The sequence below is a fragment of the Frankia sp. Mgl5 genome, assembly GCF_023242985.1.
Classification (GTDB): domain Bacteria; phylum Actinomycetota; class Actinomycetes; order Frankiales; family Frankiaceae; genus Parafrankia; species Parafrankia soli.
Map to the genome: position 1 here is coordinate 1 of NZ_JALKFY010000810.1, position 56,661 is coordinate 56,661.

Consider the following 56,661-nt stretch of genomic DNA (forward strand, 5'->3'; position numbering starts at 1 on the left):
CGTTCGGCCCGCCGTTGCCGGCCCCGGGCACGCGGGGGGGCCGCCGGGTGGACGGCGCCGCCGCGGCGGCGCCGTCCACCCGGTCGAGGGCCGGCAAGCGGTCGGGTGGCCGCGGACCGGCGGCGACCGGAAGGCCGGCGGCGAGCGGAAGCGCGGCGGCGGGCGGAGGGCCGCCGGGCATCGGCGGCTCGTCACCGTCGAGCGCGGACCGCAGGACCTGGTGGACGGCTCCCAGCAGCGGCCCCGCGTGCGGGGTGGCGGAGACCCGGTCGGCGACCCGCAGCGTGTCGAACCACAGCGCCGCGGCGATCGTGGACGCGGCCTCGCACATGGCCCGGTCGGCGGCCGCCCCTCGTGGGCCGCGGGCGCCGGTCGAGACGGCGTGGTCGATGCCTGCCGCCGCGAGCTCGCGCAGCCGGGCCTCCACGGCGGCCAGCGCCGCGAGGTCGAGCACGCCGCCGGGCGGCCCGGGAACGATCTCGCCGAGCCGCGCCGCCTCCTCCGAACCCCCACCGGCGTCCTCCCCGGGGGCACCCGTCGCGCCGCCAGGCCCGCCCATGGCATCGGGCCCGCTCCGGTCACCGTGCCCGGCCGAGTCGCCGAGGCTCGTAGCGGCACCGGCCGCGTCGCCGGGACCTGACCCGCCGGGGCGTACCTCGCCGGGGCCGGTGTCGGCGCGGCCGGTGTCGGCGCGGTTGTCACGGCCGTCACGGCTCGGCGCGGCGTCGTCGGCGGGCGACTCGGCCGGCATCGCGGGATCGATCGTCAGGTCGTCCCGGCGGCTGTGGCCGTGCGTGTACTCGCCGGCTCGGATGTCCGTCCTGCGCAACCCCCGCCTCCGTCCCATCGCCTCGACGACCTACCTGGAGTCCAGACGTGCGGCCGGGTCGGAATGTTGTGCCAGTTCCTCGACTCGCCGCGTGATCACGTCGTCCGGAGCGTCCACCTCGATGAACTTGACCCTCCCGATCGAGCGGGTCAGGGTCACGTCGGACCGGCGGACACCCAGTGCCTGCGCGAGGGCGCGCAGCGCCGCCTCGTTCGCCCGGCCCTCGACCGCCGGTTCCCGTACGCGCACGACCAGCAGCCGGCCGTGGGTCGGGTCGGACGTCGCCGGCCCCACGGCCGTCCGGTCGGCGGCGGGACGCACCCGGATCGCTACGCGCACCCGTCCATCGTCCCCGACGGGCCGGCGGCACGGGGCGGGGAGTGTCCCGGGTGGCATGGGCTCGTGCCACCCGGCGGGCCGCTACGATCCCGGCCATGGTCGAGAACGAAGGTCGAGTCGCACTGGTGACCGGTGGCAACCGTGGGATCGGCGCCGCGTGCGCGGCGGCGCTCGCGGCCTCGGGCGACCGGGTGGCCGTGGCCAGCCGCGGTGGCGAGGCACCCGACGGGATGCTCGGGGTGCGGATGGACGTCACCAGCGCGGACAGCGTCGACAAGGCGTTCAGCGAGGTCGAGGCCGCGCTCGGCCCGGTCGAGATCGTCGTGTCCAACGCCGGCATCGTGCGCGACACGCTGATGCTCATGATGTCGGAGGACTCCTTCCGCGACGTCGTCGACACCAACCTGCTCGGGGCCTACCGGGTGGCGAAGCGCGCGTCGCGCTCGATGATCCGGCGCCGCAACGGTCGGCTGATCTTCATCTCGTCGGTGGTGGGGCTCTCCGGCGGTCCGGGGCAGTCGAACTACGCCGCCTCCAAGGCGGGCCTGGTGGGTTTCGCCCGGTCGCTGGCACGCGAGCTCGGCGGTCGCGGGATCACCTCGAACGTGATCGCCCCGGGTCCGATCCGCACGGACATGACGGACGCGCTCACCGACGCCCAGCGCGAGTTCCTCGTCGCCGCCACCCCCGCCGGACGGATGGGCGACCCCGCGGAGGTCGCCGCGGCGGTGGTCTTCCTCGCGTCGCAGGGCGCCGCGTATGTGAACGGCGCGGTCATCCCGGTCGACGGTGGCGCCGGCATGGGCCACTGACGGCCCACACCGGCAACCGCGCGTGTCGGCGGCGCGGCCAGCGGAATGACGCGCCCGGCGCGTGGCGTTGCAGCCCCTGAGATGACAGCAACCGTGAGATGACAGTGACGGACGGTGCCGCCCGCCCGTCGCCGGCCACGGTCCGTGGCGACGTCCCCGGCGGGGAGCGTGCCGCCCGCCCGGGCGGACCACGGGTCGACGCGGCGGGTGCTGATGGGCCACGGTGGGAGTGGACGGATCGCCGGGCGGGCGGCCGTCCCCCAGCGCGGCGCGCCGGAGCGCCGCGGGGGCCGGGTGCGCGAGGGCCGGTGGAGGTGGCGCCGTGAGCATGATCAGGGTCGAGCCGCGGGGAGGCCGCGGCTACGAGGTCGAGGTCGCCGAGGAGACCGCGCCCGGGGCGCACGGGCTGGCGTTCTCCTACGCCGTCCGGGTGGACGACGAGGTCGTCGACGCGCTGGGGCTGGACCCGGACGACGACGCGGCGCTGACCGCCCTCGTCCGGGAGTCCTTCGGGTTCCTGCTGGCCCGCGAGCCGGCGGGCGACATCCTGCGCTCGTTCGACCTGTCGACGATCTCGCGGTACTTCCCGACGTACCTCGACGAGATCCGGGGCCGGGTGCCGCGCTGACGGCGTGGGCCTGGCTGGCGGACGGGCGCGACGTGCGACGCGCGACGTACGACGGGGGCGACGTACACGGAAAGGGGACATGACGGTGCCGACGGACGCCGCCGGCCACGGCCACGGGATCGACGTGGACGCGCTGCTGCTCGTCTCCTTCGGCGGTCCGGAGGGGCCGGAGGACGTCCTGCCGTTCCTGCGCAACGTGACCCGCGGCCGCGGCGTGCCCGAGGCGCGGCTGGCCGAGGTCGCGGCGCACTACGACCGCTTCGGCGGGCGTAGCCCGATCAACGACCAGAACCGGGCGCTGCTCGCCGCGCTGCGGGAGCGGCTGGCCCCGATGCCCGTGTACTGGGGCAACCGGAACTGGCAGCCGTACCTCGCCGACGCCGTGGCGCGCATGCGGGCCGACGGCGTGCGCCGGGCGGCCTGCTTCGTGACGTCCGCGTTCGCGTCCTACTCGGGGTGCCGGCAGTACCGGGAGGATCTGGCGGCGGCCCTGGAGCAGGTCGGCCCGGGCGCCCCCGACCTGGTGAAGCTGCGGCTGTTCTTCGACCACCCGGGATTCGTCGAGCCGATGGTCGACCACTGCGTGCGGGCGCTCGCGACGCTGCCGGTGGCGGTGCGCGACGAGGCCCGGCTGGTGTTCACCGCCCACGCGCTGCCCCGCTCGCAGGCGGCCGCGAGCGGGCCGGACGGCGGAGCCTACGAGCGCCAGCTCCGCGCGGCCGCCGGTGTGATCGCGCAGCGCGTCGCCGCGCGCGCCGGTACTCGGCACGAGTGGCAGGTCGCCTACTGCAGCCGCAGCGGCCCACCGAGCATTCCCTGGCTCGAACCGGACGTCAACGACGCCCTGGCGGCGCTCGCGGACGGCGGCGCGCGCGCCGCGGTGATCGTGCCGGTCGGTTTCGTCAGCGATCACATGGAGGTCGTCTACGATCTCGACGTCGAGGCGGTGCGCACCGCCTCGGAACGCGGCCTGGCGGTCGCCCGGGCGGGCACCGTCGGGACGGACCCGCGCTTCGTCGGGATGGTGGCCGATCTGGTCGCCGAGCGCCGCTTCCCCGAGTGGGAGCGGCCCGCGCTGAGTGGCGAGGGGCCGTCCCACGACGTCTGCCCGCTGCACTGCTGTGACCCGGGTGCCCGGCGCCCGGCGGCGGCCGGTGTTCCGGCGGATCTCTGCGCGCACGGCCCGGCACGTTCCGGCGTGACGGCGTCACAGCCGGGCCGGCCCGTGAACGCGGAGCGCTCCCGGGATGGTGAGCCGCGCAACGAGGCGACGATACTGGTGGATGAGCGGGCAGGTATCTCACGGTCCGACTCTCACCCCGCAGGCGAATAAGACGGAGCGATCCGAGACATGCAGCGATTTGTGTTCGACCCGCCGGAGCGGTTCGTGGTCGGGACCGTCGGGCAGCCCGGTGACCGCGTGTTCTTCCTCCAGGCGGCGGCTCGTGGTCAACTCGTCACGGTGGGTCTGGAGAAGACCGAGGTGACGGCGCTCGCCGAAGGGCTGACGGCCCTGCTCGGCCAGGTGGGCCAGACCCAGGGGATCGCGCTGCCGGCCGCCTCCGACGTCGAGGTCGACCTCGCTCCCCTCGACGCCCCGTTCGAGGAGGACTTCCACCTCGGCCAGCTGACGGTGTCGTGGGACGGGCAGCGGGTGTTCGTCGAGGCCGCCGGGCTCGCCTCGAGCGAGCCGCGGATCTCCGACAGTGAGAGCGACGTCGACTCGCTGCGCGTCGGCCTCTCGATCGAGCAGACCAAGGCCTTCATCGAGCGGGCCCGCAGCATCGTGGCCGCCGGCCGCCCCCCGTGCGTGCTCTGCGGCCGCCCCGACGGCCCGTCCGGTCACTTCTGCCCGCGCCTGAACTGAGCCGCGCAGCGGCAAGGCCGCCGGGCTGCCGGGCCGCCGGGCCGCCGGGCCCCCGTCGGGTACCGGCGATCCCCACCACCGATGGCCATCTCGGTCTTCGATCATTACGGCCCGCCAGATCGCCATCTACCGGACAAAACGCCCGTCGTGCCAGGCTGCCGGCTCGCCCTTCAGCTTCCTTCTCGCCCTTTCGGGCCGGAATCCGCCGCCATCGACCCTCGAAACGGCGAGGAAGAAACCAAAGGGCGAGCTGGCCGCCTGACGCGAACGGGGCCTCCGAGCAGCCATCGAGGCCGGGCCCCACCTCGTCCCGGTCTCGTCCCGGTCTCAGTCCGGTCTCAGCCCGAGACGCGCTCGCGCCGGAGCTCGACGGTGTCAGGCCGGGCGCTGGTCGAGGAACCAGCCCTCTGGGCCCTGCGGGCTGCCTCCCACCCTGGACGGTCCGCCTGCCGGTTGACGTCGTCACGGGGGCGTCGTCACGGGGAGCGTCGGCTGGCCTGCGACCCTCTATACATGACATGTATACATGCAATGTATAGTAGCGATCATGTCGATTGGACACGCGCTGCTCGGGCTCCTGGAGTCCGGCCCGCGACACGGCTACGACCTCAAGCGGTCCTACGACGACCGGTTCGGGTACGACCGCCCGCTCCACTACGGGCAGGTCTACGCGACCCTGGCCAGGCTGCTGAAGAACGGCCTGGTGGAGGTCGAGGGCGTCACGCCCGGCGACGGCCCGGACCGAAAGCGCTACGCGATCACCGACACCGGTATCGCCGACGTCGAGCACTGGCTGGCCCAGCCGGAGAAGCCTGATCTCTACCTGCAGAGCACGCTCTACACGAAGATCGTGCTCGCGCTGCTGACCGGGCGGCCGGCGGTCGACCTCCTGGACGCCCAGCGCGCCGAGCACCTTCGGCTGATGCGGGAGCTCACCCGGCGCAAGGCTGGCGGAGACCTGGCCGACCAGCTCGTCTGTGATCACGCGCTGTTCCACCTCGAGGCCGATCTGCGGTTCCTGGAGCTGGCCGCGGCCCGCCTCGACCAGCTCGCGGCGAAGGTCCGTTCATGACCGACACCGCCGCCGCAGGCGTTGCCACGGGCCCTGCCGAGGCCGCCACGTCGCTGTTGCGCGCGGTCGACCTGTACAAGAGCTTCGGCGCAACACCCGCGCTCGCCGGGGCGTCCCTCGAGATCCGGGCGGGTGAGGTCATCGCGCTGATGGGCCCGTCCGGGGCCGGCAAGTCGACACTGTTGCACTGCCTGGCCGGGATCATCGGGCCGGAGCGCGGGCATGTGCGCTATCGCGACCGGGTGATCTCCGGGATGTCCGACGCCGAGCGCAGCGCGCTGCGCCGCCGCGAGTTCGGCTTCGTGTTCCAGTTCGGCCAGCTGGTGCCCGAGCTGTCCTGCGTCGAGAACATCGCGCTGCCGTTGCGGCTGAACGGCGCCGGCCGCCGCGACGCCCACCGCCGCGCGTTGGGCTGGCTCGACCGGCTCGGCCTCGAAGGGCTGGCCCGCAAGCGGCCGGGTGAGGTGTCCGGCGGCGAGGCGCAGCGGGTCGCGGTCGCCCGCGCCCTCGTCGGCGAGCCGAAGATGATCTTCGCCGACGAGCCGACCGGCGCGCTGTTCACCACGAACTTCAGACCCGTCCGGATCGACCAGTTCGGGATGGAGGTGATCGAAGGGCCCGCCTCTGACTCGGGGGTCGTGTCGGTCGAGGGGCCCCCGTCCGTCCTGATCAGGATCTTCAGTCTTCTCTGCGTCGTCGTGCTCCTGCTGCCGGTCGGCATGCTCACCGTCGCCGCGACCCGGTTCGGTGGCGGGGCGCGTGACGGTCAGCTCGCCGCGGTGCGCCTGCTCGGTGCGGACGCCCGCACCGCCCGCTGGATCGCCGTCGGTGGCGCGCTGCCCGGCGCTGTGCTCGGGTGCGCCGCCGGGGCGGCGCTGTTCGTCACCGGGCGCGGTGCCGCCGGGTACCTCGCCCTGATAGGCACCAGCGTCTTCGCCTCGGACGTCTGGCCCGGCCCGCTCTTCGTAGCCGCGGTGCTGCTCGCGGTGCCGGCCGCCGCGGTCGCTGTCGCGCTCGTGGCGCTGCGCCGGGTCGTCGCCGAGCCGCTGGGCGTGGCGCGGCGGGTCGCGGCCAGGCGACGGAGGTTGTGGTGGCGCCTCCCGGTCCTCGCCGCCGGGGTCGCTTCGCTGCTCACGCTTCCGGAGGGGCTTGGCTGGTCCGGCGGATCGCGCGACGACGTCCAGCTCGTCGCGGGCGCCGTGCTGACGCTGCTGGGTGTCGCGGCCCTGACGCCGTGGCTGGTGGAGAAGGTGGTTCGACGGCTGCCCGGCGGACCGCTCGGCTGGACGTTCGCCGTACGCCGGCTCCAGCTCGGTGGCGGTGTCACGGTGCGGACCGTGGCCGCGGTGTCGGTCACCATCGCCGGCGTGGTCGCGCTGCAGATGCTCTTCTCGGCCGCGGATCGGGAGTACATGGCCGGCGTCGACCCGGCCCGCGACCACGATCTGCTGGCGGTCGAGGTACCCGCCACCGCCGCGACCGCGGACGGGCTCACGTGAGTGCTGTCCGCCGCCCACGGGGTCCGCTCCGTCCATGCGTACTCGACGTCCAGCGTGTCCTGGGGGCAGTCGGTCGGTGGAGATCAGGCGTTTGACTGGGGGGCGTTCACACCGCTGGTCGTCGGTGACTGCCCGACGCTGAAAGAGCTGCTCATCGTCACGGACTGCGTGGATGGGGACGTTTTCGCGGCGCCCGCCGCGACGAGGTCCGTCGTCGGTGTCGACCAGCTCACCGACCCGGATGCCGTGACCCGCGTGGTCGGCGGTCCGCTGATTCCCGGGCCCGGGGTGACCGTGACCGTCGCCGCTCCCGGAGATCCACGCTGGACCGTTCCCGCCACCATGAGGGTGGCGGCCATCCGTTCCGGGGCGCTTCTCGGGACCGCGGACAGCCTGCTTGGCAGCCTGTTCGTCACCCCGGGGGCCCTGGCGGGCGACCTCCGGCCGGCGTCGACGGTGACCGGCATCGTCCGGATCGACCTGGCTGACCCGGACGCCGCGGACAACGTGGCCAACGCGATCGCGGGCGTCGCCCCGCTGCGGTCGCCGTCCGGGGCGCTGCTCGGTGACGATCCCGTGTACGCGCCGGTCCGGACCGCCATGGACCTCGTGATCGTCGCGTTGTTCGGTGCGGTCGGGGTCGGCCTGGTCATCACCGTCGTGGAGGAGTCCAGGGAACGGCGGCGGGCGCTGGCGGTGCTTTCCGCGGTGGGCGCGCGGCGGCGCACCGTGGCCGGGTGGGTGCTGTGGCAGACAGCCATCCCGATGATCCTCGGGGTGCCGCTCGCCCTCGGGGCCGGCCTGGGGCTGGGAGCCGCCCTGCTCCGGGTGGCCGGCGTGGCGCCGACCGTTCCCTGGACGAACATCGTGGTGGTCTGCGCGACGGCGTTTGCCGTCGTCCTCGTCACGACGGCGGCCAGCCTCCCGGCGCTGGGCCGGCTCATGCGTCCCGACGGCCTGCGCATCGGGTAGGCCCCGCGTGCCGAGCGGACGTCCGCCACGCGGATCAGCGACTGGCGGGGAACGCGGCGGGCGGGGTCAGCGGCCTGCGCGGATCAGTGGCTGGCGTAGGCCGGGTCGAAGGCGTCGTAGGCCGCCTCGTAGGCCCGCCGGACGGCGCCGGACAGGCCCCGCAGCGCCGCGGAGCGGCGGCTGACCTCGGTCGCGGTGACCGCGGCGCCGTCGTCGCGGGCGGCGAGCTCGAGCAGTTCGGCGAGCCGCTCGGCGCGGGCCAGCAGGGCGTGCGCGTTCGGCGGGTAGCCCGGCCCCAGCCCGGGGCCGGGCTCGGGCTCGCCGCGGTCGCGCAGCAGGGCCAGCACCTCCGGCCGGGCGCTGGCGATGTCGAGGTCCACCAGCGCCGCCGTGGTCTGCCTGATCGCGACCGACAGCTCGTGGTCGGCGGCGCGCAGCCCGGCGGGTGGCGGTGGCACCCGGCCGGCCCGCAGCACCCGCCAGTGCACGGACTCCAGGCCGCCCTCGACGGCCGGGCCGTGCACGATCACGGTGGGGACGAGGACGAGCGGGGGCGCGGGCCCGATCACCACCAGCGCCTCGCCGGCGGTGAGCGCGTCCCTGTTCACGTCGGGCGGACCCGGCAGGCCGCTCACGTCACCGGGCACCGGGAGGACCAGGCGCATCCGTTCGGCTCCGGCGCGGCGCAGCGCTCCGAGGCCGAGCACCAGGGGCTCGTCACCGACGGTGTGCGGCGCACTGCCGCCCAGCGCCTCGTGAACCTGGGTGATGACGTCGTCGAGGCCGACGAGTCCGGCCAGCCAGGCGTTGCCCCAGCCGGCGAGGACGCCGGAGCGCGGGGAAGCGGGCAGGTCGGCAAGCACATGCCTACCGTAGGGAATTCACCGGCCAAACGCGGTACCGAGTCGCCGGAAACCGTGGTTTCGCGGACGCAAATCACGCCGCGGGGCGTGCGCGCGGCCCAGCAGCCAGGGGATCCCGATCGTGGCGACCCAGCGCAGGTGGTCCGCGGTTCCCGGCGGCGGGGGCACGTGCCGGGGGTCCGGCAGCTCGCCGACAGCCATCCCGGTCTCCCGCAGCTTCTCGGCGAAGGCCCCTGCGATAAGGCGATGTCCGTGCGGTCCCGGGTGCACCAGGTCGACGTCGAAGGTGGAACGCCGGCGGACGGCCGGGTGCCGGCCGAGGTCCACGACGAGCACCCCGTCGTCGCGCGCGGCGGCGGCGTCGACCGCCGCGTTGAGATGTCCGACCCGCTCGGCGAGCAGCCGCTCGATCGGGCCGGGCAGCGGCAGCAGACCACCCGGATCGGGCAGCCGCGCGGTCAGCACGACAATGCCGTCGGTGCGCAGCCGGCCGATGCTCCACACCATGTCCTGGCGCAGCCGCAGCGGGTCGAAGGTCGGCTTGAAGACGTCGTTCATGCCGGCGACCACGCAGGCCAGCATGGGCCGCAACGCCAGGGCCACAGGGAGCTGGCGGACGCGGACGTCCCGGGCGGTCGCGCCCGTGCGGGCCAGGTTCTCGTAGTGGACGAGCCCGGGCGGGGCCAGCGCCGCCGCGAGCAGCGCCGCGAAGCCGCGGCCGGCCAGCGCCCCCGGCCCGCGGTCGCGGCCCATGCTGACTCCGTCGCCCAGGCCGGCGGTGAGGCTGTCGCCGAGCGCGACGAAGCCGAGGGCACCGTCCAGGCGGACCAGGCGGAGCGGGCGCATCGGCACGGTGCGCGGGTCGTCGTTCACAGCGGCGTCGTCCACGGCGGCGTCGTGGCGTCAGGCCGCGAGGGGGCCCGAGACCGGACCGGCCGCGGGAGTCGCGTCCACCGCGGGGGCCGCGGCGGGCAGGTCGTGGCAGCGCAGGAACCCGTCGATGGTGGCGCTCCACGGGAACCGCTCGGCGCGGGCCCGGGCGGCGTCCCGTCGGCGGTCGGGGTCGATCGACAGCAGGTCGAGAGCGGCGTCGGCGAACGTGAACCCGGTTCCCGCGGCGCTCGTCCCGGCGGCCCCGTCGCCGGCGGGGTCGGCGACGAGCTCCGCGAGCGCGCTCGCGTGGTGGACGACCGGCGCCGTCCCGCTGGCCATCGCCTCCAGTGCGGCCAGGCCGAACGTCTCGATCGGGCCCGGGGCGAAGGCCAGATCGGCGGTCGCGAGCAGGCCGGCGAGCCGCCGCGGGTCGGCGACGAACCCGAGGAAGGCCACCGGCAGGCCCGCGGCGAGGCGTTCCAGGCGGGCGCGGCTGGCCCCGTCACCGGCGATGACGAGGCGTACCGGCACCCGGCGGCGCACCAGCTCGGCCACCGCGGCGAGCGCGATGTCGACCCGCTTCTCCGGGGAGAGCCGGGTCGCCGCGACGATCAGGATCTCCCGGTCCCGGGCGAACGCGCGGCGCAGCGTGCGGTCGTGGTTGGCCGGCCGGAAACGGTCCAGCTCGACGCCGAGCGGGACCTGGCTCAGGTTCGGCGCGCCGATCCGGACGAACTCGGTGGCCGCCCACCCCGTCGTCGCGACCACGGTGTCGAAGCCCGCGGCGAGCGCCCGGTTCGACCGGTCGGCCGCGGCCCGGACCGGCAGCACCCCGCGCAGCGGAGCGGGCGTCCACAGGCCCAGCAGGCGGTCGAGCCGCTCGTGGCTGACCACGAGCGAGCGGACGCCCTGCCGGCGGGCCCACCGGCCGAGCGGGCGCAGCGTCGCGCGGTCGTGGATCTCGATCCGGTCGGCGCGCTCCCGCTCCATCACCGCGGCCACCCGCCACGGCTCGGCCAGCACCCGGTAGCCGGTGCCGGGCAGCAGCGGCGCGCGCAGGGTGATGATCCGCGCGTGCGCGGTGCGCTCCTCCCCGTCCGCGGCGCCCGGGACGATCTGCACCACCTCGTGGCCGGCCCCCGCGTACCCCGCGGCGAGGTGCCGCAGCGTCGTCCGGATGCCGCCCGACGCCGGCGCGACGAAACTCGCCGCCTGCACGATCCTCATCCTGGCCACCCGTCGGTCGTCGCGGTCGCGGTCGTCGCGGTTGTCACGGCGAGCGCCGGCACCGCGGTCATCGGTGTCATCGGTGTCATCGCCGTCCACGCGGGGCGCGCGGCCTCCGCCGGTCCGGCGATCCGCGTGCCGCCGGGCCCGCGGCGGGCCCGGGTGAGCCGGGTGGGCAGGCGGTGGCGCCGCCCGGCCGCGGGCTGCGCGGTGCCCAGCACGTCCCGGTAGTGCCCGAGCAGCTCGTCGCCGATGGCGTACCAGTCGCAGTCGGCCACCGAGGCGCGCGCCGCGCTCGCCAGCCGGGCCCGCAGCTCGCCGTCCTCGACCAACCGGGTGACCTCGCGGCGCAGCGCGTGCGGGTCGCCGGGCGTGTAGTGCAGGCCGGTCCGCTCGTGCTCGATGACGTCGAGCAGCCCCCCGGCCGCCGGCCCCACGACCGCGACCCCGCTGGCCTTCGCCTCCTGCGCCGCCTGGCAGAACGTCTCATGCGTGCCGGTGTGGACGAAGACGTCCAGGCTGGCGACGGCGGCCGACAGGTCGGCGCCGGTGCGGAAGCCCAGGAACGCCGCCCCGGGCAGCACCCTCGTCAGCGCCGGCCGGCAGGGCCCGTCGCCGACGACGACGAGCCGCGCCCCCGGCAGGTCGGCGATGCCGGCGAGCAGCTCGACGCGCTTCTCCCGGGCGAGCCGTCCCACATACCCGACGAGGACCTCGCCGCGCGGCGCCAGGGCGGCCCGCAGCCGCTCGTCGCGGTGATCGGGGTGGAAGCGCTCGAGGTCGACGCCCCGGCTCCAGCGGGCGACCCGCTGCACGCCCTCGGCGAGCAGGGTGTCCACCGCGTCCCAGGACGGCGCCAGCGTGCGGGCGGCGAGGCGGTGCACGCTGGCCAGCCAGCGCCAGATCGTGCGCTCGGCCGCGGAGAGGCCGTAGCGGGTCGCGAACGCCGCGATGTCGGTCTGGTAGACGGCGATGCTCGGCACGCCCAGGCGGCGGGCGGCGTAGGCGGCCTGGGCGCCCAGGCCGGCCGGCGCGGCGAGATGGACGATGTCCGGGCGGAACTCGCGCAGCGCGGCGGCCAGGCCCGGCCACGGGGTCGCGAAGCGGAACTCGGGGTAGCCGGGCATCGGCGCCGACGGGCTCCACAGCACCGGGGCGCCGGCGTAGCTGCGCGGGGCGGTCCGGCGGGCGGCCGGAGCCGGCGCCGGGGCGACGACGAGCGCCTCGTGACCGGTGTCGCGCAGATGCTCCAGCACCCGGCACACCGAGTTCGTCACGCCGTCGACCTGGGGTAGAAACGACTCACTGACCACGGCGACTCGCACACGAGCACGGTGGCAGCGACCAGCGCCCAGGCGAGGACCATCATCCGTCCACCGCGTAAACATTCGGACACAGGTTGGTGGGGTGGGAACTCTTCCAGGTGTCGGATCTCGCGACGGGGATCGTTGTTCCGTCCGCGCCCGCGTGGGCAGGATGTCGCCAGGAGGGGACGACCGTCCCGCTCCGGATCCTCGGCGATGGGCGTTGAGCGGGCCATGGACGTCGTGAGTGGGCGGTGGGCACTGTGAGCGGGCGATCGGTGTGAGGTGGCGGCGGGCCGAGCCCGTGCTGATCACCTCGGCGGAGGAGGCCCGGCCGGCGGAGATCCGGCGCCGGGAGCAGCGCTACATCCTGACGATGCTGGTCCGGGTGGTCTGCTTCGTGCTGGCCGTCGTCGTGTTCACCGGGTGGCTGCGGCTCGTCGCCGTGGGCCTCGCCGTCATCCTTCCGTGGATCGCGGTCGTCATCGCCAACGGCGGCCCGGCGCGCTCGGACCGCCGGCAGGCCGGCTTCGCCCCGAAGACCACCGCGGGCGACGAGCCCCGCACCCTCGCCGCGGGCGGCCACCGGATCGTCGACGCCGACGTGCTGGACGGTGACCTCGTCGACGGCGGCTCCCAGGACGGCAAGGCCGCCGCCGCCGAGGCCGACGCCGAGGCCGCCGACGCCAAGGCCGCCGGAGCCAAGGTCGTGGACGGCGAGGTCGTCGACGGTCGGGTTGTCGACGGCCGGATCGTCGACGGTGAGGCCCGGCCGGGCCGCTAGCCTGGCCGGTGTGCTTCCGCTCGCGGGTGTGACCGTCGTCAGCCTGGAGCATGCCGTGGCGCTGCCGTTCGCGACCCGGCACCTGGCCGAGCTGGGCGCGCGGGTGATCAAGGTGGAGCGCCCGGGGCAGGGGGACTTCGCGCGCGACTACGACCGCGCGGTGCGCGGCGGGATGTCGGCCCACTTCTCCTGGCTGAACCGTTCCAAGGAGTCACTGACCCTCGACCTGAAGGTGCCCCGCGCCCGGGCCGTGCTCGATCGTCTCATCGAGCGGGCCGACGTCGTCGCGCAGAATCTCGGGCCGGGAGCCGCGGCGCGGCTGGGTCTCGACGCGGCCACGCTCGTCGCCTGCCGTCCCGAGCTCGTCGCGGTGGACCTGTCCGGCTACGGCCCGAGCGGCCCCTACCGCGGGCGGAAGGCCTACGACATGCTTGTCCAGGCCGAGGCGGGCCTGATCGCCGTCACCGGCACCCCGGACCATCCCGCCAAGGCCGGGTTCGCCGCCGGTGACGTCGCCGCGGGCAGCTACGTGATCCAGGGTGTGCTCTCCGCGCTGCTGCGCCGGGAGCGGTCGGGCGCCGGCGCCGCGCTGGAGATCGCCATGCTCGACGCCCTCACCGAATGGATGGGCTACCCGGTGCAGACCGTCGAGCACACCGGGGTCGAGCTGGCCCGGTCCGGGATCGGCCACCAGTCGATCGCGCCGTACGAGGCCTTCCGGACGGCGGACGGCGACGACATGCTCATCGGCGTCCAGAACGACGGAGAGTGGGCGCGGCTCGCCCGGGGCCCGCTGAGCCGCCCCGAACTGGCGGACGACCCCGACTTCGCGACGAACCAGGCCCGGGTGCGGAACCGGGAGCGCACCGACGCCGTGGTCGCCGCCGTCGTCGCCACCCTGGGCACGGCCGAACTGGAGGCGGGCCTTGCCACGGCCGGGGTGGCGTACGCCCGGGTGAGCACCGTCGCCGGCGTGCTCGCCCACCCCCAGCTCGCCGCCCGCGGGCGCTGGGTCGAGGTCGGCTCGCCGGTCGGCCCGGTGCGCCAGACCCGGCCGGTGGTCGAGTTCCCCGGGGAGGACGCCCGCCTCGGCCCGGTGCCCGCGCTCGGCGAGCACACCGACCGCATCCTCGATGAACTCGGCCTCGACCCGACCGAGATCGCCGACCTGCGCGCCGCCGGCGCCATCTGACGCCGGATCCCGGAGACAGACCCGGGGCGGACGAGAAGCGTGCCCCGCCTCCCGCCGGCGCGCCTTCTGGCACGCTCGGGCGGCATGAGCTGCGTCAGCCTGACGACCGACTACGGCCTGCTGGACGGTTTCGCCGCCGCGTGCCACGGCGTCCTGCTCCGGCTGGCCCCGGGGGTGCCGATCGTGGACGTGACCCACCTCGTGCCGCGCGGGGACGTCCGGCGCGGGGCAGCGGTCCTCGCTTCCACGGTGCGGCATCTGCCGCGTGGGGTCCACGTCGCCGTGGTCGATCCGGGGGTCGGCACCTCCCGGCGGGCGCTCGCCGCGCGCACGCCCGGTGGGTTCGTTGTCGGCCCCGACAACGGGCTGCTCGTGCCCGCCGCAGAGGCCCTGGGCGGGCTGCTGGCGGCGGTGGACCTCACCATGCCCGAGGGCATCCCGGCGACCTTCCACGGCCGGGACGTCTTCGCGCCGGCGGCGGCCGCGCTGGCCACCGGCCGCCCCCTGGACGCGCTGGGCGAGCGGATCGATCCCGCGTCCGTGGTGCGGTTGCCCGAGCCGTTCGCCCGCGTGCTGCGCGGGCCCGCCGGGTCCCGGCTGGAGGCGGATGTCCTGACCGTGGACGGTTTCGGCAACGTGGCACTGGCCGCCGCGGCGGAGCTGCTCACCCAGGCCGGCCTGCGGCCCGGCGACCGGGTCCGGCTGTCCGCCGAGCGGGCCCGGCCGTCCGCCGAGCGGGTTCCGCCTACCGGCGGGCAGACCCGGCCGTCCGGCGAGCGGCGAGCCGTGGGGGAGCCCGAGCTCGTGCCCGGGCCGGCGGGGCCGGTGGAGCTCGCCGTCGGCGTCACCTTCGGCTCCGTCGAGCCCGGGGAGCTGGTGCTCTACCTGGATTCGGGCGGTCTGGTCGCGGTGGCCCGCCGGGACGGCGACGCGGCGCGCAGCCTGCGGCTGGTACCCGGGGACAGGGTGATCATCACCCCGGTCTGAGCCCGCCGGCTTGACGGCGGAAGCGAAGGCCGGCCGGTTCAGGCGAAGCCGGTCGGCTCAGCGGGAACAGTGCGGCTCAGCAGAAGCCGGGCGTGCCGTACCAGGCGGCGGGGGCCTCCGGGACGTCGTCGCGCCGCACCGTGCCCTCGATCCGTCCGTAGGGACGGTCCGCGGCCAGGTAGACGGTGTTCGGGTTGTCCAGGCCGAACGGTTCCAGGTCGACCAGGAAATGGTGCTTGTTCGGCATCGACATGCGAATCTCGGCGACTTCCGGGAAAGCGGTGAGGACGGCCTCGCCCATCTGGTGCAGGGTCTGCTGCAACGCGAGGCTGTGCTCGGCCGCGAAGGTCTCGACGAGCGCGCGCGGTATCCCGGCGGCGAGACGCGCGAAGTCGGCGCCGGACATGCCGTCCGCGTCCAGGTAACGCCACCGCGCTGTGACCTCGGTGGCGAGGATTCGATCGGACGTCTCGGCCAGGGTGGTGTACCGGTCGCGCGGGAATCCGTGGAACTCCGAGCCGGTTGACCTGAGAACGACCAGCCCGGCGAGTCCGGACACGGCGTGGACGGCGTCCGCCTCCACCGTGACCACGGTCGTTCGCGTTCCGCGTCCCGACCGGACGAAGGAGTGGTCGTGTTCCCGCCCGTCGACCGTGATCCGTTCCCACTCGTGCTGCTCGATCTCGATCCGCGCCCCGGTGATCCAGTCGGCGGTGGTCGTGAAATGCCGTCCCAGCCGGCTCGCGAACTGTTCGATCTCGCCTACGCCGCCTTCCCGGGCGAAGGCGTACACGACGTTCTTCTGGGTGTCGGTGGTGAGAACGTGGCTGTTGTCGCCGCGGGTGTGGGCGGCGGTGAAGTCGCCGCGCAGCGCGGTGGAGACCGTCAGGTCGGTGATCCGGTGCGCCGGTGTGGACCGGTCCACGTGGACGAGCCGTACCTCGGCCTTGCCGTACTGGTTCGGTCCGAGAACGATGGCCATGAGCACCTTCCGTGATCGAGCGGGGCGGGCCGGGCGGGGGCGTGGCGCACCGGTCGCGGCGCACCGGCCGTGGCGGTGCCACGGCCCTGCCCCGACCGCCGGACGCCCCATTCTGGTGCGACCGCGGGTGCTGTTCGGTTGGGGGACCGTTTCGGCGCCGTTTCCCGATCGGGCGCGGCTGATCTCTTCCGGGTGGGCCCGCCGTCCCGGCGGATGGCAGCCGCGGAGCGCGTGTTCGGGCGCCGGCCGGTGGGCCGGTGCCGGCGTATCCGTCGCATGGCACGAAAGGCTGGCTTCGTTCCGTGATTTTTGCGGCACTTATCGTTGCCATCACTGTCTGATTACCGACAATGTGGCGGTGAGGGGCTTCCGTGTCGGGCCCGGTGCAGCCTTGGCGTGCAACGTCGGATAAGAGTCGTGCGTCGGATCAACCGGCGTGGGAGGGGTTTATGGCAGCTAGCCGGAGAGCGTTGCTCTCCGCAGTCGGCGTATTGACGAAAAGTAGTTGTCCGGCGAGTGTGGTGGGGTTTTCCCGTGATCGACGGGACGTGGTTCTGGGCTGTGGGTACGGTCCGCTCGTGAGTGGTCGAGCGAGCGCACATTCTGTTTCCAAGGCGTCGCTTTCCGTGGCGACATCGCGTTTCGTCATCCCCGCACTCCGTGCGGTGTCCGCAGGTCACGGCGGCCCGCTGTCCGGCAAGCCACGAACCGGCGCGATGCGTTGCCCCGCCTCACCGGTTCGGTCTTCGGAAGTAGGCCACGCATGTCCCGCTCGATGATGAGCTTGATACGCGCGCCCCGAGGCGCCGTTCCGTCCGGTTCCGGTTCCGATCAGGATCGGGCCTCCGACCGGAGGTGCTCGCCCGCCACCCGCCGTCCGCTGGTCCGGCGCCGGTCGGAGGCCGTGCGGCCCGCCGGGATCATCCGGTCGCGGCTCGCCGCGGCCTCCGGCGTGCTCGCCGCGGCCGTGGTCCTGGCTTCCTGCTCCTCCGGGGGCGGGGGCACCGGCCCGGCCCAGAACGGGCCACCGCGCCCGGCCGCGCCGACCGTGACGGTGACCCCGGCCGACGGCGCTGCCGGCATCGCGCTCACCGAGTCGATCGTGGTGAAGAGCAACGCGCCGCTGGCGTCGGTGACCGTGGCCCGCGGCGCGAGCCCGACGGAGAAGACCGACCCCGGCACGCTGGAGGGGACCTTCTCCGCCGACCGCCGGACCTGGACGTCCGCGGGTGGGTTGTTCTCCGACACCCGCTACGACATCCAGGCGGCCACCGCGCCGGCCCAGGGGCTGGACGGCACCAGGAACATCACGTCGAGCTTCACCACCGGTGTCCCGGACAAGGCGTTCAAGGTGTCGTGGGAGCCGGTCGCCGGTCAGACCGTCGGGGTCGGCGCCCCGATCAGCCTGACCTTCAGCGCTCCGGTCAAGGACCGCGCGGCGGTGCAGAGCCGCCTGGCGGTGAACGCCGACCCGCCGGTCCTCGGCGCCTGGAACTGGATGTCGGACCGGATGGCCGTGTGGCGCCCGCAGCAGTACTGGGCGCCCGGGACGAAGGTGCACGTGGAGGCCAACCTCGCGGGCTTCGACTCCGGCAGTGGCTGGATCGGGGTCAAGGACCGCTCGATGGACTTCGCGATCGGGGCCGCCCAGATCAGCAAGGTCGACGCGGCCACCCACGTGATGCAGGTGTTCCAGAACGGCCAGCTCGTGCGGACCATGCCGATCAGCGGTGGCAAGCCCGGGTTCCTGACCATGGAGGGCCCGCACAACGTGCTGGGCAAGGCCCCGATGGTGATCATGGATTCGGCGACGGTCGGCGTACCCAAGGGCAGCCCGGAGTACTACTACGAAGAGGTGCAGTGGGCCGTCCACTACACCAGCGGTGGGCAGTACGTGCACTCCGCTCCGTGGTCAGTGGCGTCGCAGGGCCGGGCGAACGTCTCGCACGGGTGCGTGAACGCCTCCCCGGCGGACGCGCAGTGGTTCTACAACTTCAGTCAGTTCGGCGACATCGTCGACATCAGCAACACCGGTCGCCCGGCGGATACCCGGCAGCTCGGCAACGAGTGGTCCGTCCCGTGGGACACCTGGAAGGCGGGCAGCGCGCTGCCCGTCGACCAGCCCACGGCCAGCGGTGCGCTGGCGGGCGCTGCGCCCGGCGCGGGGCTGCCCGCCGGTCGGACCTGACCGGCAGCCGGTCCCGCACCGAGGGCGGGTGGCCGCGGAGGAACGTCTCCGTGGCCACCCGCCCTCGTCGTTGGAGATCGGTCGTCCGTGATTGGCTGGACGGCGCAAGCTGGACGGGGTGACGATGGCGGACGGACCGGAAGTCGAGGCGTGGTGGATCGGACGAACCGGGACAGTCGTGTGGAACGGGAAGCTCCAACGGACCCGGACAGTCACGCGGCCCGCGTGGATGAAGCGGACCGTGCCGGCCTGCCGGAGGAGAACGACCTGACGATTCCGAGCGACGGGGCGGCGCGGAGCGACGGGACGGATCGGATGGACCGGGGGGACCGGGTGGACCGGGAACGCCGCGCGGAGGCACCAACGGCCCTGCCGACGCCGTCGCGGGCAGGCCGGTTCCGTAACCCGGCGACCGGCCTGCCCAGGCTGTGGGTCGAGGCCGTCGTCCTGGTGGGGCTCTACTACGTCTACACGGCCACCCGTGGCGTGGCGGGCTCGTCGGTCGGCGCCGCGACCGACATGGGCTGGGACATCCTCCGCCTGCAGCAGCACCTGCACATCGACATCGAGCTCAGCCTCAACCGGTGGCTGCAGAGCATCCCGCCGCTGGCGGTCGCCTGCTGCTACTACTACTCGACCCTGCACTTCGTCGTCACGCCGGCGCTGCTGGTCTGGATGTACCGCCGCCACCCCGGCCGCTACATCCGGGCCCGGTGGGCCCTGGTCTTCACCACCGTGATCTCGCTGTGCGGCTTCTTCCTGTTTCCGACCGCCCCGCCCCGGCTCCTGCCCGGCACCTCGTATGTCGACACGATGTCGCACTTCGAGGGCTGGGGCTGGTGGAGCGGCGGCGCCAGCGCCGCTCCGGACGGCCTCGAGGGGCTGGCCAACCAGTACGCGGCCATGCCCTCGCTGCACTGCGCGTGGGCGCTGTGGTGCGGCTTCATGCTGGCCCGCTTCGCCCGCACACCCCTCGTTCGAGTGATCGGCTGTCTCTATCCCGCTGCGACCGTGTTCGTCGTGATGGCAACCTCGAACCACTACATCCTGGACGCCGTCGCCGGCTGGGCGGTGCTCGGCGTGAGCACGCTGCTCTCGCTGGCCATCACCGCCCGCGGCCGACGCCGGCCGGCCGAGGCTCCGCCGACTCCCGCTCCGGCCACCGCCGCGGTGCACCGGCCTGCCGCGGTGCATCTGCCCGCCGTGGCGAAGACGGCGACGGTCGACGTGGCGACCGCCGACAGGGCCGTCGCCGACAGGGCCGCCGGGACGAAGGTGGCCGGGCGCCCGGGCCTGGAGCCTGACGTGGGCCAGGCCTCGGGCTGACCGGGAGCCTGGCCCAAGGCTGGTGGCTGGGGGTCGGTGGCCCGCCGGGCCGCCGGTAGGCCCTGGGGGCGGGTGGCGTTCCGTGGCCGTCCGATCGGTAGTTTTTTCGCCACCTTCCCCCGGTGCGTTCCCGGTGTCGGGGATGTGCGAAAGTTGCTCTGCGCTGCGATGATCCGCGCCGCCGGCCGGGTCGCCGGGCGTCTGGCCGGGTCGGTGCCGCGCCCCGGGCGGGCTCCTCGTGATCCTGCTCGGCACGGCTACAGACCATCCCGCACGACAGTCCCGTCCGACAGGCCTGTTCCACCGTCCCGTTCGACATCGAGCACGGAGCATCCATGTCCTCGCCCGCGGTGGCGTTCCCGCGGCGCCCCCGTCTGGTGGCGTTCGCCGTCTCGTTGATCATCGCCTGGCTGCTGCTCGGGCTGGGGGCGCTCTGGCTGCGGCGCGGGCCGATCGAGAACGACCTGACCGGCCGGGCGGCGGACGCCGTCCGCGCCGCGGGCGCCACCCAGGTGCGGGTCAGCGCCGAGGGCCGGGAGATCGTGCTGCACGGCCGCTTCGACAGCGCCGAGGACGCCCGCCGGGCGCGGGCGGCGGCCGCCGTCTCGGGCAGCAGCTCCGTCCGGCTGGCCGCGGACGCCGTCATCGCCTCGGAGCCGGCGCAGCCCCTCGTGGTCGGGGTGGAGCGCGCCGGCCGGGCGCCGGCCGGGGTGGTGCTGAGTGCGACCGTGCCGGACAGTGCGACCCGGGCCGCCCTGCTGGGCGCGGCGGCGGACGCCGCCGGCGGCGTCGTCTCCGCGACGGTCACGGTCGACCCGCGGGTCGCGACGCCGGCCGTGGAGGCGTTCGGTGACGTGGCGAGGGCGTTGGGCGCCGGGCCGGGCGTCCGCTCGGTGACAATCGACGGCTCGTCGGTCGTGCTGTGGGGGAGCGCCCCCGACGACGCGGCACGGGCGTCGATCGGGGCGGCGGTCCTGGCCGCGGCCCGGCAGTCGATCCCTGGCGCGTCCCTGGAGAACCGGCTTGCCGTCGGCTCGGGCGCCACCGTGACCCTCGACCCGGCGACGGGCGAGATCGTCCGGCCGGCCGCACCGGCCCCGGCCACCGCGCCACGGTCGGCTCCGACCCCGGCCCCGGCGACCGCGCCGGCGCAGGGCACCGTGCCCGCTCCGGCCACCGTGCCCGCTCCGGCCGCCGCGCCAACGCCGGCCACCGTGCCGGCACCGTCCGCTGTGCCAGCGCCCGCACCGGCGCCCGGCACGACCGGCGGCGCCGGGCGGGCCGCCGCTGGCAGCGCGGACAGCACCCGGGCGGCGCTGCGGGCGGCGCTCGACGGCACTGCCCTCACCTTTCCGGTGGGCGACACCGTCCTCGGCGCCTCGACGCGCTCCGGTCTGGACAAGGTGGCTCGCGCGTTGCTGCCCGGCGACCTGACGGTGATCGTCGGCGGGCACACCGACAGCACCGGTCCGCGGGCCCTCAACCAGGCGCTCTCGATCGACCGGGCCCGCGTCGCGCGCGAGTACCTGGTGATGCGGGGGGTTCCCGCGGAGCGGATCCGTGCGGCCGGCTTCGGCCCGGATCAGCCGATCGCGGACAACGCGAGCACGTCCGGCCGCGCGGCGAACCGCCGGGTCGACGTGACTCCGGTCGCCGACTGACTCCTCCGAACACCGAACACCGAACACCGAGGACGTTCGAGGACGTCCGAGCCCGCGTCTCACGAACGTCCGCAACCGCTGTCCACCGGAGGTCCGGTAGGGGTCCAGCGGAGGTCCTGCGCGTCCGCCGGAGCTCCGGCGAGCGCCCGGTGACGAACAAAGTGTGACGTATCGCCTCACATCAGGACGTCGACTGTTCGTGAACCGATGCCGTCCCGGCGGGTTGGTGGGCCCGGGCGTGGTAGGTAGTGCCGTATGGGCGACTCAAGTATGGGGCTACACGAGCCGGCGGACGCGCTCACGCCCGGCGTCGTCGATCGCCACCGGGCGATCACGTCGCTGATGGAGGAGCTGGAGGCGGTCGACTGGTACGACCAACGGGTGCAGGCGGCCACGGATCCGGAGCTGGCCGCGGTGCTGGCGCACAACCGGGACGAGGAGAAGGAACACGCGGCGATGACGCTGGAGTGGCTGCGTCGCCGCGACCCCGTCCTCGATTCGCAGCTGCGCACGTATCTGTTCACCTCGGTCCCGGTCACGGAGGTCGAGGGAGAGGCCATGAGCGACGAGGGACCCGACGGCGACGCGGCCGCGCGCGCCACGGAGCCGGCGGACGGCTCGCTGGGGATCGGCAGCCTGAAAGGTGTGAGCGAGTGAACCATCTTCTGCGTGGGCATGCGCCCCTGAGCGAGGAAGCCTGGAAGGCCGTCGACGAGGAGGCCCGTTCCCGCCTCACGACCAACCTCGCCGCCCGCAAGCTCATCGACTTCGCCGGACCGCACGGGTGGGGGTACTCGGCCACGCCGATCGGCCGGGTGACGGCGCTGCAGGCGCCACCGGGCGAGGGCGTGCGTGCCCGGCTGCGCCGGGTCCTGCCCGTGATGGAGCTGCGGGCGGCGTTCTCCATCGACCGCGGCGAACTGGACGCGATCGACCGCGGCGCGGACGACATCGACCTGTCGGCGCTGGAGGAGGCGGCCCGCAGGGTCGCCACGACCGAGAACTCCGTCGTCTTCCACGGCTACGCCGAGGCGGGGATCATCGGCATCACCGAGGCGTCGTCCCACCCGGTGCTTGAGCTGGGGGCCGACACCGACAGCTACCCGCGCACGGTCGCCAAGGCGGTCGCCCTGCTGCGCCGGGCGGGTATCGGTGGGCCGTACGGGCTGGCCATCGACCCGGACGGCTACACCGCGATCCTGGAGGCCACCGAGCACGGCGGCTATCTGCTGCTCAACCATCTCAAGCAGATCCTCGACGGCCCTGTGGTGCGGGCTCCGGGGGTGCGCGGCGCGGTGGTGCTGAGCCAGCGGGGCGGTGACTTCATCCTCGAGTCGGGCCAGGACCTCTCCGTCGGCTACTCCTCGCACACCGCCGAGGAGGTCGAGCTGTACCTGGAGCAGAGCTTCAGCTTCCGGGTCACCGAGCCCGACGCGGCGGTCGCGCTGGTGTCGAGCACGGACCGTCCGGCCAGCCAGGTCTGAGTCGCCAGGCCTCGACGGTGGCCGCTGGTTGTGCGCAGCGTTCGCGTGATGGCGAATCGCGCGCCTGGCGGTCACTGTCGGTCCCGGTTGCTAGCGGTAGGTGTGTGAAGTAGGTAAGGCTCTCTTGCGTCCGGTGCCCGTTCCGTGGCACTCTATCGATAAGGGAAGCCTTAGCTAAGCCTGATCCTTGGCGCGACGGAGTTTCCCGGAACGGCGAAGAAACGTTTGCCGGCGGCTCCGACGCCGGCCAGTCCGGGCGTGGTGAGGTGCGGTGCTGGTCTGCTCATGCTTTGCTGTCTCCGACCGGACGCTACGGAGCGTCATCGCGTCGGGCGCCTATGACGCTGACGAGATCGGTGCGAGGTGCGACGCCGGCACGGGATGCGGCGGATGTCTCGAGGAGATCGACGAGCTGCTCGACGAGGCGATGTCGCGGCGGCGGTGTCCGGTTGCCAGATCGGCCTAGTGACCCACCGGGGCCTCCTGGGATGTGATCTCGGTGGCCCGGAGTGATCTCCGTCGCCGGCCGCGGGGCCTCCCGCACCGCTCGCGTGCTTGCATCGCGGAGTGGTCGGGTTCGTCTGCCGTACCGATGACGACATCGCTGCCGGATGTCGGCCGAGTCGTCCCGGGGGCGGCTCCGGGCGACCCTCGCGGAGGTAACCGGCGGTGCGTGGCGACGAACAGATCGTCGAGAGCCTGAACGCTGTTCTGACGAACGAGCTGACCGCGGTCAACCAGTACTTTCTGCATTCGAGAATGCAGCGTAACTGGGGATATCGGTACATATCGGAGCATTATTACCACGAGTCGATCGATGAGATGAAGCATGCGGACAAGATCATCCATCGCGTGCTCTACCTGGGCGGACTGCCCAATCTCCAGCGGCTGCACACGCTGCGTATCGGTGAGACCGTGCCCGAGCAGCTGGGGCTCGACCGCACCCACGAGACGAACGCGGTCGACACGCTGCGCGAGGCGATCGTGCTGAGCCGCACGAAGAACGACATCGGCTCGGCCGTGCTCCTGGAAGAGATCCTCACCTCCGAAGAGGAGCACATCGACTGGCTCGACTCCCAGCTTGAGCTCATTTCCCAGCTCGGCGCGACCGAGTACCTCTCCCAGCAGATCCGCGAGGACTGAGCCGAGCCGGACGGTGACGGACAGGGGCGGGCGCGGCGTACGGCCGACGAACGATACGCCACAATGCCCCGGACCACACCTGTGTGCGTCCGTGGGGGCGGCCGCGCAGGTTAGGCCACCTGCATCGAGGACGGCGAGATGAGCGACAAGGGTGGAGCCCAGCCGACGGAGACCGACGAGTCTCACGCCGTGCCCGGCCCCCGGGACGACGACCACTCGGGTGGCACGGCGGCCTCCGAGCCGGCCGTGCCCGCCGAGGGGTCAGCCGACAAGGCCGCGCCCGACACGGCGGCGCCCGACGGCACGGCGTCCGACAGCACGGCGTCCGATGCGGCCGGTCCCGCCGCGGTGAGCGCGGCGGACAAGCCCACGCCGCCCGAACCCACGCCGACCACCCCTGCGGCGTCCACACCCGTGCCGGCGTCGGATCTGCCGGCCGGGGCCGTCGCGGCGGTGACCACCGCCGACGGAACCGGCGGTGGCCGCGCGCGGCGGCCGCGGATTCTCTACCTGTTCGCGGGCCTGGCGGTGCTCTGGCTGCTGTTGGGCATGTTCGGCGGCCAGTACCAGGCCAAGCTCGCCGAGGTGCAGAAGAACGACAACGCCGCGTTCCTGCCCGGGTCGGCCGAGTCGACCCGGGTGGCGGACGAGTTGGAGAAGTTCCGGTCCGTCCAGACGCTGCCGGGATTCATCGTCTACCAGCGCGAGAGCGGCCTGACCGCCGCCGACAAGGCCAAGACCGCCGCGGACGCCGAGGCGTTCCGCGCCGTCCCGGGCGTCGACCCGGACCAGTCCGCCGATCCCCAGTTCTCCACGGACGGTACCGCCGCCAACGTCTCCGTCCCGCTCGTCGGCAAGAAGGGCGACGTCGAGGTCACCGGCGACGAGCTGGTCGATGTCGAGAACGCGGTCGTCGACATTGCGAAGAAGGACGTCCCCGACGGCCTGACCGTGCACAGCGCGGGGCCCGGTGGTCTGCTGGTGGCGTTCATCGAGGCGTTCGAGGGCATCGACGGTGTGCTGCTGCTCGCCGCCGGCCTGGTCGTGATCGTGATCCTGCTTGTGGTCTACCGGAGCCCGGTGCTGTGGTTCTTCCCGCTCTTCAGCTCGGTGCTGGCCCTCGGGGTCTCGGTCCTGATCATCTACCCGCTGGCCAAGCATGACGTGCTCACGCTCAACGGGCAGAGCCAGGGCATCCTGTTCGTCCTGGTGATCGGTGCCGGCACCGACTACGCGCTGCTGCTGGTCAGCCGGTACCGAGAAGAGCTGCACACCCACGCCAGCCGAGTGGAGGCGATGATCACCGCGTGGCGCGGTGCCGCGCCGGCCATCGCGGCGTCGGCCGTCACGGTCGTGCTCGGCCTGCTGTGCCTGTACCTGGGCGAGCTGAACTCGAACAAGAGCCTCGGCCCGGTCACCGCGATCGGCATCGCCTGCACCGCGCTGGTGATGTTGACCTTCCTGCCGGTGTTCCTGGTGCTGTGCGGCCGGTGGGTGTTCTGGCCGCGCATCCCCCACTTCGACCAGCAGGCCGACCTGGCCAGCCACGGCGTGTGGGCACGCTTCGCCGGCGGGCTGGTGCGCCGGCCGCGGATGGCCTGGGTCTCCACCACGATCGTCCTGCTGGCCTGCGCCGGCGCGATGACGACGCTCAAGGTCGACGGCCTGTCGACGACCGACAGCTTCACCAACGACCCCGACGCGATCCTCGGCCAGGAGATCTTCGACGCGCACTTCAGTCAGGGCTCCGGCGCGCCGGCGGTGATCACCGCCGGCGTTGACCGCAAGGACGAGGTCATCGCCACCGCCGCGAAGGTCCCGGGGGTGTCCACCGACCCCGGTGCGGTATGCGTCCAGATCGACTACGCCAAGGTGGCCCGCGCGATCGCCACAGGCAGCCCGCAGCTCCGGCCCGGGGCGGACGGCTGCCTGCCCGCCAGCCTCCAGGTCTCCGAGGCCGACGGGCGGATCGCCGTCGAGGCGACGATCACCCACCGTTACGACACGCCCGAGGCCTACGACACGGTCAAGGCGCTACGGGCCGCGCTGCACCCGATCGCGGGCGCCGACGCTCTGGTCGGCGGGCAGTCGGCGATCAACTACGACACCCAGCAGGCGTCCGCGCATGACCGGAACCTGATCATCCCGATCGTGCTGTTCGTCATCCTGATCGTGCTCGGGGTGCTGCTGCGGGCGCTCGTCGCGCCGCTGCTGCTGATCGCCACCGTGGTGCTGTCGTTCACCGCCACGCTCGGCGTGAGCGCGCTGGTGTTCAACCACGTCTTCGGCTTCGCGGGCGCCGACCCGGGCTTCCCGCTGTTCGCCTTCGTGTTCCTGGTCGCCCTCGGCATCGACTACAACATCTTCCTGATGACCCGGGTGCGGGAGGAGACCCTCGAACACGGGACGCGGTCCGGCATCGTCCGCGGTCTGTCCGTCACCGGCGGTGTGATCACCTCGGCGGGGGTCGTGCTGGCGGCGACCTTCGCCGTCCTCGGCGTGCTGCCCCTGGTCTTCCTCGCCGAAGTGGGATTCTCGGTGGCCTTCGGCGTCCTGCTGGACACGATCGTCGTCCGCTCCATCCTGGTGCCGGCGCTCAGCTACGACATCGGGAAGAAGATCTGGTGGCCGTCGAAGCTGGCGAAGTCGGCCGACTGACCCTCACCGGCCGCCAGGGACGCTGGGTCGTCGCGGCGGCGGTGCTGGGCTCCGCGCTGGCGTCGATCGACGCGACCGTCGTCGGCATCGCCCTGCCGGCGCTCGGGCGCGCGTTCGACGCCGACCTTGCCGCCCTGCAGTGGGTGGTCAACGGCTACGCGCTGGCGCTCGCCGGGCTGCTGCTCGTCGGCGGCTCGCTCGGCGACCGCTACGGGCGGCGGCGGGTCTTCGCGGTCGGCGTGGTCTGGTTCGCGCTGATGTCCCTGGTATGTGGGCTGGCACCGAACGTGGAGATCCTCGTCGCCGCCCGGGCGCTGCAGGGCGTCGGCGCGGCCCTGCTCACCCCGGCCAGCCTGGCGATCCTGCAGGCGTCGTTCGACGAGGCCGACCGCGGCCGGGCGATCGGCGCGTGGACGGGGCTCGGTGGGGTGGCCACGGCCGCCGGACCCTTCCTCGGCGGCTGGCTCATCGAGGCGTTCTCCTGGCGGCTGATCTTCCTGATCAACCTGCCGCTGGCCGCGGTCGTGGTCGCGGTCGCGGTGCGCCACGTCCCCGAGAGCCACAACCCCGACGTCCGCGGGCGGCCCGACCTGCTCGGCGGCGCCCTGGTGACCGCCGGTCTGGTCGGCGTCGTGTTCGCGCTCATCGACGGCCCGGCCAGCGGCTGGACGTCCGCCCCGGTGCTGGTCGGGCTGGTCGGCGGGGTCGCGCTGCTGGCCGGGTTCGTCGCCCGCGAACACCGGGCGGCCGACCCGGTGGTGCCGCTGGAGATGTTCGCCTCCCGGCAGTTCACGGCCGCGAACGCCGTCACCTTCCTGCAGTACGCGGCGCTGGGCGGGGCGCTGTTCCTGCTGCCGATTCAGCTCCAGCAGGTCAGCGGGTTCAGCCCGCTCGCCGCCGGGACGGCGCTGCTGCCCGTCACGGTGATGATGCTGTTGTTCTCCGCGCGGGCCGGCGTGCTGGCCACCAGGATCGGGCCGCGGCTGCCGATGACGGTCGGCCCCGTCGTCGCCGGCGCCGGCCTGCTGCTGGTCACCCGGGCCGGCCCGGACGCCTTCTACCTCACCGACGTCCTGCCCGGCGCCGTCGTGCTGGGCCTCGGGCTCGCCACCTGCGTGGCCCCGTTGACGTCCACGACGCTCGCCGCGGTGCCGGCGCATCACGCGGGGGCGGCGTCGGCGGTGAACAACGACGTCGCGCGCACCGGCGGCCTGGTCGCCGTCGCCGTACTGCCCGCCCTCGCCGGGCTGGGCGGCGCCGCCTACCTCGACCCGGGCCTGTTCGACCGCGGGTTCCGCCGGGCGATGGTGATCTCGGCGCTGGTGTGCGCGGCCGGTGGCCTGGTCGCCGCGCTCGGCATCCGCAACCCGCGCCGGCCGGCCACCGAGCTGCCGGCGGCGGAGCGGGCGTCCGCGCGGATCGGGCGGCAGGCGGGGGAGCGGGTCTGCTGCCCACTGGACGCACCCGGCCTGCGCGCCACCCCGGGCCTGCGCGCCGCGCCGGGCCCACGGGCCACCCCGGGGGTGGGGGCTGCCCCGGGTTCGGGCGCCACACCAGGCCCGCCCGCGGCCCCGGGCGGGTCCGCCGGCTGACCCCGGAGTGGAACACGGGCTAGCCCCGTGGTTGGCTCAGGACAATGGATGACACGAAGATCTTCGAGCGCATCGACTCCCTGGTGGCGGAGGAGCACGAGCTGCGCCAGCGGCGCACCCGGGGCCAGATCGACGCGGACGCCGAGGCCGACCGCCTGGCCGAGCTGGAGCAGACCCTCGACCAGTGCTGGGACCTGCTGCGCCGGCGCCGGGCGGCCCGCTCGGCCGGCGAGGATCCGGACGAGGCCCGCGCCGGCTCGGGCAACCAGGTGGAGGGCTACCTCCAGTAGGTCGCGTCCGCGGCTCAGCCGTCATCCCCGGAGCGGCCCCGCCGGTCGTCTCCAGGCCGGTCGTCGGCCTCGGCTCCGCGGGAGATCGGCCGGAGGAAGACGACCGTGAGGAGCAGTCCGGTGACCATCAGGACGGCCCCGCCGATCCAGGTGAGGTGGTAGCCGGCGGTGAGCGTCGCCGCCGGCCCCGCGCCGCCGTCCGCCGCGTTCCCGGTGCGCCACGCCGCCATCGTGGTCAGGACCGCCAGCCCCAGCGCCCCGCCGACCTGCAATGTGGTGTTGGCCAGGCCGGAGGCGAGCCCGGCGTCGTCCGGCGGCACGCCGGTCATGCTGAGCTGGGTGAGCGCCGGCAGCGTCAGGCCGCCGCCGCACCCCAGGACGACCGCGACCGGCAGGACGTCCGTCGCGTAGGCCGCGTCCGGGGCCAGGCGGGACAGCAGCCACAGGCCGACGGCGAGCAGGACGAGACCAGGCAGCAGCACCAGGCCCGCGCCGAAGCGGTGGGCGAGCCGTCCCGAGAGCCCGAGCGAGAACGCGCCGATCGTCGCCGCGATGGGGAGGAAGGCCAGGCCCGTCTCGGCCGGCCCGTAGCCGAGGACGCGCTGCAGGAACAGCGCGAGCACGAACTGGAACGCGAACAGCCCGCCGGCCATCAGCGCCTGGACGATGTTCGCGACGGTCAGCGGCCGGGAGGAGAACAGCCGCGGCGGCAGCAACGGGTGAGCCGCCGTCGCCTGGCGGGCGGCGAAGGCGGCGAGCAGGGCGAGGGCGAGCGCGCCGAGCCCGATGGTCCGGGCGGAGGCCCAACCCGCGTCGGCGGTGCTGACGATTGTGTAGACGCCGAGCATGAGACCCGCGGTGACCAGCACCGCCCCGGGAGCGTCCGCGCCGGCGCGCAGGCCGAGACCGCGTTCGGCGGGCAGCACCCGCAGTGACAGTGCGACCGCGACCGCGCCGATCGGCACGTTTACGAAGAAGATCCAGTGCCAGGTCAGCGTCTCGACGAGCAGGCCGCCGGCGAGCAGGCCGATCGACGCACCGGCGGCGCCGACGAAGCTGAACACCCCGATCGCGCGCGCCTGCTCCCGCGGCTCGGGGAAGGCCACCACGATCATCCCGAGCACCACCGACGAGGACAGCGCCCCGCCGACGCCCTGCACGAACCGAGCGGCGATCAGCGTGCCCGCCCCGGTCGCCAGCCCGCAGAGCAGGGAGGCCACGGTGAACAGCACCAGTCCGGCGACGAAGACCCGCCGGCGGCCGACGAGATCCCCCATGCGGCCGGCCAGCAGCAGAAGACCACCGAAGGCAACCAGGTAGGCGTTGACGACCCACGCCAGACCGGACGCGGAGAAGCCCAGGTCATCCTGAATGGTGGGCAGCGCGACCGTGACGATGGTGCCGTCCAGGATGACCATGAGCATCGACGCGCACAGGACACACAGCGCGAGCAGCCGGGAGCCGGCGGCCCGCGGGGCTCCCACATCGGGAGGTGGGGATGTCCGGCCGGGAGCAGCCGGGCTCGCCGCCGCTGTGTCCGCCGTGTCCGCCGTGTCCGACGGGCCTGGCAGGGCAGACGTGGCCGACGGGGCACTCGGGCCCGATGCAGGTGGGTTCGTCGCCGTCGCCGTCGCCGCCGGTGATGAGAAGGACTGGGACATGGAGACTCCTCGGGGCATCCTTTGTTACGGACCCCACGGGATGTTCCGGGGATCATGTTCTGTGACCATGCTGCGGGAGCGGCCGGACCAGGGGAAGAAGGCACTTTCATGTCTCAGCGGCACACGGATGTGACCGTGGAACGGCCTCCGTCAGCGCGGCCGCCGTCGCCGGCCGAGACCTGCGGCGAGCTCGCCCCGCCGATCGTCGAGGCCTGCCCGATCATGGAGGTCCTCGACCAGGTCAGCGGCAAGTGGAGCATCGGAATCCTGGTCGCGGCCGCCCACGGGCCGGTTCGCTTCACCGAGCTGGAACGCACCGTCAACGGCATCAGCCGTCGGATGCTGACCCTCACCCTGCGCCGGCTCGAACGGGATGGCCTGCTAGTCCGGAAGGTCTACCCGACCGTCCCACCGAAGGTCGAGTACACGGCGACGAGCGCTGCCCGGGAACTGTTCGGCCCGCTGACCGCGCTCACCGAGTGGGCCGAACGCCACCGGACGACCATCGCCCGGGCCCGCCACGCCTACGACCTGGAGAATGCCGAGAAAAAGTCCCCCGCGGGCTGAGGCGGCGTTTCCCCAGGTCCGCGCCACGGACCGGGATCCCGCCACGAACGGAGCAGCCCGATGAGCCGCCATATCCAGGTCACCTTCGACTACTACCCCTGAGGAACAGCGAATTAGGGGATTTGCGCGACGGCGCCGTACATGCTGACCTGGGCGTCGGTCGGACAGTCCCGGGTCGCGTCATCGACCCGCCAGCGCCAAGCCGGCGGCGTCGGGGGGTGCGAACGCGGCGAGGCTGGGTAGCCCCACTCCGTCCCGGTCGAACATCGCGAGGTTCGCTCCGGGGATCGGTTCGCCGGGCTTCGGGGCCACTGTGAGCCAGCCGGGCTCCCAGGCGAGGAACCCCAGGCCTCGACCGTCCGGCACGTCGTGGAGGATCTGCCTCAGCTCGGCGAAGAAGGCTGCCTGCCCGGCCAGCGTCGCCGGCACTGTCGCGGCGTCGGGTAGCTGGTCGGGGGACGTGACCCAGTCGCCCGGCCCGGGGTCGCTCAACGTCCACGGATACGCGGTCTCCACGATGAGGATGTCCCGGTGGTACTGCCGTGCCAGGCCGTCGAGCGTCGCCCGCAGCGCCGCCAGCGAGCCGTTCCAGTACGGGTAGTAACTCACCCCGATGACGTCGAACGCGGTGACGCCCGCCTGCATGAGGTTGCCGAAGAAATACTCTGAGCGGCCGAGGTCGCCCCCGCTGTCGACGTGGAGGACGATCTCCACGGGCCGGCCCGACGCGCCTTCGCGGGCACCCTCGATCGCGCTGTTGACCAGTTCCGCGAGGCGTGACCACTGTGTTCGCGTGCCGTCCCGGACATCGCCGAGGGGCCAGAGCATCCCGTTGGTGATTTCGTTGCCGACCTGAACCATGTCGACGGGTGTTCCCTGTGCCGCCAGTTTGGCGACCAGACCGCGTGTGTATTCCCGGACCTTCGCTGCCGTCGTCACGAGATCGGCGCCACGCCACGCCGCAGGGATCTCCTGGGAATGCGGGTCCGCCCAGAAGTCGGAATAGTGCGGATTAAGCATGATTCTGAGCCCCGCGTCCGTCGCGCGGCGTGCCAGGGTGAGGACAGACTGCTCGTCGCTGTATCCGGCGGGCGGATCGACCCAGACCCGCAGCCGGACGTAGTTCGCGCCGTGCGCCGCGAGGATCCGCTCGACGGGGAGGCGTCGCCCGCCGTCGGAGAGGCTGGTCCCAGCGGCCTCCTCCTGGAGCGTGAACGAGATGTCCGCGCCCCGGACGCCGAGGACCTCGCGTGACGGCCTGTCGCGCCCGAGCAGGACGGTGACCATCGCCGCCACCGTACCGGCGGCGGCGATCAGGCTAACGATGTGAATCACGCGCACGGCGCCGCCCCGCATCGGTCTCGGTTCCTCTTCCCCGCCGGCGCCTGCCGCCAGCCGTCCACCGTGTGCGTGCCCGTGGGCGGTGACTCCGGGTCTGCCGATTCACCGCATCGTCGTGGAGCGCGTTCGGCGCGCGTACCGACGGTGAAATATACCGCTTCCTGGCGACTTTCCGATCTTCGATCTTGGCCGGTGGTCGATACGGGCTCTTCCCCGGTGGTCGGGCTGTCGGCGTCGGTGTCGGCGGTCACTCTTGGTGATGAGGATGTCGCGAAAGGTGTAAGCGTTGCTGGTCGGCTGATAGTGGCCTAGTCTCCAAGGTCATCCGGGCTGTGTTGACCTTGTGCGGATGCCCGGTCGAACGCCTGGGCTTGGGGGGCGGACTTACGGTGGCAGGTCATCGGGTGGCGAGCTGATCGTCAGTGTTGGCGATGACGGTGAATGATCAGCGTTTATCGTGGAGACGTTCGCCGAAGCGGGTGCTTCTGCTCGCGCGGTGACCCTTCCTCTTCTCGGTGAGTGGCCTTCTTCTTCCTCTGTGTGATTGAAGGTGGCGCTCTTCTCTCCGTACACCTTGTGCGCGGGGACACATGGTGACTGTTTTCTTCGCCGCTCGTCGAAACGAGCGCGCGGATTCTTTTGGGGGAGATTGGTGAGTGGTCTGGCGCGCGAGGCGTACGTTCTGGAGGAGGATCTGGCGGGTGACGGCGGGCCGCTGACCGTCCCCCTGCGGTACCAGAAGTTCACGCCGGGTCTCCGGGAGACAATGCGGGGCCATTCCGAGAACCGGGTCCGGTCGACGGCCGTGATGAGCCGGTGGCAGGAACTGCAGTACTGGCTGATCACGATGGGGTGGCTGGCTGCCACGGTGTTCTTCTGGCGGTGGTGGCTACGCGCCGACAACGTCGGCTCGATCGTGTTGTTCGTGCTGATGTCGGTGTCCTTCTTCTACGTCGGTGCCCTCCTGGCGGGGATGTATCTGATCTTTGTCGGGCACATGCGCCGGCCCGTTCCCATTCCGGTGCGCCAGGCGGAGATCTCGGCGCCGATCCGGCGGGTTGCCGTCATCAGCCTCACCGTCCCCGGCTCGGAGTCCCTCGAGATCGTCCGTCGCCAGCTGGTGGCGATGAGCAGGATCAGATATCCGCACGACAGCTGGATACTCGTCGACAAGGTCTCCTCACCGGAGATCGAGGAGCTCGCCCGGTCGGTAGGCGTCCGGTACTTCTCGCGGCACGACGAGGCCCGCTGGGGAAGGGAGGGGGTGGCGGGCTGGAACCGCCGGTTCCCGCCGTTCAAGCGCAAGACCAAGGCCGGCAACGTCAACAGCTGGCTGGACGCCCACGGCCACGAGTACAGCCACTTCACCCAGCTCGACATCGATCACATACCGAACCCCGACTACCTGGACCGGGTGCTCGGCTACTTCGCGGACCCCAAGGTCAAGTGGGTGCAGGCGCCGAGTGTGTACGGGAACTTCGAACACTGGACCGCCCGGGGCGCGGCCGAGCAGGAACTGGGTCTGCAGGGACCGCTTCAGATGGGGTTCTTCGGGTTCTCGCGGACCCCCTTCATCATCGGGAGTCACTGCACCTACGACACGGCCGGCATCCTCGAGATCGGCGGGTTCCAGCCGACCAGGGCGGAGGACCATCTCGACACCGTCTGCCTGGCGGCGCGCGGATATCAGGGCGTCTTCGTCCCGGACGTCATCGCGACCGGTGACGGGCCCGAGACGTTCGAGACCTATCTGTCGCAGCAGTTCGCGTGGGCGTACTCGATGATCGAGGTCCTCCTGCGGCACACGCCCCGACTCCTCCGCCGGTACGGACCGCGGCAGGCCGTCCAGTTTCTCTTCGCCCAGACCTGGTACACCCTCTGGTCGCTGTCGATGCTGATCCTCTTCGCGCTGCCGCTCCTCGCGCTCTGCCTGAACCAGGCCATCGCGAAGGTCCACTATCTGGATTTCCTCGCCCACAGCGTTCCGCTGAGCGTCGTCTCGCTGCTGATCTGGTGGTGGAGCCGGCCGTGGCACGTGCCGGCCGGTATACGGCTGACCTGGCGCGGGATCGTCCTGCACGCCGCCCGGTGGATCGTGGTCCTCTCCGCGCTCGTCCAGGTCGTCCTCAGAGTCAAGAAGCCATACATGATCACGAAGAAGGGGGTGGGGGGTGAGGCCGGAACCGTCTCACTGCGACCCATGGCTCCCTACATCGCGATGGTGGTCGTCCCGCTCGCGGCCTGCTGGACCTATCTCACCGTCCATCACGCGGGCGGGAGATCGGGCTATCTCCTGTTCGCCCTGCAGGACTCCCTGACCTTCCTGCTGGTCCTGTCCGTCGTGATCCTGCAGGAGGTCCGGCTGTCCGGAGACGGGGGTACGCCGCTCGCCGTTCGGCTGCGCCGCGCGGCGGCGCCGTTGGCGGCGACGGGACTGCTCACGGTCGCGACGGTCGCCACCGCGATCGCCTCATGGCACCCGATCTGGGCGGCGCTCTCCTCTGCGTGAGCTCGTGCGGGCGGTGTGTCCACACAGAGTGAGTCCGGGTGGACGGCCTGCCGCATCCCCCGGCAGACCGACGACGCGAACAACGTGCTGGCGATCAGCGGCCATGCGGCCCGGCGAGCCCCGGGGGCCGGCGAGCCCTGCGGACGGTCGCTCAGGCCGAGGTGGCCGGCTCCGCGGGCTCTGCGGGCTCCTCGTGGGGTGCGGCCTCGGCGGGCATCAGCGGGTCGGGATGCAGCGGCAGGGTCACCCGGAACCTGGTGTCGCCGGGCTCCGACGTCACGGTCAGGTCACCGTGGTGGCGGCCGACGACGATGCGCCAGGAGATGTCCAGCCCGAGGCCGGTGCCCTCGCCGACCGGCTTCGTGGTGAAGAACGGCTCGAAGATGCGGTCGCGGATCTCCGGCGGCACGCCGGGCCCGGTGTCCCGGACCTCGACGACCAGGTTGTCGTGGTCCGCCGAGGTGGTGACGGTCAGCGTCCCGGAGCCGGCCATCGCGGCGACCGCGTTGTCGATGAGGTTCGTCCAGACCTGGTTGAGCTCGCCGGCGTAGACCGCGATCTCGGGCAGCGCCCGGTCGTACTCACGGACCACCCGTACCCCCGACAGCTTCCCGCCGAGCATGGTCAGCGTGCTGTCCAGCAGCTCGTGGATGTCGACACTGCGGTACGGCGCCCGGTCGAGCTGGGAGTACTGCTTGGCCGCCCCGAGCAGGGTGGAGATCCGGGTGGTGGAGTCCTCGATCTCCTTCATCAGCAGTTCGCTCTCGACGGTGTAGTACAGCCAGCGGATCGCGCCCTCCAGCACCTCGGGCGCCACCGTCGCCGCGACCCGCTCCAGCCAGTCGACGTCGAACCCCGCCTGGACGAACGTCGGCGCGATCTCCCACCCCTGGTTGCAGCCGTGGTCCTCCAACCAGTCGGTCAGGGTGTCCTCGCGGTCGCTGGTCTCCATCGGGGTCAGCGTCGGCGCCTTCGCCACCCGCTCGGCGGCCTCCTCCTGCAGGCCGATCAGGGTCTCCAGCGCCTCGCGGTCGTACGGCCCGGCGGCGATCAGGCCGAGCTTGTGCCGCATGCCGGCGACCCGCTCACGCAGCGACGCCGTGGCCCGCACCGCGGCGGCCGCCGGGTTGTTGAGCTCGTGGGTCAGCCCGGCGGACAGCGAGCCGAGCGCGAGCAGCCGCTCCCGCTGGCCGGTGAGCGCCTGGGTGCTCTGCAGGCCGAAGAACAGCCCCTCCAGCATGTGGACGGCCATCGGGAACCACTCGCGCATCAGCCGCGCCAGCGCCGCGCCGTCCAGCACGACGAAGCGGGACGGGATCGTGACCCGCATCGAGTTGGTGTAGAGCTGGGGGACGCGATCGCCGAGGTAGGAGTGCCACGCCCCGGAGTACACGCCGCGCTGGGTCGTCCGGCTGACCTCGACGTCGTCGTCGCCGACCCGCCGGGTCAGCACCAGGCCGCCCTCGACCAGCACGTAGAAGCAGGTGGCCGGCTCGCCCTCGCGGAACACGACGCCCGGCTCGATCAGCTCGACGTGGCCGTTGCGGCAGATCCAGTCCAGCTGGTCGTCGGTGAGCTTCTCGAACAGGAACAGCGTGCGCAGCTCGTCGAGATCGCAGGGCATCGCCTGGCCCTGGACGCAGGCCTGGGTGGCGCCAACCGCGTCGTCCGCCATGGTGCTCACTCCGCCTTCCGTGGTCAGCGCTGCTCGGGTCAGCGCTTCGCGAGGTATCAGCGCTTCGCGAGGTAACGGTGCACGAGCGCGACGGCCATGGCCCCCTCGCCGACGGCCGAGGCCACCCGTTTCACCGACTCGGCGCGCGCGTCGCCGGCCACGAACACGCCTGGCACGCTGCTCTCCAGGTGGTACGGGTCGCGGTCGAGATCCCAGCCGGACGGACGCTGCCCGTCGACGACGAGATCCGGCCCGGCGACGACGAACCCGTGCTCGTCGCGCACGACGACGCCGTCCAGCCAGTCGGTGCGCGGGGCGGCACCGATGAAGACGAACAGCCACTGGGAGTCGACCTGCTGGGTCTGACCGGTGCTGTTGTCCCGCAGGACGAGGTTCTCCAGGTGGTCGGTGCCCTGCGCGGAGACGACCTCGGTGCACACCCGGACCGTGATCGTCGGCACGGCCGCGATCTGTTGGATGAGGTAGTGCGACATGGACGCCTCGAGCGACTTGCCGCGCACCAGCATCGTCACCGAGCGGGCGTGTCGGGAGAAGTACATCGCGGCCTGGCCGGCGGAGTTCGCCCCGCCGACGACGTAGACGTCCTGGCCGGAGCAGCTCGGTGCCTCCGTCAGCGCGGAGCCGTAGAAGACGCCCCGGCCGGTCAGCTCGGTCAGGCCGGGGGCGGCGAGCTGGCGGTAGGAGACGCCGGTGGCGAGGATCACCGTGTGCGCGTCGATCCGGCCGCCGTCGGCGAGGACCAGCCGGCGGGCCGGGCCGGCGGCCTGCAACGTCACGACGTCGGCGGCGGTGAGCAGCTCCGCGCCGAACTTCACGGCCTGGCGGCGGGCCCGGTCGGTGAGCTGGGAGCCGGAGACGCCGTCCGGGAAGCCCAGGTAGTTCTCGATCCGCGAGCTCTGGCCGGCCTGGCCGCCGGTCGCGTGCCGTTCGAGCAGGACCGTCCGCAGGCCCTCGGAGGCGCCGTACACCGCCGCGCCGAGGCCGGCCGGGCCGCCGCCGACCACGACGAGGTCGTAGAAGTCGCCGGTGGGGGCGGTCGCGAGACCGACCTGGGTGGCGAGCTCGGTGTCGGTCGGGTCGGTCAGCGCCGAGCCGTCGGTCGTGATGACGCAGGGCAGCGACTCCGGGTCCGCGCCGGCGGCCGTGAGCAGCCGCGCGCCCTCCGGCTCGTCGGCCAGATACCAGCGGTAGGGGACCTGGTTGCGGGCCAGGAAGTCGCGCACCTCGTAGGAGCGGGCCGACCAGCGGTGCCCGACCACCCTGGTCTCGGCGACCGGCCGGTGGTCGGTGGCGCGCCACGCGTCGAGCAGCGCGTCGAGCACCGGGTAGAGCTTCTCCTCCGGCGGGTCCCACGGCTTGAGCAGGTAGTGGTCGAGGTCGACGACGTTGATGGCGTCGATCGCGGCCTCGGTGTCGGCGTAGGCGGTCAGCAGCACGCGCCGCGCGGCCGGGAACAGGTCCATCGCCTGCTCGAGGAACTCGATGCCGTTCATCCCGGGCATGCGGTAGTCGGCGAGCAGGACGGCGACCGCGTCGCCGCGCAGTTTGATCTCGCGCAGCGCCTCCAGCGCCTGCGCCCCCGACTCGGCACGCACGATCCGGTACGTCCCGCCGTACCGGCGGCGCAGGTCGCGGGCGACGGCCCGGGAGACGCTCACGTCGTCGTCGACGGTCAGCAGCACGGCCCGGGGGGCACCGCGCCCGCCGCCGGGGTTGCCGCGCTCACCCTGGCCGCCGCCGGAACCTGGATGTGCCTGGCCGGCCGGGTTCTCGCCCGCCGCCATCAACGCGCCGGGTGGGTTGCCGGGAGTGTTTCGATGCGTCGCCTGCGTCCGGTCACGCGCTCAGTCTAGTTCCGGTGCAGCGGTCGCCCCGGGCGCTCCGTGATGTTTGCGCCGGAGGCGAAGTTCGTGGCGGAAACGTCGTTCGCGCGGGAATCGCCGCGCAACGCCGGAGGGCGTGACTCGCGGACGTCCGGGCGGGTCGCGTCATCGATCACGAAGTCGCCGAGGTCGAGGTCGCGCTCGCGGGTCAGGAACAGGCGGATCTGGTCGCGGTCGGACGGCGCGGCGGCGCGGACCCGGCGCACCGCGCCGGCCGCCCGCCGCCGGGGGCCGGCCGGGTCCGGCCCGCTCGGCGGCACCCCGCCGGGCAGCGGGCCCACCGCCACGGCGTCCACCGGGACGAACGGGACCACACCGTCCAGGATGAGCTGGCCGGGCGCGCGGTCGCCCTCCCACGCCCCGCCGTCGCGCTGCACGAAGAGCTCCTGGCCGTGCACGGCGAACCGCAGCTGGGACGGCTCCGCCCGACCGGCGTGCACCGCGGCCCCGCCGTAGGCGGCCGCCATCCCGTGGCGGGCGGGATCCCAGCCGGCGGCCGGCTCGGCGCCGGGCAGGAGGCGCAGCCGCTCGGCGGCCCCCCGGATGTGACGCAGGCTGAGCCCGGCCCGGCGCAGTGCCGCGATCGCCCGCGCCTGCGTCAGCTCGCCGCGGCCGGGGCGAAGCAGGCCGGAACGCCGCCAGTAGGCGAGCTGGCCGGGTGTCACATGGCCCACGGGAACAGGGCTCGCGGGAACAGAGCCCGCGGGGACGGGGCCGGCCGGAACAGAGCCCGCGGGAATCGGTTGGCCCGCCGCCGGAATCGGCTCGGGCACGTCGTCGTCCGGGCGGACAGGCTGTTCCGGAATCGGCGCGGGCATTGCGCCCGGCGGCCCCGTCACCTGGTCCGTCACCCGGCGAATGTAGCTCTCCGCCGGGCGGCCGGCTCGTCCGAGGTTGCCTTTGTTGTCGGCTTCGTGTCCTCGCCGGGGGGATCATTCCCCGGGGGATGGGACGTAATGTCCAGACGTGGCCGGAAAATCGGGTGACAGGTGGATCAGTCGAATCCTGTGCGCGACGGCCGCCCTGGCATGCCTGACCGCGTGTGCCGCGGGCGGCGGCCGGCCTGCCGAGCCCGGTTCCGCGGGAGCGGTCACGCCTGGCTCGTCCGCCCAGTCCCCGCCTGCCCAGCCCGCGCCGGGACGGGCTGCCGCGCCGGCCGGGGCAGCGGCGGCGAGCACGGCCGGCTGCGCGGCGGACCCCGCCACCGCGCCTGCCGTGGGCCCGCGGCACCTGTCGCACGACGCCGCCGAGCGCACCTATCTCCTCGCCCTGCCGACCGGCTACGACGGACGGACCCCGGCGCCGGTCGTCGTCGACTTCCACGGTTTCAAGGCGAGCAAGGAGACCCAGGAGGCCCGGAGCGGAATGGGCCGGCTCGGCGCCGATCGCGGCTTCGTCGTCGTGACGCCGGACGCGCTCGGCGAACCGCGCCGCTGGAACACCCCGGCCGCGCCGGAGGCGGCCGACGACTTCGGCTTCGTCGCCGCGCTGCTCGACGACCTTGGTGCCCACCTGTGTCTCGACCCCGGCCGGGTCTACGCCGTGGGGCACTCGAACGGCGCCGAGTTCGCCGCCGCGCTGGTGTGCCGCCAGGCGCCACGGTTCGCCGGCGTCGCGATGGTCTCCTCGACCAGCCTCGCGACCTGCCCGCCCGGCGCCGCTCCCGCGACCATGGCGGTCCACGGGACAGCCGACCCGTCCGTGCCGTATGCCGGGGGTGTGATCAGCGGTTCCACCACCCGGGTCCCGGCCGCGACCCAGGTGATCGACGAGTACGCACGCCGATACGCCTGCGCGCCCGCCGTGCTGCGCACCGTGGCCGGGATGGGTGTGGAGCGGATGCGCCACACCGGCTGCGCGGGCGGCGCCGAGGTCGTCCTCGACACCGTCGTCGGCGGGACGCACGCGTGGCCGAGCAGCCCCGACGCGCTCGCCGACCGCGCCGACTCCCCGGCCGGCCGCTCCTACCAGGCGACGGCCGCCATCCTGGATTTCTTCGCCGGGCACTGACGCGTCCACCGGCCGGTGCGCCGCCTGACCGTGGTCCGCGGCCCCTGGTCACAGCGCGCTGAGACCCGGACGCAGCCCGGTCCGTCCGGTGAGCAGGAGAAGCAGGTCGGCGGGGTGCGGGCCGGCGGCGGCCAGCTCGGCCGCCAGCCCCAGGCCCGACGCGACTGCCGGTCCCAGCGCCGGGACGGGCGCCACGCCGTGGTGGTCGGGCAGCACCCGGGCCAGGTCGAGGCAGTGCACCGTCAGCTCGAAGGTCCTCGTCGGCAGGTACTGGATGAACGGCATCGTGCCGACCGGGCTGCCGACCGGGCTGTCGTCGGGGGTCGCCGCCACCAGCGCCAGGACCCGGTCGGCCAGTTCCCGCACGGCGCCGGCCGGGTCGGCTCCGAGCGCGCGGCCGGCGGCCCGGCCGCGTTCGGTCACCGCGGCCGGGTCGGCGAGTACCGCGCGGGCCGACACGTAGTAGTCCGCCGGGCTGGTCAGGTCGAAGCCGCCCGGGGGCGGGCCGGCCGAGACGGCCGTCGGGGGTACGTACGCCTCGATCGTCGACAGTGCCCGGCTGGCGTGGCCGAGCAGGTCCCGCACCGTCCACACGCCGAGCGCGGGCAGGGCCAGGTCGCTCGTGGACGCCCGACCGGCCAGGTCCGTGAACGCGCGTGCGGCCTGTCCGGCCGGCTGTGCCTGTCGTTCACGGCGACGGTCGGGGAGCGGTGGCGCCGCAACTTCGAGCGGCTGCCCCAGCCCGCCGACCTCGGGCGCTGGTTCGTCGCCGCCGGCCTGCTGGACGTCCCGCCGGCCGTCACCGAAGAGGGTCTGCGCTCCGCGCGCCGGCTGCGGGAGGCGATCTACCGCACCGCGCTGGCCGGTACGCGCGACGAGCCGGGCGGGGACGGCGACCGTCGTGTCATCAACGCCCACGCCCGCCGGGGCGGACTCGCCCCCCAGCTCACCGCGCGGCGATCCGTCGAGCTGCGGCCGGGGCGCAGTCCCGTCGCCGACGCCCTCGCGACCGTCGCCCGCGACGCCGTCGACCTGCTGGGCGGGCCGGACATCACCCGGGTACGCGAGTGCTCCAGCCACGACTGCGCACTGCTGTTCCTGGACACGTCCCGGCCGGGACGCCGCCGGTGGTGCTCGGACCGGGCCTGCGGGAACCGTGCCCGCGCCGCCGCCCACCGCGCCCGCCACTCCTGACGGGCCGGGCACCCGGGCGGATCACCGGGCGGGCGCGCACCCACGGGGGCGGAGACAGAGCTTGCCTTCACACGGACGTCAACGTCTAGCGTCGGTGCGGAGGAGGTCGGGATGCGCATCGGTGAGCTGGCACGACGGGCGGGGACGAGTCCCCGGGCGCTGCGGCACTACGAGGACCAGGGGTTGCTCGCCGCCCGGCGGCTGGCCAACGGCTACCGGGACTACAGCGACGCGGACCTGCGAGCTGTCGAGGAGATCAGGGCGCTGCTCGCGGACGGGTTCGCGCTGGAGGAGACCCGTCCGTTCGTCGAGTGCCTGCGGGCCGGGAACGAGACGGCGGCCTCCTGCCCGGACTCGATCGAGGGCTACCGGCGCAAGATCGCCCAGATCGACGACTACGTCGCCCGGCTCCTGCGCTCCCGCGAACGGCTCGCCGCCCAGCTCGCGATGGCGCGGGACACGGCCGAGCCGTCCGGAGCCGAACCGGCTGACGGCCCGCCCCGGCCGGCAGTGCCGCCGCAGGGTGTCCCGGGGTGCTCGCTCTACCCGCCGCAGACCCGCTGAACACGAAGGAGCTGATCATGATCACGTCCGAGGTCCAGGACCGGTCGGTGCCGGCCGTGCCGGCCGGAACCGTGTGGCACGCCGACGACACCACGTTCGGCGAGATCGTCCTGCGGTCGCCGCTGCCCGTCCTCGTCGACTTCTCCGCCGAGTGGTGCCCGCCGTGCCGGATGATGCGGCCGGTCCTCGCCCAGATCGCGGCCGACCTCGCCGACCGGCTGCGGGTCGTGGAAGTGGACGCCGACGCCAGCCCGCAGACGGCGATCGCCTACGGTGTGCTGGCCATGCCGACCCTGGTGGTCGTCCGGGGCGGCGAGACGGTCACGAAGCTGGTCGGCGCGCGCAGCCGGCGGCGCCTGCTGGCGGACATCGCGGATCAGCTGTGACGGGGCGGTCAGCCGTGACGGGGCGGCGGCGCGGCCGGGTCGTCCGCGGTTCCCCGGGACTCGATCACCGCGCCGCAACCGATCACGACCCGGTTGCGGCCCGCCGCCTTCGCCGCGTACAGGTTGCGGTCGGCGGCGATCAGCAGGTCCGTCTGGCCGTGCGCGTGCACCGGGTAGACGGCGGCGCCGACGGAGACGGTGGCCCGTAGCCGGGCCCCGCTGTCGAGCTCGATCAGGTCGCGGGCCACGTTGTGTCGCAGCCGTTCGGCGAGCTCGCCGACGGTCTCCGGGCCCACGGTGGGGCCGAGCAGGGCGAACTCCTCACCGCCGAAGCGGGCCAGCAGGTCGCCGGGCCGGGGGGGCGCGGCCCCCCCCGCGGCCCGCGCCCCCCGGGGGGGGCCGCGCGGGCCCAACCCCCCCCCGCCGAGGCGGGCCCGCGGGCCGCGGGGCGGGCGGCCCGCGGCCAGCCGGGAGCCGATCTCCGCGAGGACGACGTCCCCGCACGGGTGGCCGTACCGGTCGTTGACCGACTTGAAGTTGTCGACGTCCACGAGGAGCAGCGCGAAGGGCTGCCCGGACCGGTCCGCGCGGCTGACCGCGGCTGGGAGCTGGTTCTGCAGGAACCGCCGGGTGCGCAGCCCGGTGAGCACGTCGGTGGTGGCGAGCCGGCGCTGCTCGGCGACCAGCGCGGCCAGCCGCGCCACGATGAGCAGGGCGAGCGCGGCCGAGGCCACCGCGATGATCCTGATCTGGGTGGGTGACCGGTCCGCTTCGACCAGCAGGAGCACCGGAGCGATCAGCGCGGCCGCCAGCAGTGCGGCGAGCCTGCCGGGACCGAGCCGTCGGTCGTCGGCCTGCGGGGAGCACGACAGGTCCGCCATCGACGGGTGCAGCGCGGCGGCGGCGACCAGCACGTCCCCGAGGGCCCAGAGGGAGTCGGTGAGGTCCGCGACGACGTACCTGCTGCCCAGCACCGAGATGGTGGACAGGACGTCGGAGGCCAGGGTGACCACCAGGCTGGCGACCAGCAGGACGAACGAGGCCGGCCGGCGGCCGGGCGCGAGCACCAGTATCAGCGACATGACGAGCAGGCCGAGGTCCGCCGCGGGGAAGGCGACCGAGGCCAGCAGGGCGAGCTGCCCTGAGGTCGCCCGCTTGTAGGGTGTGACCACATAGAGCCAGTACAACAGCGACATGGCGACCGCTATGGACGTCGTGTCCAGCACCGCCGAGAGATTGCGGCCGGGTGCCCGCTGCCGGAACAGCAGTGCCAGCGCCGCGATCGCGAACGGGTAGCGGCCGATGTAGAACAGATCGGCCAGCGATGGAAATATCGCATTGTGAAATACGATGATATTTGTATAGAAGATGGCGTCGGCGACGGTGTAAAGGCCCTGGGTGATGGCGAGGAGCACCCACGGTGCGCGGGGCTCGGGGTGCCACCTCCGCACGCCGAGGGCGATCGCTCCGACGGTCGACGCGGTCAGCAGGCACCGCAGGGCCACCTGCGTCTCCGGGCCGACCGGCAGGTCCACGCCCGCGTCGGTGAGGATCGCGCCCGCTCCGATCCCGTGTGCCACGAAAAGCGTGTACAGGACGAAGTATCCGACACCGCCGACGAGATAAGCCAACCAGGGCGTCACACGCGGGCGACGCCGAACGGAACGTGCCGAGATCCCCGTCGGTCCACCTCCGCGGGCCGGAGACGAATGACCTCATCGTAGGTTCGGCGTGATTTCAATACATCTTTTGTTGAGTGAGTTTATTTTTGTTTGGTGTCGGTTCGACCGCCGTGCGGGGCTCACCAGCCTCGGCCCACGCCGCCCCGCCCCGCGATGACACGTGGTGGGTGACGGTCCGCCCGCTCCACCGGTTCTGGAGTGCGGGCCCGGCGCTCCGTAGGCTCGCGGTGTGAGCGATCGCCTGTACTTCCGCCAGTTGCTGTCCGGCCGCGACTTCGCGGTGGGTGATCCCGCCGCGACCCAGATGGTCAACTTCGTCTACCTCATCGGTGACCGGGAGACGGGCGAGGCCGTCGTGGTCGACCCCGCCTACCGGGTGGGCGACCTGCTCGACGTGCTGGCCGCCGACGACATGCGGCTGACCGGGGCGCTGGTCACCCACCACCACGCCGACCACGTCGGCGGCACGGCCTTCGGCATCGAGCTGGAGGGGATCCGCGAGTTGCTGGAGCGCGCATCCGTCCCGATCCACCTGCAGCGGGACGAGGCCGAATGGGTGCGGCGCGGGACGGGCGTGGGGGCCGCCGAGCTCGTCGAGCACGGCGACGACGACGTGGTCACCGTCGGCGCGGTGGACATCCGCCTGCTGCACACCCCCGGTCACACCCCGGGCAGCCAGTGCTTCCTCGTGGACGGACGGCTCGTCGCCGGGGACACCCTGTTCCTCGAGGGTTGCGGGCGGATGGACTTCCCGGGCGGGGACGCCGCGGCGATGTACGACAGCCTGCGCCGCCTGGGCGCGTTGCCCGACGACGTCACCGTCTACCCGGGTCACCGGTACTCGGCGGAGTCCGCCGCGGAGCTCGGCGTGGTGCGCAAGATGAACTACGTCTTCCGGCCGACCAGCTCCCGGCAGTGGCTGGCGATGCTCGGCGCCTGACCGCCCGCGTGGCGGGTATGGACCACAACGGGGGTGAGCGCCGTGGACGCTGACGGCTCGGCCGGCACACGGCCCCGGGTCGAGATCGAGTACTGCACCCGGTGCAGATGGCTCCCGCGGGCGGCCTGGCTCGCCCAGGAGCTGCTGACCACGTTCGAGGCGGATCTCGGCGCGGTCGCCCTCGTGCCCGGCACCGGTGGGGTGTTCACCGTCCGGCTGGGCGGTGAGGTGATCTGGGACCGCGGCGAGCAGGGCTTCCCCGAGCCGTCCGCCGTCAAGCGCGCGCTGCGGGACAGGATCGCCCCCGGCCGGCCGCTGGGCCACGTCGAACGCTGAGAACGGGGCGCCGAGCGCCAGCGGGGTGCGTCGTGCGCCAGCGGGGCGCAGCGCACGTCGTCAGCGGTGGACGAGGCTGATCTCCCTGGACGCGCGCACGCCGGCCACGCAGGCCAGGCCCAGCACCGTGACGACGACCGGCGCGCCCACGGCGAACGGGAACCGCCAGTCGGGGATGAACGGCAGCACGAAGGCGCCGACACCGCCGAGCACGAGCCCCTCGGCGAGCACCGCCGGCACCAGCGCCGGGACGAGCAGGATCACGAACGCCGACTCGCGCACGTGCCGGGCCAGCCCGGCCAGCCAGCCGGAGACGAACCAGGCCGAGAGACCGAGGCCGTAGGCCGCGCCGAGCCGGCACACCGCCGCGGCACCGTCGAACGAGACCCCGTTCGACAGCGCCCGCGGCCACCCGAACCCGGCGAAGACCACGCTCTCGACGGCGAACCCGGCCCCGAGGAAGAGCCCGCCCAGCAGGCCGACCGCCACCGCGCACACGACCACCGAACGGGCCAGCCGAGCCCGGGTGACGCCGTTGGTGATGAGCATCGGCGCGAACGTCGTGGTCATGGTCGTGCCGGCGGCCAGCATCAGCCAGCGCTGCCAGGTGGCGACGGCCACCTGCCACAGCGAGGTGTCCCGCTCGCCGACGAACGACATGACGGCGACCGCGGCGCCGTAGCCGAGCGCCGCCAGCAGCCACACCCAGCCCACCCAGGCCAGCGTGCCACCGGTCGTCACCGCCGCGGTGTGCACCAGCGGGGCCGGCCCGCCGCCGCGCCGCGCCGCCGGTGGTGCGACCGGTTCCGGGACCATGAGATCGCTCATCGTCGCGTCGTCTCCCCGCCGGTGAGGTGGCTGACCAGGTCCTGCAGGGAGACCGGGCCGATCTCGACCTCCCGTGGCGCCGCCGCCAGCCGCGGGATCGGGCCGAGCACGGTCGTGGACCTGGTCGACCCGAGCTGGCGCTGGGCGAGGACCCGCGCGTCGCCGACCAGCGCCCCGACCGCGTCCACCGGCCCGGTGATCTCGTGGCCCAGCGCGCGGGCCTCGTCCGCGGTGGTGTGCAGGAGCAGCCGTCCCCGGTCGAGGATCACGACCTCCTCGAGCAGCGGGGCGATCTCGTCGATCAGGTCGGTGCAGAGCACGACCGTGCGGGGATGGCGCCGGTGGTCGGCGCGCAGCTCCTCGTGGAACGCGGCCCGCGACGGGGCGTCCAGGCCCAGATGCGGCTCGTCGAAGATCGTGAGCGGCGCCCGGGCGGCCAGCCCGATGACCAGCGACAGGGCGGTGCGGCCGCCCCGGGAGAGATCGCGGACCTTGGCCCGCCGCTCCAGGCCGAACCGCGCCGCGAGGTGGTCGGCGAGGGCGGCGTCCCAACGCGGGCGCAGGTCACCGGCGATCGAGAGCGCCTCGCCGACCGGCAGCGAACGCTCGACGTCCGCCTGCTCGCGGACCAGGCAGATCTCGCTCATCAGGCGCGGGTCCTCGAACGGGTCGGCGCCGTCGACGCGCACCGTGCCAGCGCTCGGCCGCCCGTAGGCCGCCAGGATCGCCAGGATCGTGGACCTCCCCGCGCCGCCGCGGCCCAGCAGTCCGGCGACCACCCCCGGACGCAGTGCGAACGAGACCCCGTCGACGACACGGGACCCGCCGCGCCGCACGGTGAGGTCGGTGACCTCGACAGCGAACCCGGCCCGCTCGTCGGTCATCCCGCGGGCTCCTCGGCGTCGTGGACGAGCAGGGCGAGCTGCACCCGGTTGCTCAGGTCCAGCTTGGTCAGCAGCCGGGAGACATACGACTTCGCCGTCGCCACGCTCATGAACAGCTCGCCGGCGATCTCCGCGTTCGACAGGCCCCGGCCCACCGCCAGCGCCACCTCCCGCTCCCGCGCGCTGAGCTGGGCGACGGCCCGGCGGGCAGCCGTGCGGCGGGCCGCCGAGCGTTCCGCTGCCACGGCCTGTGTCGCGACGGCCGGTGGCGGGGTGGCCGGTGGCGGGACGGCCTCCACCGCCGCGATCCGGGCGATGAGCTGGCGGGTGACGGTGGGGGAGAGCATCGGCTCCCCGGCCGCCACCCGCAGCACCGCCCGCACGATCTCGGCCGGCGCAGTGTCCTTGAGCAGGAAGCCGCTCGCGCCGGCCCGCAGTGCGCGCAGCACCTGGGCGTCCGCGTCGAAGGTGGTCAGCACGACGACCTGGGGCGGCTGGTCGCGGCCGAGCAGCAGCTCGGTGGCCCGCAGCCCGTCCATCCGCGCCATCCGGATGTCCATCAGGACGACGTCCGGGCGCAGCGCGTCGACGGCCGCGGCGACCTCGTCACCGTCGGTCGCCTCGCCGACGATGCACGCGCCGTCGGCGCCGTCGAACATCATCGCCAGTGCGGAGCGGACGAGCGCGTCGTCGTCGACGACCAGGACCCGGACGGGCGTGTCGCCGTCGGGCGGCGGGCCGGTGGTCAAGATTCCTCCCAGGGCAGCCACGCGTAGAGCCGGAACCCGCCCTCGGGGGTCGGGCCGTGCTCGAGCCGCCCGCCGACCAGCGCGGCCCGCTCGGCGAGACCGAGCAGCCCCGTCCCGGCCGGCCGGGCCCAGGACGGCGGCCCGGTCCGGGACGGCGGCTCGGAGCCGGGCTGGCGGGCGTTGCGGATCTCGAGGTGCAGTCCGTCGGCGGGTGATCCGTCGATGATCAGCCGGGCCGGCGCGCCGGGGGCGTGCCGCCGGGCGTTGGTCAGCCCCTCCTGCGCGATGCGGAAGGCGCTGCCGGCCATCATCGCGGGGGCGCTCGCCGCCTCGACCAGGTGAATGTAGGTCCGGATCTCCATGCCGGCCCGGCGGCACTCGTCCACCAGCTCGGGCAGGTCGCCCAGGGTCGGCTGGGGCCGGGCCGCCGGGTCCTCGGGGCCCTCGCGCAGCACCCCGATCGCCGCCCGCAGATCCCGCAGGGCCTCGTGGGCGCTCTCCCGGATCACCCCGGCGGCACCGGCGATCTGCTCCGGTGGCGCGCCCGGGTGGAACTCCAACGCCCCGGCGTGCATCGTGAGCAGCGAGAGCCGATGCCCCAGGACGTCGTGCATCTCGCGGGCGATCCGGGTGCGCTCGAGCTGCCTGGCCGCGGCCACCCCGCGCCGCTGCTCGGCTTCGGCCAGCCGGGCCCGCTCACGCAGCGACAGCAGCAGCTGGCGCCGGGAGCGGACGAACACCCCCCAGCCGACCGTTAGCGCCAGCATGACGATCAGGAAGACGACCGCCCCGGCGTAGGGCAGGTCGGGATCCGGCCAGATCGCGAAGTACACCAGGCCGGGCGTCCAGTAGACGGCCGCCAGCAGGAAGGTCGTGCGCAGCCGGCAGTGCACGGCCACGGTGAACAGCAGAACCACCGACGCGGCCGACGCTGTGGTGGAGAACAGCCCGGTGGGCCAGCTCAGCAGGAGCAGCGTCACCGGCCGGCGCCGCCGCCACCACAGCAGGCCGCACAGCGCCAGGCCCACGACAAGATCGGCCAGCACCAGCGGATCCGGGACGTCGGCCCGCCGCGAGGCCTGCTCGACCAGTAGCAGCCCGCAGACCACCGAGAACGCGAACAGGACGGCGTCGACCACCCAGTCGCGCGCCGTGCGGCCAGGCGACCGGGCGGAGCCGTCCGCCGGCTCGTCCGCCGGCTCGTCCGCCGGCTCGTCCGCGGGCCCGTCCGCGGGTTCGATCAGCGCGCCGGGCAGCAGCCAGCGGAACCGGGGATCGTCGACCAGGCCGACATCCGGCGGGCCGGGCTCGTCCAGGGAGCGGACGGCGCGCAGCAGCCGCCGCAGGCCCAGCGCGTCCACCCGGCTGCGCCCCGGTTACCCCCGCGGGCGGCCGCGCCCCCCCCCCCCCCCGGCGCGGGCCCGGCCCCGGACCGCCGCCGTCGTGCCGATCACGAGGCGAAGAGTACGCAGCCATCCGGCGCCGCCGCATCCCTCCGAGGTCTACGACCTCGGCCGCCCGGCGGGCCACCGCATCGACTTTCGGCCACCCCGTCCGGCGTCGACCGGCCACCGCCGACGCCCGCCGTCCAGGGACCGCCGGGGCCTTGGCGCTCCGGCGGTCCCTGGGCTCCGGCGGTCCCTGGACGAAGACCGGGGTCAGAGCTTCCCGAAGTCCTGCGTCCAGTAGTAGCGGTACGAGCCGCCCTGGGCGTAGCCGACGCCGATGTGGGTGTAGTCGCAGTTGAGGATGTTCGCGCGGTGCCCCGAGCTGTTCATCCACATCTGGAGGGTCGCGGCCGGCGTGGTCGACCCGGCGGCGATGTTCTCGCCGACGAAGCCCGACGGGAAGCCGGCCGCCCTGGTCCGGTCGCCCGGCGAGCTGCCGTCCTGGCCGTCGTGGCTGAAGTAGTCGTTCGCCGCCATGTCCGCGGTGTGCGCCTGCGCCGCGGCGGTGAGACGGGTGTCGACGGCGAGCGGTCCGCAGCCGGCCTTCTCGCGTTCGACGTTGGTGAGCCGGACGACCTCGTCGGCCTGAGGGCTCGTCCCCGGCGGGGCCGGCGGAGCGGACGTGACCGGCGGGTTCGTGGGAACCGGCGGATCAGTCGGCCCGGGCGGATCGGTCGGCTGGGGCGGTCGCGGCGGCCGGGTGGACGGCGCCGGCGGTGTGGGAGCCGTGGTGGTGGGCGCCGCCGTCGGTGTCGACGGGGGCGGTGTCACCGTGGGCGGCGCCGACGACGTCGGCGTGGCCGTGGGTGACGTGCTCGTGCTTGCTGTCGGCACCGGGAACCCACCACCTGGTGGACCGCCCGGGGCCGGCCGGCAGGACGCGACGGCCGCCAGCAGGGCGACCGTGGCTGCTGCGCTGGCGACGGTCTTACGGACCGGGGCCATGGAGACTCCTCTGGGTGATCTCCCCCCTCGCAACGTCTGGAACTGTAGCGAACCGGACAACCAGCCGCCACGGCGGCCGGAGCCGTGGTCGGTACGTCGTGCCGGGGGTGTCCGGTGGTCGTCCACCGAGGCCGCGCGTGGTCATGATGGCGGATCATGTAGATGTCGTTCGCCGCGGCGGTGGAACGGCAGGAAGGTGTGCCGAACCCGCCGTGTTGGGCCTGGCATGAGCCTGACTCTCGGATCCGGCCCGTTCGCCAGCCACCGAGCCGGCACCTTCAACTTCGACCTGGACACCGCTGCGCCCGCGCACGTCCTCTATCTCGAGGACGTGGCGCCGCGGGTCCGGGCCGAGCTGGCCGGCCAGACCGTGCTCGACACCCGTCGCGCGAAGATCCTGTACGAGACCAACTACCGGGGCGTCTGGTACGTGCCGCTCGAGGACGTCCGACAGGACCTGCTGGAGCCGACCGACCACCACACCACCTGCCCGTTCAAGGGCACCGCCTCGTACTGGACGCTGCGGGTCGGCGACCGGGTCGAGGAGAACGTGCTGTGGTCCTACCCCGAGCCGGTGCCGGGCGCCCCGCCCATAGCGGGGCTGGCGGCGTTCTACTTCGACCGCCTGGACGCCTGGTACGAGGAGGACGAGCAGGTCTTCGGCCACCCCAGGGACCCCTACCACCGGGTGGACACCCGCCGCGCCTCCGACCAGGTCGAGGTGCTGGTGGGTGGTGAGGCGGTGGCCCGGACCACGCGCCCGGTGAAGCTCTTCGAGACGTCCCTGCCGCCCCGCTGGTACATCCCGCTCGAGGACGTCCGGGCCGAGGCCCTGGAGGGTTCCGGGACGCACACGGTGTGCGCCTACAAGGGCCAGGCGTCGTACTACACGGTGCGTGGTGGCGGCGAGGTGATCACGGACGGCGCCTGGTACTACCCGTCACCGCTGCCGGAGTCGGCCGGGATCGCCGGGCTGGTGTCGTTCCTCGGCAAGGGAATCACGGTTCTGGTCAACGGCGAGCCCGCCCCCGGAACCTGAGGCGCAATGCCACAGGACGACCGGCCAGACACGTGTGTCGTCGCAGTCCGGCTGCCGCGGGTCGCGGCGATCCGGCGCCGGATCGCCTACGACGTCGAAGAACTCACCCGCGCCCGCCGCGTCACCGACCTGCAGACCGCCGCGGTCGGCGAGGACCCCGCACTGCCCCTGACCAGTACCGCCACGGCCGGCGAACGTCCTCCGGCTCTTGGAGCCGGAGGACGTTCGCCAGCCCCCTGCGCGGGGTCTACGGAGGGGGGTTCAGCGGCACGCCCCAGGGAGCACGGGCAGCGTACTTCCGGGTAACGGCCGCCCGATCAGCTGATGTAGACGGATTGGATGCTGTAGTCCCGGTTCATGGTGATGGTGGCTTCGTCGCCGTCGAGTTTGAGAACGCTGACCGTGACGTAGTCGGGGTCGAGGCTGACGCTCTGGACATGACCGCCGCCGGTGTAGCCCAGTGCCGCAACCTGGGCGTCGTTGATGATCCTTTCCGCGGTGGCGGCGTCCAGGCCGGTGCTGGCAGCGAACGCCGCGGGTGTTCCGACGCCAAGCACGCCGGCTGTCATGACGCAGACGAGGGCCTTCCTGACACGCATCATTGCAGTGAGGTACCCGACGGCCCGTGACACACACGGGGAGGCCCGACGCATAGGCCGTAATGCTGAAGGGCCGGGGTATGAAGTGTGATCACCCCTGGTAACTGGCAGGGTTCCAGTCGTTGCGTGGCAGGGCGCGACCAGGGGCACCTCGCCGCGAGACGCAGCGACCCCAGGCCCACCGAGCTATCGGCCTGCCATCCGGCGCGGCCGAAACCCCGCCGTTTACCGGGGCCGATCGCAACCTGACCGAAAACTCGGCTCAGTTACTCGCCCTTTGGTTTCTTCCTCGCTGTTTCGGGGGCCTATCTCGGCCGAATCCGGTCCGAAAGGGCGAGAAGGAAATCAAAGGACGAGCGGGCCGCCCGATGCGCGGAGGCTTTTGTCTGATTGGCGGGAATTGCGGCTGTGGGCGGGGATCACATCGTGGCGCCGTTGCTGGGGTAGACGTCGAGAGCGTCCTCGTGCACCGTGAGCCAGACCGGTGTTCCGCGGACCAGCCGGAGCAGGCCCAGTCGCGCGGCCGGGATCTCGGCCCGCACGGCCGGGGTGCTGGCGACGAGCACCCGGACCTGGTCGCCGAGCGCCTCGACGGAGGCCACCGGCCCGGTCAGGACGTTCACCCGGGTCTCGGGCGGCGGCTCCCGCAGGTGAACGCCGACCTCGGCGGGCCGCAACGCGACCAGCACCGCTCCGGGCGGAGCGTTCGGGGCCACCCGGAGCGCCCCGTGCACCGGCGTGCCCGGCAGACCTCCGCCGCCCCCGGCACCGGCGGTGCGAGGGTCGCCGCCGGCCGTCGGGCCGAGGGTGACCGTGCCGTTCGCGGCGGTTCCCGGGTAGAGGTTCAGGCCGGCGAGGCGGGCCACGTACGGCGTGCGCGGGCGCGTGATCACCTCGGTCGGCTCGCCTCGTTGGACCACCCGGCCGCCCTCGAGGACGGCCACCTCGTCGGCCAGCGTCAGGGCGTCCACCGGGTCGTGGGTGACCATCACGACCGGGACGTCCAGGGTGGGGAGCAGGGCGCGGATCTCGGCACGGACCTCGAGCCGGGTTCCGGCGTCCAGGGCGGAGAGGGGCTCGTCGAGCAGCAGCATCCCGGGCCCGGGGGCGAGAGCCCGGGCGAGTGCGACCCGTTGCGCCTGCCCGCCGGACAGCGCGGCGGGGCGCAGGTGCGCGAACTCGGCCAGGCCCAGGCGGGCCAGCCATTCCAGCGCCGCCGCGCGGGCCGGGCCGCGCCGGGTCCGGTGGCGGACCCGGGGCCCGAACGCCACGTTGTCGACCGCGCTGAGATGAGGGAAGAGCAGGTAGTCCTGGAAGACGTAGCCGGCGTCGCGCCGCTCCGGGGGGACGTACCGCCCGGAGGCCGGCTCGTCGAGCACCGTCCCGTCCAGGGTGATCTGCCCGTGGCGTAGCGGGACGAGGCCGGCCAGCGCGCGCAGCAGCGTGGTCTTGCCGGCGCCGTTGGGCCCGAGGACGGCGAGCGTGCGCCCGGGGGCGACGGTCAGCGCGGCGTCGAGGCGCAGGGTGCCCAGGTCGACGCCGATGCGGGCGTCCAGGCCCGTGGATTTCTCCGTCATGCGAGGCGCTGCGTTCGTCGGGCGTCCCACCAGTGGCCACGCAGGGCGACCAGGACGACGATGCTGACCACCAGCAGCACCAGCGACAGCGCCACGGCGGCGTCGGGGTCGGTCTCCATCGCCAGGTAGACCGAGAGGGGCATCGTCTGGGTGGTCTTCGGGAAGTTGCCGGCGAAGGTGATCGTCGCGCCGAACTCGCCCAGGGCCCGCGCCCAGCTCAGCACGGCGCCGGCGGCGACCGCCGGCGCGACCATCGGCAGGGTCACCCGGAAGAAGGCCGTCGCCCGGCTGGCGCCGAGGGTGGCCGCCGCGTCCTCGAAGCGGCGGTCGGCGGCGCTCAGAGCGCCCTCGACCGACAGCACCAGGAACGGCAGCGCGACGAAGGTCTGCGCGATGATCACGGCGTTGGTCGTGAACGGGATCGTGACGCCGAACCAGTCGTCGAGGCGGTTGCCGACGAGGCCGCGCCGGCCGAGTACGAGCAGCAGCGCCACGCCGCCGACGACCGGCGGCAGCACCAGCGGGATGGTGACCAGCGCGCGCAGCAGGCTGCGTCCCGGGAAGGAGCCCCGCGCCAGCGCCCAGGCCAGCGGTACCCCGAACAGGACGCAGAGCACGGTCGTCACGGTGGCGGTGCGCACCGACAGCCACAGCGCGTGCCTGGTCGAGGGATCGCTCAGCAGATCGGGCAGCGACTCCCAGGGAGCCCTGATGATCAGTGCGACGAGTGGCAGCAGGAGGAACACGGTGGCGAGCGCCGCCGGCACGGCGAGCGGCCAGGGAGCGCGGACGCGCACCTCGCGCCGCGCGCCCCGGCCGCCCCGCCGGCCCCGGCCGGCGCCGTCGCCGCGTCGGGGGAGCTCCGGTTCGGCACCACCGGTCACCGCGGCGGGCGCGGGTGGTGTCGAACCGGTCGCCTGCTGTGCCGGACGGTCCAGGGTCACGCCGGCGGACCGAATCCCGCCTCGGTGAGCACCTTCGCGCCCTCGGTGGACAGCAGCGAGTCGACGAACTGCTGCGCGGTCTCGGCCTCGTCGGAGTCGGTCAGCACCGCGATCGGGTAGCTGGTCGTCGCGTTGACGTTCGCCGGGATCTCCACGCCGACCACGTCGGCGCCGGCGGCGGCCACGTCGGTGCGGTACACCAGGCCGGCGTCCACCTCACCGAGGCGCACGGACGTCAGCACGGCCTTGACGTCCTGACCGTAGGTGACGGGGGTGACCTTCTCGCCCGCCTTGTCGAGGACCGTGGTGGCGGCGACGCCGCAGGGCACCTGCGCCTCGCACAGCGAGACCTTCACGCCGGGCGTGTCGAGGTCACCGATGTCGTCGATCCTGGCCGGGTTGTCCTTGGGCACCGCGATCTCGAGTGAGTTCGTCGCGAAGGTCGTCGGGTCCTTGGCGTGGCCCGCGTCCACGACCTCGGTCATGTTCTTCGGGCTCGCCGAGGCGAAGACGTCCGCCGGGGCACCCGAGTTGATCTGCTGCGCCAGCGCGGAGCTGGCCGCGAAGGAGAACTCGACCGTCGTCCCCGGGCGGGCGGCCTCGAACTGCTTGCCGAGCTCGGTGAACGTCTCGGTGAGCGACGCGGCGGCGAAGACCGTGATGGAGTGGGATTCCGGCGCGGCACCGGTGGTCGTGGCGGCCGGGGTCGCTGTGTCATCGTCGGACCCGCAGCCGGCGGCGACGAGCGCGAGGGCGGGCACGAGGACGAGGGGAACGGCGAGGCGCGAAACGCGGGTGGACCTGCGAGAGGCTCGGATCATCGGCACGGATGCACGATACAGCCGCAATCGCGGTTTCTGAGTGGTGTATGTGCCGCGTTTACGGATAGGTAACCGCTGTCGCGCCTGGTGGGAGGGTGTAGGGGTGTCCAACGACCTGCGCGGCCGGGGCGCCGCGTTCCTCGACTTCTGGCGTGAGCGGCATCTGTGCACCCTGACGACGGTGCGCCCGGACGGCACGCCGCACGTCATCGCTGTGGGCGTCACGCTGGACGCGGGGGCCGGTGTCGCCAGAGTGATCACATCCCGCCGGTCACGCAAGGTCAGGCTGCTGGCCGGGCGCGGCGGGCTGGACGCGGCCGGGCGGGTCGCGGTGGCGGGCGCGGGCTCGCGGGGCGCGGTGGTTCCTCCCACGACTTCCAGCGCGGGCGAAAAGCCTTCTGTTGACGGAGAAATGCCTGGTCGGCTGCCGTGGAACTCCCTGGCCGACCGGGGTGTGGAGCCGGTTGGCGGTGCGCCCGTGGCGGCGTCGGGTCGGGTCGGTGTGCCGGTCGCGGTGTGTCAGGTCGACGGCGGGCGGTGGTCGACGCTTGAGGGGCTGGCGGTCGTCCGGGACGATCTCGCGTCGGTCGCCGAGGCGGAGCGCCGTTACGCCGAGCGGTACCGCACCCCTCGCGTGAACCCCGACCGGGTCGTGGTGGAGATCGGGGTGACCCGGGTCCTCGGCTCGGTGTGAGGCACGCGTGCCCGTGCCGAGTGTGGGTGGTCACAGAACACGCGGGTTCTCGGGAAATTACCTGTCCGTCATGAGTCTGTAACACATGGGGTCGGGAACCGGCGCCGCAGGCGTTACAGGCGCCGCAGGCCGGTGAGCACCCGGCCGAGCAGCCCAACCTCCTGGGTCGCGTCGGTCGTGTCGAGCTGCGAGATCTCCACCAGACCCGCCGACTCGGCGTCCGTCACCAGCACCCGCACGACGCCGACCGGTAGCCGCAGCTCCGCCGCGATCTCGATCACGGACTGCGGGCGCAGGCACATCTCGACGATCGAACGTTCGTCGAGGAGCAGCTCCGGATGCCGGCGCTGCCCGTGCGCGGTCGTGCAGACCATCGCCTCGAGTGCGAGCAGGCGGCTGGCGTGAGCCCGCCCGCGGGTGGCTGTGTAGGGCCGGACGAGTTCGCCGGATGGATCTGACCAGTCGTCGGTCACCGGGTGCGAGCTCCCGTCCCGCTAGAGGCCCGCGGGTGGTTCGTGGCGTCTGGCCGGGGTCAAGGCGTCGCGGGTGCGCTTGACCAGCACTGTCATCTCGTAGCCGACCAGTCCGATGTCGCAGGTGTTGCTCGCGAGGACGGCGAGGCACGATCCGTCGCCGACGGCCATCAACAGCATCGAGCCCTGGGCCATCTCCACGATCGTCTGTGTGACAGAGCCCCCGTCCACGAACTCGGCCGCCGCCAGGGTGAGGCTGAAAAGACCGGAGGCGATGGTGCCGAGCTGGCCGGCCTGCTCCCGAGGGAAACCGTCACAG

At 73.4% G+C, this 56,661-nt stretch carries 53 protein-coding genes and 2 pseudogenes (1 of these 55 only partly in view); 30 read left to right on the forward strand and 25 right to left on the reverse strand.

The annotated features are described in order from the left end of the window. Both MXD62_RS30755 and MXD62_RS30760 read right to left on the reverse strand, forming a co-directional pair. A pseudogene (locus MXD62_RS30755) lies at positions 1–829 on the reverse strand (pyruvate dehydrogenase); the annotation flags it as partial. Positions 830–859: 30 nt separating this feature from the next. Continuing rightward, a complete protein-coding gene (locus MXD62_RS30760; protein ID WP_041254000.1) occupies positions 860–1,168 on the reverse strand; it encodes a DUF167 domain-containing protein in 309 nt (102 codons plus the stop codon). Between the two features lie 95 nt (positions 1,169–1,263). Between MXD62_RS30760 and fabG the strand changes: the two genes are divergently transcribed. The 7 genes and pseudogenes from fabG to MXD62_RS30795 all read left to right on the forward strand — a co-directional run bounded on the left by fabG (position 1,264) and on the right by MXD62_RS30795 (position 8,018). Continuing rightward, the gene (gene fabG, locus MXD62_RS30765) at positions 1,264–1,980 is read left to right on the forward strand and encodes a 3-oxoacyl-ACP reductase FabG (RefSeq protein ID WP_248832873.1); all 717 of its coding nucleotides are present in this window, start codon (positions 1,264–1,266) and stop codon (positions 1,978–1,980) included. Positions 1,981–2,302: 322 nt separating this feature from the next. After that, positions 2,303–2,608, forward strand: coding sequence for a hypothetical protein (locus tag MXD62_RS30770; RefSeq protein ID WP_248832874.1), 306 nt, complete (start codon positions 2,303–2,305; stop codon positions 2,606–2,608). A 79-nt stretch (positions 2,609–2,687) separates the two neighbouring features. Further along, positions 2,688–3,941 (forward strand): ferrochelatase, encoded by a 1,254-nt coding sequence (locus MXD62_RS30775; RefSeq protein WP_248832875.1) that lies wholly within the window; start codon positions 2,688–2,690, stop codon positions 3,939–3,941. A gap of 18 nt (positions 3,942–3,959) precedes the next feature. Continuing rightward, positions 3,960–4,475: a DUF3090 family protein gene (locus tag MXD62_RS30780; RefSeq protein WP_020459834.1), complete on the forward strand. Its 516-nt coding sequence runs from the start codon at positions 3,960–3,962 to the stop codon at positions 4,473–4,475. A gap of 547 nt (positions 4,476–5,022) precedes the next feature. Then, positions 5,023–5,547, forward strand: a complete 525-nt coding sequence (locus MXD62_RS30785) for a PadR family transcriptional regulator (protein ID WP_248832876.1) — start codon at positions 5,023–5,025, stop codon at positions 5,545–5,547. Continuing rightward, positions 5,544–6,116, forward strand: a pseudogene (locus MXD62_RS41070) (ABC transporter ATP-binding protein); the annotation flags it as partial. The gene MXD62_RS30785 and the pseudogene MXD62_RS41070, both read left to right, overlap by 4 nt. Positions 6,117–7,046: 930 nt before the next feature. Next, positions 7,047–8,018, forward strand: a complete 972-nt coding sequence (locus MXD62_RS30795; RefSeq protein ID WP_248832878.1) for an FtsX-like permease family protein — start codon at positions 7,047–7,049, stop codon at positions 8,016–8,018. 83 nt (positions 8,019–8,101) lie between these two features. On the opposite strand, the gene MXD62_RS30800 is transcribed toward MXD62_RS30795, so the two are convergent. From MXD62_RS30800 to MXD62_RS30815, 4 genes are read right to left on the reverse strand one after another with little or no spacing between them, the layout of a single operon-like run. Then, on the reverse strand, positions 8,102–8,881 hold the full coding sequence (locus MXD62_RS30800; protein ID WP_248832879.1) for a hypothetical protein: 780 nt from the start codon (positions 8,879–8,881) through the stop codon (positions 8,102–8,104). Between the two features lie 18 nt (positions 8,882–8,899). Beyond that, complete coding sequence (locus MXD62_RS30805; RefSeq protein ID WP_248832924.1) at positions 8,900–9,727, reverse strand: SGNH/GDSL hydrolase family protein; 828 nt, start codon at positions 9,725–9,727, stop codon at positions 8,900–8,902. 57 nt (positions 9,728–9,784) lie between these two features. Continuing rightward, positions 9,785–10,981: a glycosyltransferase gene (locus tag MXD62_RS30810; protein WP_248832880.1), complete on the reverse strand. Its 1,197-nt coding sequence runs from the start codon at positions 10,979–10,981 to the stop codon at positions 9,785–9,787. Beyond that, entirely contained in the window at positions 10,978–12,258 is a 1,281-nt protein-coding gene (locus tag MXD62_RS30815) for a glycosyltransferase family 1 protein (RefSeq protein ID WP_248832881.1), read from the reverse strand. The genes MXD62_RS30810 and MXD62_RS30815 overlap by 4 nt, the downstream gene beginning before the upstream one ends. Before the next feature lie 307 nt (positions 12,259–12,565). Here MXD62_RS30815 and MXD62_RS30820 point away from each other — a divergent pair, with 307 nt between their 5' ends. From MXD62_RS30820 to MXD62_RS30830, 3 genes are all read left to right on the forward strand, one after another. After that, on the forward strand, positions 12,566–13,069 hold the full coding sequence (locus tag MXD62_RS30820) for a DUF3099 domain-containing protein (protein ID WP_248832882.1): 504 nt from the start codon (positions 12,566–12,568) through the stop codon (positions 13,067–13,069). Between the two features lie 10 nt (positions 13,070–13,079). Further along, positions 13,080–14,261: a CaiB/BaiF CoA-transferase family protein gene (locus tag MXD62_RS30825; protein ID WP_248832883.1), complete on the forward strand. Its 1,182-nt coding sequence runs from the start codon at positions 13,080–13,082 to the stop codon at positions 14,259–14,261. Between the two features lie 84 nt (positions 14,262–14,345). Beyond that, positions 14,346–15,248, forward strand: coding sequence for an SAM-dependent chlorinase/fluorinase (locus tag MXD62_RS30830; protein WP_248832925.1), 903 nt, complete (start codon positions 14,346–14,348; stop codon positions 15,246–15,248). Between the two features lie 76 nt (positions 15,249–15,324). Here MXD62_RS30830 and pucL read toward each other — a convergent pair whose 3' ends face one another. After that, positions 15,325–16,230: a factor-independent urate hydroxylase gene (gene pucL, locus MXD62_RS30835; protein WP_020459844.1), complete on the reverse strand. Its 906-nt coding sequence runs from the start codon at positions 16,228–16,230 to the stop codon at positions 15,325–15,327. Positions 16,231–16,993: 763 nt separating this feature from the next. On the opposite strand from pucL, the gene MXD62_RS30840 reads away from it, so the two are divergent. The 10 genes from MXD62_RS30840 (at position 16,994) to MXD62_RS30885 (ending at position 28,572) form a co-directional block, all read left to right on the forward strand. Beyond that, on the forward strand, positions 16,994–18,418 hold the full coding sequence (locus MXD62_RS30840) for an Ig-like domain-containing protein (RefSeq protein WP_248832884.1): 1,425 nt from the start codon (positions 16,994–16,996) through the stop codon (positions 18,416–18,418). Positions 18,419–18,571: 153 nt separating this feature from the next. Beyond that, positions 18,572–19,744 carry a phosphatase PAP2 family protein gene (locus tag MXD62_RS30845; protein WP_248832926.1) on the forward strand — a complete coding sequence of 391 codons (1,173 nt, stop codon included), beginning with the start codon at positions 18,572–18,574 and terminating at the stop codon, positions 19,742–19,744. 335 nt (positions 19,745–20,079) lie between these two features. Continuing rightward, entirely contained in the window at positions 20,080–21,405 is a 1,326-nt protein-coding gene (locus tag MXD62_RS30850) for an OmpA family protein (RefSeq protein WP_248832885.1), read from the forward strand. Positions 21,406–21,660: 255 nt separating this feature from the next. Beyond that, entirely contained in the window at positions 21,661–22,062 is a 402-nt protein-coding gene (locus tag MXD62_RS30855; protein WP_248832886.1) for a ferritin-like domain-containing protein, read from the forward strand. Further along, the gene (locus MXD62_RS30860) at positions 22,059–22,889 is read left to right on the forward strand and encodes a family 1 encapsulin nanocompartment shell protein (RefSeq protein WP_248832887.1); all 831 of its coding nucleotides are present in this window, start codon (positions 22,059–22,061) and stop codon (positions 22,887–22,889) included. Before MXD62_RS30855 ends, MXD62_RS30860 begins: the two co-directional genes overlap by 4 nt. Before the next feature lie 271 nt (positions 22,890–23,160). Next, positions 23,161–23,355, forward strand: a complete 195-nt coding sequence (locus MXD62_RS30865; protein ID WP_248832888.1) for a bacterioferritin-associated ferredoxin — start codon at positions 23,161–23,163, stop codon at positions 23,353–23,355. A gap of 203 nt (positions 23,356–23,558) precedes the next feature. Then, complete coding sequence (gene bfr, locus MXD62_RS30870; protein WP_248832889.1) at positions 23,559–24,032, forward strand: bacterioferritin; 474 nt, start codon at positions 23,559–23,561, stop codon at positions 24,030–24,032. Positions 24,033–24,581: 549 nt separating this feature from the next. Next, entirely contained in the window at positions 24,582–26,690 is a 2,109-nt protein-coding gene (locus tag MXD62_RS30875; RefSeq protein ID WP_368862475.1) for an MMPL family transporter, read from the forward strand. Beyond that, a complete protein-coding gene (locus MXD62_RS30880; protein WP_248832891.1) occupies positions 26,657–28,282 on the forward strand; it encodes a DHA2 family efflux MFS transporter permease subunit in 1,626 nt (541 codons plus the stop codon). The genes MXD62_RS30875 and MXD62_RS30880 overlap by 34 nt, the downstream gene beginning before the upstream one ends. Before the next feature lie 44 nt (positions 28,283–28,326). Then, on the forward strand, positions 28,327–28,572 hold the full coding sequence (locus tag MXD62_RS30885) for a DUF2630 family protein (RefSeq protein ID WP_248832892.1): 246 nt from the start codon (positions 28,327–28,329) through the stop codon (positions 28,570–28,572). A gap of 14 nt (positions 28,573–28,586) precedes the next feature. Here MXD62_RS30885 and MXD62_RS30890 read toward each other — a convergent pair whose 3' ends face one another. Beyond that, positions 28,587–30,056: an MFS transporter gene (locus tag MXD62_RS30890; RefSeq protein WP_248832893.1), complete on the reverse strand. Its 1,470-nt coding sequence runs from the start codon at positions 30,054–30,056 to the stop codon at positions 28,587–28,589. A 285-nt stretch (positions 30,057–30,341) separates the two neighbouring features. Between MXD62_RS30890 and MXD62_RS30895 the strand changes: the two genes are divergently transcribed. Then, complete coding sequence (locus tag MXD62_RS30895) at positions 30,342–30,800, forward strand: helix-turn-helix domain-containing protein (protein ID WP_248832894.1); 459 nt, start codon at positions 30,342–30,344, stop codon at positions 30,798–30,800. 180 nt (positions 30,801–30,980) lie between these two features. Here the strand turns inward: MXD62_RS30895 and MXD62_RS30900 are convergent, their stop codons facing one another. Then, on the reverse strand, positions 30,981–32,135 hold the full coding sequence (locus MXD62_RS30900; protein ID WP_248832895.1) for a glycosyl hydrolase 53 family protein: 1,155 nt from the start codon (positions 32,133–32,135) through the stop codon (positions 30,981–30,983). A gap of 658 nt (positions 32,136–32,793) precedes the next feature. Here MXD62_RS30900 and MXD62_RS30905 point away from each other — a divergent pair. Next, positions 32,794–34,650, forward strand: a complete 1,857-nt coding sequence (locus MXD62_RS30905; RefSeq protein ID WP_248832896.1) for a glycosyltransferase family 2 protein — start codon at positions 32,794–32,796, stop codon at positions 34,648–34,650. Between the two features lie 151 nt (positions 34,651–34,801). Here MXD62_RS30905 and MXD62_RS30910 read toward each other — a convergent pair whose 3' ends face one another. The 3 genes from MXD62_RS30910 to MXD62_RS30920 all read right to left on the reverse strand — a co-directional run bounded on the left by MXD62_RS30910 (position 34,802) and on the right by MXD62_RS30920 (position 38,903). Further along, entirely contained in the window at positions 34,802–36,274 is a 1,473-nt protein-coding gene (locus MXD62_RS30910; RefSeq protein ID WP_368862476.1) for an ATP-binding protein, read from the reverse strand. Between the two features lie 107 nt (positions 36,275–36,381). Further along, positions 36,382–38,130: an FAD-dependent oxidoreductase gene (locus tag MXD62_RS30915; RefSeq protein WP_248832897.1), complete on the reverse strand. Its 1,749-nt coding sequence runs from the start codon at positions 38,128–38,130 to the stop codon at positions 36,382–36,384. Positions 38,131–38,195: 65 nt separating this feature from the next. After that, on the reverse strand, positions 38,196–38,903 hold the full coding sequence (locus tag MXD62_RS30920) for a hypothetical protein (RefSeq protein ID WP_248832898.1): 708 nt from the start codon (positions 38,901–38,903) through the stop codon (positions 38,196–38,198). A 292-nt stretch (positions 38,904–39,195) separates the two neighbouring features. On the opposite strand from MXD62_RS30920, the gene MXD62_RS30925 reads away from it, so the two are divergent. After that, positions 39,196–40,239 (forward strand): PHB depolymerase family esterase, encoded by a 1,044-nt coding sequence (locus MXD62_RS30925; protein ID WP_248832899.1) that lies wholly within the window; start codon positions 39,196–39,198, stop codon positions 40,237–40,239. A gap of 48 nt (positions 40,240–40,287) precedes the next feature. Here MXD62_RS30925 and MXD62_RS30930 read toward each other — a convergent pair whose 3' ends face one another. Beyond that, entirely contained in the window at positions 40,288–40,881 is a 594-nt protein-coding gene (locus MXD62_RS30930) for a maleylpyruvate isomerase N-terminal domain-containing protein (RefSeq protein ID WP_248832928.1), read from the reverse strand. Here MXD62_RS30930 and MXD62_RS30935 point away from each other — a divergent pair. The 3 genes from MXD62_RS30935 (at position 40,804) to MXD62_RS30945 (ending at position 42,383) form a co-directional block, all read left to right on the forward strand. After that, positions 40,804–41,433: an ABATE domain-containing protein gene (locus MXD62_RS30935; RefSeq protein WP_248832929.1), complete on the forward strand. Its 630-nt coding sequence runs from the start codon at positions 40,804–40,806 to the stop codon at positions 41,431–41,433. The genes MXD62_RS30930 and MXD62_RS30935 overlap by 78 nt on opposite strands. Positions 41,434–41,544: 111 nt before the next feature. Further along, on the forward strand, positions 41,545–41,997 hold the full coding sequence (locus tag MXD62_RS30940; protein ID WP_248832900.1) for a MerR family transcriptional regulator: 453 nt from the start codon (positions 41,545–41,547) through the stop codon (positions 41,995–41,997). A 17-nt stretch (positions 41,998–42,014) separates the two neighbouring features. Then, positions 42,015–42,383, forward strand: a complete 369-nt coding sequence (locus tag MXD62_RS30945; protein WP_248832901.1) for a thioredoxin domain-containing protein — start codon at positions 42,015–42,017, stop codon at positions 42,381–42,383. An 8-nt stretch (positions 42,384–42,391) separates the two neighbouring features. Here MXD62_RS30945 and MXD62_RS30950 read toward each other — a convergent pair whose 3' ends face one another. Further along, positions 42,392–44,014: a GGDEF domain-containing protein gene (locus MXD62_RS30950; RefSeq protein WP_248832902.1), complete on the reverse strand. Its 1,623-nt coding sequence runs from the start codon at positions 44,012–44,014 to the stop codon at positions 42,392–42,394. A 280-nt stretch (positions 44,015–44,294) separates the two neighbouring features. Between MXD62_RS30950 and MXD62_RS30955 the strand changes: the two genes are divergently transcribed. Both MXD62_RS30955 and MXD62_RS30960 read left to right on the forward strand, forming a co-directional pair. Continuing rightward, positions 44,295–45,005: an MBL fold metallo-hydrolase gene (locus MXD62_RS30955; RefSeq protein ID WP_248832903.1), complete on the forward strand. Its 711-nt coding sequence runs from the start codon at positions 44,295–44,297 to the stop codon at positions 45,003–45,005. A gap of 33 nt (positions 45,006–45,038) precedes the next feature. Then, on the forward strand, positions 45,039–45,341 hold the full coding sequence (locus MXD62_RS30960) for a SelT/SelW/SelH family protein (RefSeq protein WP_248832904.1): 303 nt from the start codon (positions 45,039–45,041) through the stop codon (positions 45,339–45,341). Between the two features lie 60 nt (positions 45,342–45,401). On the opposite strand, the gene MXD62_RS30965 is transcribed toward MXD62_RS30960, so the two are convergent. The 5 genes from MXD62_RS30965 to MXD62_RS30985 all read right to left on the reverse strand — a co-directional run bounded on the left by MXD62_RS30965 (position 45,402) and on the right by MXD62_RS30985 (position 50,195). Further along, entirely contained in the window at positions 45,402–46,169 is a 768-nt protein-coding gene (locus MXD62_RS30965) for a hypothetical protein (RefSeq protein WP_248832905.1), read from the reverse strand. Further along, positions 46,166–47,053 (reverse strand): ATP-binding cassette domain-containing protein, encoded by an 888-nt coding sequence (locus MXD62_RS30970; RefSeq protein WP_248832906.1) that lies wholly within the window; start codon positions 47,051–47,053, stop codon positions 46,166–46,168. Before MXD62_RS30970 ends, MXD62_RS30965 begins: the two co-directional genes overlap by 4 nt. Continuing rightward, positions 47,050–47,802, reverse strand: coding sequence for a response regulator transcription factor (locus tag MXD62_RS30975; RefSeq protein WP_248832907.1), 753 nt, complete (start codon positions 47,800–47,802; stop codon positions 47,050–47,052). Before MXD62_RS30975 ends, MXD62_RS30970 begins: the two co-directional genes overlap by 4 nt. Then, positions 47,799–49,163 (reverse strand): sensor histidine kinase, encoded by a 1,365-nt coding sequence (locus tag MXD62_RS30980; RefSeq protein ID WP_248832908.1) that lies wholly within the window; start codon positions 49,161–49,163, stop codon positions 47,799–47,801. The genes MXD62_RS30975 and MXD62_RS30980 overlap by 4 nt, the downstream gene beginning before the upstream one ends. A gap of 297 nt (positions 49,164–49,460) precedes the next feature. Then, positions 49,461–50,195, reverse strand: a complete 735-nt coding sequence (locus MXD62_RS30985) for a CAP domain-containing protein (RefSeq protein WP_248832909.1) — start codon at positions 50,193–50,195, stop codon at positions 49,461–49,463. A gap of 226 nt (positions 50,196–50,421) precedes the next feature. Here MXD62_RS30985 and MXD62_RS30990 point away from each other — a divergent pair, with 226 nt between their 5' ends. Continuing rightward, positions 50,422–51,234 (forward strand): DUF427 domain-containing protein, encoded by an 813-nt coding sequence (locus MXD62_RS30990; RefSeq protein ID WP_248832910.1) that lies wholly within the window; start codon positions 50,422–50,424, stop codon positions 51,232–51,234. Between the two features lie 317 nt (positions 51,235–51,551). Here MXD62_RS30990 and MXD62_RS30995 read toward each other — a convergent pair whose 3' ends face one another. The 4 genes from MXD62_RS30995 to modA all read right to left on the reverse strand — a co-directional run bounded on the left by MXD62_RS30995 (position 51,552) and on the right by modA (position 55,175). Then, on the reverse strand, positions 51,552–51,803 hold the full coding sequence (locus tag MXD62_RS30995) for a hypothetical protein (protein WP_248832911.1): 252 nt from the start codon (positions 51,801–51,803) through the stop codon (positions 51,552–51,554). A 449-nt stretch (positions 51,804–52,252) separates the two neighbouring features. After that, on the reverse strand, positions 52,253–53,410 hold the full coding sequence (locus tag MXD62_RS31000) for an ABC transporter ATP-binding protein (protein WP_248832912.1): 1,158 nt from the start codon (positions 53,408–53,410) through the stop codon (positions 52,253–52,255). Further along, positions 53,407–54,207: an ABC transporter permease gene (locus MXD62_RS31005; RefSeq protein WP_368862477.1), complete on the reverse strand. Its 801-nt coding sequence runs from the start codon at positions 54,205–54,207 to the stop codon at positions 53,407–53,409. Before MXD62_RS31005 ends, MXD62_RS31000 begins: the two co-directional genes overlap by 4 nt. Before the next feature lie 143 nt (positions 54,208–54,350). Next, positions 54,351–55,175 (reverse strand): molybdate ABC transporter substrate-binding protein, encoded by an 825-nt coding sequence (gene modA, locus MXD62_RS31010; protein WP_248832930.1) that lies wholly within the window; start codon positions 55,173–55,175, stop codon positions 54,351–54,353. A gap of 103 nt (positions 55,176–55,278) precedes the next feature. Here modA and MXD62_RS31015 point away from each other — a divergent pair, with 103 nt between their 5' ends. Next, entirely contained in the window at positions 55,279–55,869 is a 591-nt protein-coding gene (locus tag MXD62_RS31015) for a pyridoxamine 5'-phosphate oxidase family protein (protein WP_248832914.1), read from the forward strand. A gap of 113 nt (positions 55,870–55,982) precedes the next feature. Here the strand turns inward: MXD62_RS31015 and MXD62_RS31020 are convergent, their stop codons facing one another. Together MXD62_RS31020 and MXD62_RS31025 are read right to left on the reverse strand one after the other, a co-directional pair. Further along, positions 55,983–56,342 (reverse strand): DUF742 domain-containing protein, encoded by a 360-nt coding sequence (locus tag MXD62_RS31020; RefSeq protein WP_020459877.1) that lies wholly within the window; start codon positions 56,340–56,342, stop codon positions 55,983–55,985. 21 nt (positions 56,343–56,363) lie between these two features. Beyond that, on the reverse strand, positions 56,364–56,661 hold the 3' portion of the coding sequence (locus MXD62_RS31025; protein WP_071067053.1) for a roadblock/LC7 domain-containing protein. It continues 119 nt past the right edge of the window; only the last 298 of its 417 coding nucleotides appear in the window; the start codon falls outside the window, past its right edge — the gene reads right to left on this strand; it ends in the stop codon at positions 56,364–56,366.

Excerpts from the sequence above, each read along its gene's own strand:
- fabG (WP_248832873.1), top strand. The coding sequence starts at position 1,264 with ATGGTCGAGAACGAAGGTCGAGTCGCACTGGTGACCGGTGGCAACCGT.
- MXD62_RS30775 (WP_248832875.1), top strand. The coding sequence starts at position 2,688 with ATGACGGTGCCGACGGACGCCGCCGGCCACGGCCACGGGATCGACGTG.
- MXD62_RS30780 (WP_020459834.1), top strand. The coding sequence starts at position 3,960 with ATGCAGCGATTTGTGTTCGACCCGCCGGAGCGGTTCGTGGTCGGGACC.
- MXD62_RS30785 (WP_248832876.1), top strand. The coding sequence starts at position 5,023 with ATGTCGATTGGACACGCGCTGCTCGGGCTCCTGGAGTCCGGCCCGCGA.
- MXD62_RS30805 (WP_248832924.1), bottom strand. The coding sequence starts at position 9,727 with ATGCGCCCGCTCCGCCTGGTCCGCCTGGACGGTGCCCTCGGCTTCGTC.
- MXD62_RS30810 (WP_248832880.1), bottom strand. The coding sequence starts at position 10,981 with ATGAGGATCGTGCAGGCGGCGAGTTTCGTCGCGCCGGCGTCGGGCGGC.
- MXD62_RS30830 (WP_248832925.1), top strand. The coding sequence starts at position 14,346 with ATGAGCTGCGTCAGCCTGACGACCGACTACGGCCTGCTGGACGGTTTC.
- pucL (WP_020459844.1), bottom strand. The coding sequence starts at position 16,230 with ATGGCCATCGTTCTCGGACCGAACCAGTACGGCAAGGCCGAGGTACGG.
- MXD62_RS30840 (WP_248832884.1), top strand. The coding sequence starts at position 16,994 with ATGTCCCGCTCGATGATGAGCTTGATACGCGCGCCCCGAGGCGCCGTT.
- MXD62_RS30850 (WP_248832885.1), top strand. The coding sequence starts at position 20,080 with ATGTCCTCGCCCGCGGTGGCGTTCCCGCGGCGCCCCCGTCTGGTGGCG.
- MXD62_RS30855 (WP_248832886.1), top strand. The coding sequence starts at position 21,661 with ATGGGCGACTCAAGTATGGGGCTACACGAGCCGGCGGACGCGCTCACG.
- MXD62_RS30875 (WP_368862475.1), top strand. The coding sequence starts at position 24,582 with ATGTTCGGCGGCCAGTACCAGGCCAAGCTCGCCGAGGTGCAGAAGAAC.
- MXD62_RS30885 (WP_248832892.1), top strand. The coding sequence starts at position 28,327 with ATGGATGACACGAAGATCTTCGAGCGCATCGACTCCCTGGTGGCGGAG.
- MXD62_RS30895 (WP_248832894.1), top strand. The coding sequence starts at position 30,342 with ATGTCTCAGCGGCACACGGATGTGACCGTGGAACGGCCTCCGTCAGCG.
- MXD62_RS30910 (WP_368862476.1), bottom strand. The coding sequence starts at position 36,274 with ATGCCCTGCGATCTCGACGAGCTGCGCACGCTGTTCCTGTTCGAGAAG.
- MXD62_RS30915 (WP_248832897.1), bottom strand. The coding sequence starts at position 38,130 with ATGGCGGCGGGCGAGAACCCGGCCGGCCAGGCACATCCAGGTTCCGGC.
- MXD62_RS30940 (WP_248832900.1), top strand. The coding sequence starts at position 41,545 with ATGCGCATCGGTGAGCTGGCACGACGGGCGGGGACGAGTCCCCGGGCG.
- MXD62_RS30945 (WP_248832901.1), top strand. The coding sequence starts at position 42,015 with ATGATCACGTCCGAGGTCCAGGACCGGTCGGTGCCGGCCGTGCCGGCC.
- MXD62_RS30965 (WP_248832905.1), bottom strand. The coding sequence starts at position 46,169 with ATGAGCGATCTCATGGTCCCGGAACCGGTCGCACCACCGGCGGCGCGG.
- MXD62_RS30970 (WP_248832906.1), bottom strand. The coding sequence starts at position 47,053 with ATGACCGACGAGCGGGCCGGGTTCGCTGTCGAGGTCACCGACCTCACC.
- MXD62_RS30985 (WP_248832909.1), bottom strand. The coding sequence starts at position 50,195 with ATGGCCCCGGTCCGTAAGACCGTCGCCAGCGCAGCAGCCACGGTCGCC.
- MXD62_RS30990 (WP_248832910.1), top strand. The coding sequence starts at position 50,422 with ATGAGCCTGACTCTCGGATCCGGCCCGTTCGCCAGCCACCGAGCCGGC.
- MXD62_RS30995 (WP_248832911.1), bottom strand. The coding sequence starts at position 51,803 with ATGACAGCCGGCGTGCTTGGCGTCGGAACACCCGCGGCGTTCGCTGCC.
- MXD62_RS31000 (WP_248832912.1), bottom strand. The coding sequence starts at position 53,410 with ATGACGGAGAAATCCACGGGCCTGGACGCCCGCATCGGCGTCGACCTG.
- modA (WP_248832930.1), bottom strand. The coding sequence starts at position 55,175 with ATGATCCGAGCCTCTCGCAGGTCCACCCGCGTTTCGCGCCTCGCCGTT.